The 55641-nt window shown below is 53.2% G+C and carries 59 protein-coding genes (1 of these 59 only partly in view); 22 read left to right on the top strand and 37 right to left on the bottom strand.

What is annotated here, in order from left to right; all coding sequences use genetic code 11:
• The 7 genes from atpA to Q3O06_RS10975 all read right to left on the bottom strand — a co-directional run.
• Nucleotides 1-1459, bottom strand: the 5' portion of a protein-coding gene (gene atpA, locus Q3O06_RS11005; protein ID WP_301818912.1) for a F0F1 ATP synthase subunit alpha. Its footprint begins 89 nt before the window's first position; only the first 1459 of its 1548 coding nucleotides appear in the window; the start codon lies at nt 1457-1459; its stop codon lies beyond the left edge, outside the window.
• 10 nt (nt 1460-1469) lie between these two features.
• Entirely contained in the window at nt 1470-2003 is a 534-nt protein-coding gene (locus Q3O06_RS11000; protein WP_301818911.1) for a F0F1 ATP synthase subunit delta, read from the bottom strand.
• Between the two features lie 4 nt (nt 2004-2007).
• Nucleotides 2008-2478, bottom strand: a complete 471-nt coding sequence (locus Q3O06_RS10995; RefSeq protein WP_002214796.1) for a F0F1 ATP synthase subunit B — start codon at nt 2476-2478, stop codon at nt 2008-2010.
• A 70-nt stretch (nt 2479-2548) separates the two neighbouring features.
• A complete protein-coding gene (atpE, locus tag Q3O06_RS10990; RefSeq protein ID WP_002214801.1) occupies nt 2549-2785 on the bottom strand; it encodes a F0F1 ATP synthase subunit C in 237 nt (78 codons plus the stop codon).
• Between the two features lie 56 nt (nt 2786-2841).
• Nucleotides 2842-3708, bottom strand: a complete 867-nt coding sequence (gene atpB, locus Q3O06_RS10985; RefSeq protein ID WP_002214802.1) for a F0F1 ATP synthase subunit A — start codon at nt 3706-3708, stop codon at nt 2842-2844.
• Complete coding sequence (locus tag Q3O06_RS10980; protein WP_301818903.1) at nt 3698-4051, bottom strand: ATP synthase subunit I; 354 nt, start codon at nt 4049-4051, stop codon at nt 3698-3700. Before Q3O06_RS10980 ends, atpB begins: the two co-directional genes overlap by 11 nt.
• A 232-nt stretch (nt 4052-4283) precedes the next feature.
• On the bottom strand, nt 4284-5144 hold the full coding sequence (locus Q3O06_RS10975; RefSeq protein ID WP_301818901.1) for a ParB/RepB/Spo0J family partition protein: 861 nt from the start codon (nt 5142-5144) through the stop codon (nt 4284-4286).
• 156 nt (nt 5145-5300) lie between these two features.
• On the opposite strand from Q3O06_RS10975, the gene Q3O06_RS10970 reads away from it, so the two are divergent.
• On the top strand, nt 5301-5870 hold the full coding sequence (locus tag Q3O06_RS10970; RefSeq protein ID WP_107819210.1) for a UbiX family flavin prenyltransferase: 570 nt from the start codon (nt 5301-5303) through the stop codon (nt 5868-5870).
• Between the two features lie 385 nt (nt 5871-6255).
• Here Q3O06_RS10970 and Q3O06_RS10965 read toward each other — a convergent pair whose 3' ends face one another.
• From Q3O06_RS10965 to Q3O06_RS10950, 4 genes are all read right to left on the bottom strand, one after another.
• Nucleotides 6256-7122 (bottom strand): MetQ/NlpA family ABC transporter substrate-binding protein, encoded by an 867-nt coding sequence (locus Q3O06_RS10965; protein ID WP_107819146.1) that lies wholly within the window; start codon nt 7120-7122, stop codon nt 6256-6258.
• Nucleotides 7123-7281: 159 nt separating this feature from the next.
• A complete protein-coding gene (locus tag Q3O06_RS10960; RefSeq protein WP_301818900.1) occupies nt 7282-7968 on the bottom strand; it encodes a methionine ABC transporter permease in 687 nt (228 codons plus the stop codon).
• Between the two features lies 1 nt (nt 7969).
• Nucleotides 7970-8707 carry a methionine ABC transporter ATP-binding protein gene (locus Q3O06_RS10955; protein ID WP_301818898.1) on the bottom strand — a complete coding sequence of 246 codons (738 nt, stop codon included), beginning with the start codon at nt 8705-8707 and terminating at the stop codon, nt 7970-7972.
• Nucleotides 8708-8859: 152 nt separating this feature from the next.
• Nucleotides 8860-9033, bottom strand: coding sequence for a hypothetical protein (locus tag Q3O06_RS10950; protein WP_301818897.1), 174 nt, complete (start codon nt 9031-9033; stop codon nt 8860-8862).
• Between the two features lie 52 nt (nt 9034-9085).
• On the opposite strand from Q3O06_RS10950, the gene ltgA reads away from it, so the two are divergent.
• The 4 genes from ltgA to Q3O06_RS10930 all read left to right on the top strand — a co-directional run bounded on the left by ltgA (nt 9086) and on the right by Q3O06_RS10930 (nt 12185).
• The gene (gene ltgA, locus Q3O06_RS10945) at nt 9086-10933 is read left to right on the top strand and encodes a lytic transglycosylase LtgA (RefSeq protein WP_301818895.1); all 1848 of its coding nucleotides are present in this window, start codon (nt 9086-9088) and stop codon (nt 10931-10933) included.
• Nucleotides 10934-11221: 288 nt separating this feature from the next.
• Nucleotides 11222-11434 carry a 30S ribosomal protein S21 gene (rpsU, locus tag Q3O06_RS10940; protein WP_002214819.1) on the top strand — a complete coding sequence of 71 codons (213 nt, stop codon included), beginning with the start codon at nt 11222-11224 and terminating at the stop codon, nt 11432-11434.
• Nucleotides 11435-11568: 134 nt separating this feature from the next.
• On the top strand, nt 11569-12015 hold the full coding sequence (locus Q3O06_RS10935; protein WP_301818921.1) for a GatB/YqeY domain-containing protein: 447 nt from the start codon (nt 11569-11571) through the stop codon (nt 12013-12015).
• Nucleotides 12016-12035: 20 nt separating this feature from the next.
• Nucleotides 12036-12185, top strand: a complete 150-nt coding sequence (locus tag Q3O06_RS10930) for a hypothetical protein (RefSeq protein ID WP_301818893.1) — start codon at nt 12036-12038, stop codon at nt 12183-12185.
• A 28-nt stretch (nt 12186-12213) separates the two neighbouring features.
• On the opposite strand, the gene Q3O06_RS10925 is transcribed toward Q3O06_RS10930, so the two are convergent.
• From Q3O06_RS10925 to rpmE, 4 genes are all read right to left on the bottom strand, one after another.
• Entirely contained in the window at nt 12214-12606 is a 393-nt protein-coding gene (locus Q3O06_RS10925) for a ClpXP protease specificity-enhancing factor (RefSeq protein ID WP_301818892.1), read from the bottom strand.
• Between the two features lie 71 nt (nt 12607-12677).
• Nucleotides 12678-13283 carry a glutathione S-transferase N-terminal domain-containing protein gene (locus Q3O06_RS10920; protein ID WP_301818891.1) on the bottom strand — a complete coding sequence of 202 codons (606 nt, stop codon included), beginning with the start codon at nt 13281-13283 and terminating at the stop codon, nt 12678-12680.
• Between the two features lie 254 nt (nt 13284-13537).
• Nucleotides 13538-15214, bottom strand: a complete 1677-nt coding sequence (locus Q3O06_RS10915) for an ArnT family glycosyltransferase (protein WP_301818920.1) — start codon at nt 15212-15214, stop codon at nt 13538-13540.
• Nucleotides 15215-15357: 143 nt separating this feature from the next.
• Nucleotides 15358-15573 carry a 50S ribosomal protein L31 gene (gene rpmE / locus Q3O06_RS10910; protein ID WP_003713538.1) on the bottom strand — a complete coding sequence of 72 codons (216 nt, stop codon included), beginning with the start codon at nt 15571-15573 and terminating at the stop codon, nt 15358-15360.
• A 135-nt stretch (nt 15574-15708) separates the two neighbouring features.
• On the opposite strand from rpmE, the gene Q3O06_RS10905 reads away from it, so the two are divergent.
• Nucleotides 15709-16224: an acyltransferase gene (locus tag Q3O06_RS10905; protein WP_301818888.1), complete on the top strand. Its 516-nt coding sequence runs from the start codon at nt 15709-15711 to the stop codon at nt 16222-16224.
• 83 nt (nt 16225-16307) lie between these two features.
• Here Q3O06_RS10905 and Q3O06_RS10900 read toward each other — a convergent pair whose 3' ends face one another.
• From Q3O06_RS10900 to Q3O06_RS10860, 9 genes are all read right to left on the bottom strand, one after another.
• Nucleotides 16308-16796, bottom strand: a complete 489-nt coding sequence (locus tag Q3O06_RS10900; protein ID WP_301818887.1) for a peroxiredoxin family protein — start codon at nt 16794-16796, stop codon at nt 16308-16310.
• Entirely contained in the window at nt 16793-17176 is a 384-nt protein-coding gene (locus tag Q3O06_RS10895; RefSeq protein WP_301818886.1) for an acyl-CoA thioesterase, read from the bottom strand. Before Q3O06_RS10895 ends, Q3O06_RS10900 begins: the two co-directional genes overlap by 4 nt.
• Nucleotides 17176-17538 carry a hypothetical protein gene (locus Q3O06_RS10890; RefSeq protein ID WP_002229974.1) on the bottom strand — a complete coding sequence of 121 codons (363 nt, stop codon included), beginning with the start codon at nt 17536-17538 and terminating at the stop codon, nt 17176-17178. Before Q3O06_RS10890 ends, Q3O06_RS10895 begins: the two co-directional genes overlap by 1 nt.
• 124 nt (nt 17539-17662) lie before the next feature.
• The gene (locus Q3O06_RS10885) at nt 17663-18490 is read right to left on the bottom strand and encodes an MlaA family lipoprotein (RefSeq protein WP_301818885.1); all 828 of its coding nucleotides are present in this window, start codon (nt 18488-18490) and stop codon (nt 17663-17665) included.
• Complete coding sequence (locus Q3O06_RS10880) at nt 18487-18765, bottom strand: STAS domain-containing protein (RefSeq protein ID WP_301818883.1); 279 nt, start codon at nt 18763-18765, stop codon at nt 18487-18489. The genes Q3O06_RS10885 and Q3O06_RS10880 overlap by 4 nt, the downstream gene beginning before the upstream one ends.
• 58 nt (nt 18766-18823) lie before the next feature.
• The gene (locus Q3O06_RS10875; protein WP_301818882.1) at nt 18824-19414 is read right to left on the bottom strand and encodes an MlaC/ttg2D family ABC transporter substrate-binding protein; all 591 of its coding nucleotides are present in this window, start codon (nt 19412-19414) and stop codon (nt 18824-18826) included.
• 37 nt (nt 19415-19451) lie between these two features.
• Nucleotides 19452-19949 (bottom strand): outer membrane lipid asymmetry maintenance protein MlaD, encoded by a 498-nt coding sequence (gene mlaD, locus Q3O06_RS10870; RefSeq protein WP_301818880.1) that lies wholly within the window; start codon nt 19947-19949, stop codon nt 19452-19454.
• Between the two features lie 50 nt (nt 19950-19999).
• Nucleotides 20000-20776 carry a lipid asymmetry maintenance ABC transporter permease subunit MlaE gene (gene mlaE / locus Q3O06_RS10865; RefSeq protein WP_127263500.1) on the bottom strand — a complete coding sequence of 259 codons (777 nt, stop codon included), beginning with the start codon at nt 20774-20776 and terminating at the stop codon, nt 20000-20002.
• 47 nt (nt 20777-20823) lie between these two features.
• Complete coding sequence (locus tag Q3O06_RS10860; RefSeq protein ID WP_025457618.1) at nt 20824-21624, bottom strand: ABC transporter ATP-binding protein; 801 nt, start codon at nt 21622-21624, stop codon at nt 20824-20826.
• Between the two features lie 173 nt (nt 21625-21797).
• Here Q3O06_RS10860 and Q3O06_RS10855 point away from each other — a divergent pair, with 173 nt between their 5' ends.
• Together Q3O06_RS10855 and aldA are read left to right on the top strand one after the other, a co-directional pair.
• A complete protein-coding gene (locus tag Q3O06_RS10855) occupies nt 21798-22715 on the top strand; it encodes a helix-turn-helix transcriptional regulator (RefSeq protein WP_301818878.1) in 918 nt (305 codons plus the stop codon).
• A 107-nt stretch (nt 22716-22822) separates the two neighbouring features.
• Entirely contained in the window at nt 22823-24265 is a 1443-nt protein-coding gene (aldA, locus tag Q3O06_RS10850) for an aldehyde dehydrogenase (RefSeq protein WP_301818877.1), read from the top strand.
• A gap of 81 nt (nt 24266-24346) precedes the next feature.
• Here aldA and ppk2 read toward each other — a convergent pair whose 3' ends face one another.
• On the bottom strand, nt 24347-25276 hold the full coding sequence (ppk2, locus tag Q3O06_RS10845) for a polyphosphate kinase 2 (protein ID WP_003711028.1): 930 nt from the start codon (nt 25274-25276) through the stop codon (nt 24347-24349).
• A gap of 168 nt (nt 25277-25444) precedes the next feature.
• Here ppk2 and Q3O06_RS10840 point away from each other — a divergent pair, with 168 nt between their 5' ends.
• Complete coding sequence (locus tag Q3O06_RS10840) at nt 25445-27331, top strand: bifunctional chorismate-binding protein/class IV aminotransferase (protein ID WP_301818875.1); 1887 nt, start codon at nt 25445-25447, stop codon at nt 27329-27331.
• 60 nt (nt 27332-27391) lie between these two features.
• Here the strand turns inward: Q3O06_RS10840 and Q3O06_RS10835 are convergent, their stop codons facing one another.
• Nucleotides 27392-28909, bottom strand: a complete 1518-nt coding sequence (locus Q3O06_RS10835) for a surface lipoprotein assembly modifier (RefSeq protein ID WP_301818874.1) — start codon at nt 28907-28909, stop codon at nt 27392-27394.
• 1024 nt (nt 28910-29933) lie between these two features.
• Here Q3O06_RS10835 and Q3O06_RS10830 point away from each other — a divergent pair.
• The 10 genes from Q3O06_RS10830 (at nt 29934) to Q3O06_RS10785 (ending at nt 40764) form a co-directional block, all read left to right on the top strand.
• Nucleotides 29934-30947 carry a Slam-dependent surface lipoprotein gene (locus tag Q3O06_RS10830; protein ID WP_301818873.1) on the top strand — a complete coding sequence of 338 codons (1014 nt, stop codon included), beginning with the start codon at nt 29934-29936 and terminating at the stop codon, nt 30945-30947.
• 31 nt (nt 30948-30978) lie between these two features.
• On the top strand, nt 30979-33405 hold the full coding sequence (locus tag Q3O06_RS10825; protein WP_301818872.1) for a TonB-dependent hemoglobin/transferrin/lactoferrin family receptor: 2427 nt from the start codon (nt 30979-30981) through the stop codon (nt 33403-33405).
• A 314-nt stretch (nt 33406-33719) separates the two neighbouring features.
• On the top strand, nt 33720-34649 hold the full coding sequence (locus Q3O06_RS10820; RefSeq protein WP_301818871.1) for a rolling circle replication-associated protein: 930 nt from the start codon (nt 33720-33722) through the stop codon (nt 34647-34649).
• Between the two features lie 190 nt (nt 34650-34839).
• Entirely contained in the window at nt 34840-35109 is a 270-nt protein-coding gene (locus Q3O06_RS10815; RefSeq protein WP_065826236.1) for a hypothetical protein, read from the top strand.
• Between the two features lie 83 nt (nt 35110-35192).
• A complete protein-coding gene (locus tag Q3O06_RS10810; RefSeq protein WP_301818870.1) occupies nt 35193-35414 on the top strand; it encodes a hypothetical protein in 222 nt (73 codons plus the stop codon).
• A gap of 39 nt (nt 35415-35453) precedes the next feature.
• A complete protein-coding gene (locus Q3O06_RS10805; RefSeq protein ID WP_301818869.1) occupies nt 35454-35738 on the top strand; it encodes a hypothetical protein in 285 nt (94 codons plus the stop codon).
• Nucleotides 35739-35745: 7 nt separating this feature from the next.
• Nucleotides 35746-37590 (top strand): virulence factor TspB C-terminal domain-related protein, encoded by a 1845-nt coding sequence (locus Q3O06_RS10800; RefSeq protein WP_301818868.1) that lies wholly within the window; start codon nt 35746-35748, stop codon nt 37588-37590.
• Nucleotide 37591: 1 nt separating this feature from the next.
• On the top strand, nt 37592-37870 hold the full coding sequence (locus Q3O06_RS10795; protein WP_002248570.1) for a DUF2523 family protein: 279 nt from the start codon (nt 37592-37594) through the stop codon (nt 37868-37870).
• A gap of 2 nt (nt 37871-37872) precedes the next feature.
• Nucleotides 37873-39066 (top strand): zonular occludens toxin domain-containing protein, encoded by a 1194-nt coding sequence (locus Q3O06_RS10790; RefSeq protein WP_301818867.1) that lies wholly within the window; start codon nt 37873-37875, stop codon nt 39064-39066.
• Between the two features lie 750 nt (nt 39067-39816).
• Nucleotides 39817-40764, top strand: coding sequence for an IS110 family RNA-guided transposase (locus Q3O06_RS10785; RefSeq protein ID WP_301818866.1), 948 nt, complete (start codon nt 39817-39819; stop codon nt 40762-40764).
• A gap of 782 nt (nt 40765-41546) precedes the next feature.
• Here Q3O06_RS10785 and mnmE read toward each other — a convergent pair.
• From mnmE to cyaY, 6 genes are all read right to left on the bottom strand, one after another.
• Nucleotides 41547-42893, bottom strand: coding sequence for a tRNA uridine-5-carboxymethylaminomethyl(34) synthesis GTPase MnmE (gene mnmE / locus Q3O06_RS10780; RefSeq protein WP_301818865.1), 1347 nt, complete (start codon nt 42891-42893; stop codon nt 41547-41549).
• Between the two features lie 210 nt (nt 42894-43103).
• The gene (gene glnE, locus Q3O06_RS10775) at nt 43104-45794 is read right to left on the bottom strand and encodes a bifunctional [glutamate--ammonia ligase]-adenylyl-L-tyrosine phosphorylase/[glutamate--ammonia-ligase] adenylyltransferase (protein ID WP_301818863.1); all 2691 of its coding nucleotides are present in this window, start codon (nt 45792-45794) and stop codon (nt 43104-43106) included.
• A 249-nt stretch (nt 45795-46043) separates the two neighbouring features.
• Complete coding sequence (locus Q3O06_RS10770; protein ID WP_301818862.1) at nt 46044-46199, bottom strand: hypothetical protein; 156 nt, start codon at nt 46197-46199, stop codon at nt 46044-46046.
• Nucleotides 46200-46334: 135 nt separating this feature from the next.
• Nucleotides 46335-46841 (bottom strand): S-ribosylhomocysteine lyase, encoded by a 507-nt coding sequence (luxS, locus tag Q3O06_RS10765; protein WP_301818861.1) that lies wholly within the window; start codon nt 46839-46841, stop codon nt 46335-46337.
• Nucleotides 46842-46862: 21 nt separating this feature from the next.
• Entirely contained in the window at nt 46863-47282 is a 420-nt protein-coding gene (locus Q3O06_RS10760; RefSeq protein ID WP_301818860.1) for a DUF2251 domain-containing protein, read from the bottom strand.
• A gap of 137 nt (nt 47283-47419) precedes the next feature.
• Nucleotides 47420-47743 carry an iron donor protein CyaY gene (gene cyaY / locus Q3O06_RS10750; protein WP_301818859.1) on the bottom strand — a complete coding sequence of 108 codons (324 nt, stop codon included), beginning with the start codon at nt 47741-47743 and terminating at the stop codon, nt 47420-47422.
• Nucleotides 47744-47813: 70 nt separating this feature from the next.
• On the opposite strand from cyaY, the gene lptM reads away from it, so the two are divergent.
• From lptM to Q3O06_RS10735, 3 genes are all read left to right on the top strand, one after another.
• On the top strand, nt 47814-47984 hold the full coding sequence (gene lptM / locus Q3O06_RS10745) for an LPS translocon maturation chaperone LptM (RefSeq protein WP_301668441.1): 171 nt from the start codon (nt 47814-47816) through the stop codon (nt 47982-47984).
• A gap of 10 nt (nt 47985-47994) precedes the next feature.
• Nucleotides 47995-49215: a diaminopimelate decarboxylase gene (gene lysA / locus Q3O06_RS10740; protein ID WP_301818858.1), complete on the top strand. Its 1221-nt coding sequence runs from the start codon at nt 47995-47997 to the stop codon at nt 49213-49215.
• A gap of 204 nt (nt 49216-49419) precedes the next feature.
• A complete protein-coding gene (locus Q3O06_RS10735) occupies nt 49420-49851 on the top strand; it encodes a toxin-antitoxin system YwqK family antitoxin (protein ID WP_301818857.1) in 432 nt (143 codons plus the stop codon).
• A gap of 50 nt (nt 49852-49901) precedes the next feature.
• On the opposite strand, the gene Q3O06_RS10730 is transcribed toward Q3O06_RS10735, so the two are convergent.
• The 5 genes from Q3O06_RS10730 to Q3O06_RS10710 form a co-directional block, all read right to left on the bottom strand.
• Entirely contained in the window at nt 49902-49994 is a 93-nt protein-coding gene (locus tag Q3O06_RS10730) for a methionine/alanine import family NSS transporter small subunit (RefSeq protein WP_301818856.1), read from the bottom strand.
• A complete protein-coding gene (locus Q3O06_RS10725) occupies nt 49991-51526 on the bottom strand; it encodes a sodium-dependent transporter (RefSeq protein ID WP_301818854.1) in 1536 nt (511 codons plus the stop codon). Before Q3O06_RS10725 ends, Q3O06_RS10730 begins: the two co-directional genes overlap by 4 nt.
• Before the next feature lie 1461 nt (nt 51527-52987).
• Complete coding sequence (groL, locus tag Q3O06_RS10720; RefSeq protein ID WP_301818853.1) at nt 52988-54622, bottom strand: chaperonin GroEL; 1635 nt, start codon at nt 54620-54622, stop codon at nt 52988-52990.
• A 98-nt stretch (nt 54623-54720) separates the two neighbouring features.
• Nucleotides 54721-55008 (bottom strand): co-chaperone GroES, encoded by a 288-nt coding sequence (gene groES, locus Q3O06_RS10715; RefSeq protein ID WP_016687158.1) that lies wholly within the window; start codon nt 55006-55008, stop codon nt 54721-54723.
• Between the two features lie 353 nt (nt 55009-55361).
• Nucleotides 55362-55641: hypothetical protein (locus Q3O06_RS10710; protein ID WP_301818852.1), on the bottom strand; the 280-nt coding region annotated here is incomplete at its 5' end.

Raw genomic sequence — 55641 nt, 5'->3', positions numbered from 1 at the left:
TGACGGCTTCCAAAACTTCCGGATGTTGGGTACGGACAAAGCTCAAAAATTCAGATTCAAAAGCCAGAGCTTTGGCAACCGGAACATCAGAATACGAACCGTTGTTGATTGCCCAAAGGGTCAAAGCCATTTCAGCCGTATTCAACGTACTGAACTGTTTCTGTTTCATCAGTTCGGTTACGACTTCGCCATGCTCCAACTGTTTGCGCGTAGCTTCATCCAAATCGGATGCAAATTGCGAGAACGCCGCCAATTCACGATATTGCGCCAACGCCAAACGGATACCGCCACCCAGCTTTTTAATCACTTTGGTTTGTGCAGCACCGCCTACGCGGGACACGGAAATACCGGCATTGATTGCAGGACGGATACCGGCGTTGAAGAGGTCGGTTTCCAAGAAAATCTGACCGTCGGTAATCGAAATGACGTTAGTCGGAACGAAAGCAGATACGTCGCCTGCTTGGGTTTCGATAATCGGCAAAGCAGTCAGAGAACCGGTTTTGCCTTTTACTTCGCCGTTGGTCAATTTCTCCACTTCGTGTTCATTGACACGTGCCGCACGTTCCAACAGACGGGAGTGCAGGTAGAACACATCGCCGGGATAGGCTTCGCGGCCGGGCGGACGGCGCAAAAGCAGGGAAATTTGACGGTAAGCCACAGCCTGTTTGGACAAATCGTCATAAACAATCAAGGCATCTTCGCCACGATCGCGGAAGAATTCACCCATCGTACAACCTGAATAAGGTGCGATATATTGCAATGCCGCCGCTTCAGATGCAGTTGCAGCAACCACAATCGTGTGTTCCATCGCGCCATGCTCTTCCAATTTGCGGACCACGTTGGCAATAGAAGATGCTTTTTGACCGATAGCGACATAGATACAGATAACACCCGTACCTTTTTGGTTGACGATGGCATCCAATGCTACGGCCGTTTTACCTGTCTGACGGTCGCCAATAATCAACTCACGCTGACCGCGACCGACAGGAACCATAGAGTCAATCGCCTTCAGACCGGTCTGCATCGGCTGGTCAACCGATTTGCGCGCAATCACGCCCGGTGCGATTTTTTCGATAGGGGCGGTCAAAGTTGTATTAATCGGACCTTTGCCGTCGATAGGCCGACCCAATACATCAACGACGCGTCCGACCAGTTCGCGTCCGACCGGCACTTCTAAAATACGGCCGGTACAGGTAACCGTGTCGCCTTCTTTAATATGTTCGTACTCGCCCAACACTACGGCACCGACGGAGTCGCGCTCTAGGTTCATCGCCAAGCCGAAAGTGTTACCCGGGAATTCGAGCATCTCACCTTGCATTGCATCTGACAAACCATGGATACGAACGATACCGTCAGTTACCGAAATCACCGTACCACAGGTACGCACTTCGGCATTTACAGACAGATTTTCGATCTTGGCTTTAATCAAATCGCTAATTTCAGCAGGATTAAGCTGCATGAAAACTCTCCTAATTCGTCATAGTCGTGTACAAGGCACTCAGTTTGCCTTGTACAGACAAATCCAAAACCTGATCACCCACTTCAACTTTTATGCCGCCAATCAGCTCCGGTTCGATTTCGACAGAGATTTTCAGCTCGCTGTCGAAACGCTTATTCAGCATTTGCGCCAACTCGCCGACCTGTTTGTCGGTCAACGGATAGGCACTGTAAATGACGGCAGATTTGATATGGTTGAATGATAAGGTCAAGTCTTGATATTGAGCATATACTTCCGGCAATATCGACAAACGTTTCTGCCCGGCCAAGACAATAACAAAGTTTTTCAACTCCTTGTCTTTCAAACCGACCAAATCGATGAGGATATCTACTTTTTCTGAAGCATTCGTTTCAGGACGGTCAATCAATGAAGCCACCTTCCCTTCCTGAACAACCGCCGCAAGTTTTTCCAGTCCGCCCAACCAAGACTCAATTTGGTTTTTTTCCTGAGCCAGACCGAACAATGCCTTTGCATAAGGTCTGGCGATCGTTGCGAACTCTGCCATAAGATTACAGCTCCTGTTTCAGGGTATCGAGCAGTTTTGCGTGTTTGGAAGCATCGACTTCGCTGCGCAAAATAGATTCGGCACCTTTGACAGCCAACACGGCAACCTGCTCGCGCAGGGATTCGCGCGCGCGGAACAATTCCTGCTCCACATCGGCTTTTGCCTGAGCTGCAATGCGCGCCGCCTCGGAAGAAGCCTGTTCTTTGGCTTCTTCGACAATTTTGGCGGCACGTTTTTCGGCGTTGGCAACCATTTCGGAAACCTGATTACGCCCTTCTGCCAAGAGTTCTGCAACCTTTTTTTCAGCCTGCTCGAAATCGCTTTTACCACGCTCGGCAGCAGCCAAGCCTTCGGCGACTTTTGCGGCACGCTCATCCAAAGCTTTTGCAATCGGCGGCCACACAAATTTCATGGTAAACCATACCAAACCGAAAAAGACGATGATTTGAGCGAATAATGTTGCATTGATATTCACGTTACTTAACCTTCGTATTGGGGTTAATCAAACAGGCTGCGCCTGTACGGAACGGACGAATCCGTCCTGATTATGCACCTGCAAACGGGTTAACGAAGGCGAACAGCAGTGCAATGGCCACACCGATCAAGAATGCCGCGTCAATCAGACCAGCGATCAAGAACAGTTTGGTTTGCAGCGGACCGATCAGTTCAGGTTGGCGAGCAGAAGACTCCAAATATTTAGAACCAACCATTGCGATACCGATAGATGCACCCAATGCACCCAATGCAACGATCAAACCACATGCGATAGCAATCAAACCCATTTTAAACTCCTTAAAGAAACAAAGGTTAAACTACAAAAACAAACTACTTGGGAAAATCAGTGTGCATCGTGCGCCTGCCCGATATAGACGAACGCCAACGCCATGAAAATAAACGCCTGCAGGGTAATCACCAAAATATGGAAAATCGCCCATGCCAAACCGGCAATAATGTGGAACACAAACAGAATCGGATCCATGACTTCAACGCTGCCGGAAGCCGCCCAAGCACCGCCAAGCAAGGCTATCAGCAAGAATACCAATTCGCCCGCATACATATTGCCGAACAACCGCATACCGTGGGATACGGTTTTAGAAAGAAACTCGACCAAGTTCAACAGAAAGTTCGCAGGTGCGAGTTTTGCACCGAACGGCGCGCTGAACAGCTCGTGGAACCAGCCGCCCAATCCTTTGATTTTGATGTTGTAATAGATACAAATCAGCAATACGCCGACAGCGAGTGCCAAAGTGGTGTTCAAATCGGCAGTCGGTACGACGCGCAGCAGGGCGTGATGATTGCCGGTAATGCCCTGCCATACCATCGGCAGCAAATCGACCGGCAGCATATCCATCGCATTCATCAGGAAAATCCAGACAAACAGCGTCAGACCCAACGGCGCGACGGCTTTTCTAGACTTTTCGTTGTGAATGATGCTCTTACACATATCGTCCACAAACTCGAACAGGATTTCCACCGCAGCCTGGAAACGCCCGGGAACGCCTGCCGTTGCTTTTTTTGCACCGCGCCACAACAGGAAGCTGCCGATTACGCCCAACAGGACGGCGAAAAAGACGGCATCAAGGTTAATAAACGAAAAATCAGCAATGTTTTTCAGTCCCTGACCCTGAGTAACGTCCGACAAACTGGTCAAGCTCTGCAAGTGGTGCTTGATGTAGTCGGCAGCGGTAATGGTTTCACCTGCCATAATCTTTCACTCTCAACAATACTAAAAAAACCAGATGGCTGACACCGAGCAGCCCCATCAGAAACGGGGCGAACACCAGCGATTGATGCCATATTGCAAATACGGCGAGCATGGAAAACAGCGACAGCACTACTTTTAAAATCTCTCCGAAGACGAACATCCTGCTTTGCAGGAAGGGGTTTCCCCTGAAAAGTTTTAAAAGTAAAACTGCAACAAACGTGGGAAGCAGATAGGACAAACCGCCCCCGACCGCCGAAAGGAATCCGGCAAAACCCCATACGGCAAAGGCAACTGCGGCGCATATGGACAATACGGCGGATTGTAGGATGATAATCTGCTTCATAAAGGGAATGTTTCCGCCTCGGATTTGAGGCGCGGCTAATATAATTTAGAAGCCTTATTACGTCAAGCGACAGTTAATCTTTGTGAAACAACGTATCCCAATCCGCCGCGCCCGCCGCCTGAATAACGGCAGCAGGTGTTATTCTAACACACATTACATATAATTACAGATTATTGGAAAGTTTGTCCGAATTTCTTTACGTTTTATGTTTCAGACGGCATATCCCGCAAAATTAAGGCCGGTAATCTATGCCCAACTGCTTCAAAATGTGGTCGAAGGTTTCGGGCGTGTCGAAATGCAGGATGATTTTGCCTTTTTTGTGGTTGGCGGTTTTGATTTCGGCGTTGACACCCAATTTCTCGGTTAATATTTCATTGAGTCGGCGGATATCGGTATTGACTGTCTTTTTGGGCTCGGGACGTTTGTTTTGAAGGGCGGCTTGGCTGCGGCGTTCGACTTCGCGCACCGACCAGCCGTTTTTAACGGCCTTTTGCGCCAACTCGAGCTGTTCTACGACGGGGAGGGTCAGCAACGCACGGGCATGCCCCATTTCCAGGCGGCGTTGGTAAAGCATTTCCTGCACGGGTTCGGGCAGGCTTAAAAGGCGCAGGCTGTTGGAAATCGCGCTTCGGCTTTTGCCGACGGCTTTGGCTATGGTTTCGTGGGTCAGCCCGAACTCGTCGGCAAGGCGTTTCAAGCCTTGTGCTTCTTCGATGGGGTTGAGGTTTTCGCGCTGGAGGTTTTCAATCAAACCCATTGCCAGCGCGGTTTCGTCGCTGATGGTTTTGATAACGGCGGGGATTTCGGACAGGCCGGCAATCTGTGCGGCGCGCCAACGGCGTTCGCCTGCAATCAGTTCGTATCGGGACAGTCCGTGTTCGCGCACGATGACGGGTTGTATCACGCCTTGCGCCTTAATCGAATCCGCCAGCTCCTGCAAGGCTTCGTCATCGATTTGAACACGCGCCTGATAGCGGCCGGGCCGGATATCTTTAACCGCAACCGCAGTCAGCCGGTCGCCGCTGCTGTTGTCCGCGCCGTTGGCGAGCAGCGAATCCAATCCGCGCCCCAATCCGCCTTTTACTTTTGCCATACCGCCCTCCCGTGCCTATTCAGATAGGATGTTAAATCGGGTATTTTATCGGATATTGGGTGTTGCCGACAATTTGTATCCGTGTTTATCGGATTTCTGTTTTTTCACTATAATAGCCGGTTTGCCGTTGCAGGCGGTTTTATGGGGGAGGCGGAGATGGTACGGCGTTTGATTGTCGGCATCAGCGGGGCGAGCGGTTTCCAATACGGCGTAAAGGCTTTGGAACTTTTGCGCGCGCAGGGAGTCGAAACGCACCTTGTGGTGTCAAAAGGGGCGGAGATGGCGCGCGCTTCGGAAACGGCTTATGCGAAAGACGAAGTGTATGCCTTGGCGGACGTTGTCCACCCTGTCGGCAATATCGGGGCGTGCATTGCCAGCGGTACGTTTAAAACGGACGGGATGCTGGTCGCCCCCTGTTCGATGCGGACGCTTGCCTCGGTCGCGCACGGCTTCGGCGACAACCTCTTGACTCGTGCGGCGGATGTGGTTTTGAAGGAAAGGCGGCGGCTGGTGCTGATGGTACGCGAAACGCCGCTGAACCTTGCCCATTTGGACAATATGAAGCGGGTAACGGAAATGGGCGGCGTGGTGTTTCCCCCTGTTCCTGCGATGTACCGCAAGCCGCAGACGGCGGACGACGTGGTGGCGCACAGTGTCGCACACGCTTTGTCGCTTTTCGGAATCGATACGCCGGATTCGGCGGAATGGCAGGGAATGGCGGATTAAAGGACAAAAATGCCGTCTGAACACGGATACGGTTCAGACGGCATTTGCCCGTCCTTGTTTGATTGGAAACGGCAGCAAACCCAACCTTCCGGATTTCTGCCTTTTCGGGAATGGCGAAAGTGTGCTTGCGGTTCGGCCGGATATATAGTGGATTAACAAAAATCAGGACAAGGCGACGAAGCCGCAGACAGTACAGATAGTACGGAACCGATTCACTCGGTGCTTCAGCACCTTAGAGAATCGTTCTCTTTGAGCTAAGGCGAGGCAACGCCGTACCGGTTTTTGTTAATCTACTATAAAACCCTCTTCTGCAAAATTGCCGCCGCATTCAAAAAATGCCGTCCGAACTGTGTTCGGACGGCATTTTTCACGCACCGTTTCCGATTTATTTGGCTGCTCCTTCATTCCATGCGGCAGGGTATTTGTAGCCCTCGAAGCGTTTGTGCGCGTAGGCTTTGAACGCGTCGGAGTTGTAGGCCTCGGTTACGTCTTTAAGCCATTGGCTGTCTTTGTCGGTGGTTTTTACGGCAGACCAGTTGACATAGGCAAAGCTCGGTTCTTGGAACAGGGCTTCGGTCAGCTTCATGCCGCTGCTTATGGCGTAGTTGCCGTTGACGACGGCAAAATCCACGTCGGCGCGGCTGCGCGGCAGTTGCGCGGCTTCAAGCTCGACGATTTTGATGTTTTTCAGGTTTTCGGCAATATCCGCTTTGGATGCGGTCAGCGGATTGATGCCGTCTTTGAGTTTAATCCAACCCAGTTCGTTCAGCATCACCAAGGCGCGTGCGAAGTTGGACGGGTCGTTGGGCGCGGATACGGTGCTGCCGTCTTTGACTTCTTCCAGCGATTTCAGCTTGCCCGGATACAATCCCAAAGGTGCGGTCGGCACTTGGAAGGCTTCTGTAATGTCCAGATTGTGTTCTTTTTTGAAATCGTCAAGATAGGGTTTGTGTTGGAAGATGTTGATGTCCAACTCGCCCTCCGCCAATGCCAGATTCGGGCGCACATAGTCGGTAAATTCAACCAGTTTGACGGTATATCCTTTTTTCTCCAGCTCGGCTTGGATTTGCTCTTTGACCATATCGCCGAAGTCGCCGACGGTCGTGCCGAAGACGATTTCTTTTTTCTCCGCGCCGTTGTCGGCAGAAGGAGCGGCGGCAGAGGCTGCGGGCGCGCTGTCCTGTTGGCCGCCGCAGGCGGCGAGGATGAGCGCGAGTGCGGCGGCGGAAAGGGTTTTGAAGAAGGTTTTCATATTTTCTCCTGATGTTGTGGCGGTTTCAAACAAAAATGACGGGCAGGAAACCCTGCCGTCCGGATTCGGCGTTCAGACGGCATTTGCCGCGAACAGGGGGGATTTTATAGCATTTTTTGGATAGCGGTGGGGGTTTTGGCGTTCAGACGGCATTCGGGTTCAACGTTTGTCCAATTTCCGCGCCAACGCGTTGCCGGTGCTTTGAATCAGAATGACCAGCAGCACGAGGAGGGCGACGATAAAGACGATGACTTCGGTTTGGTAGCGGTAGTAGCCGTAGCGGATGGCGAGGTCGCCCAAGCCGCCGCCGCCTATCATCCCTGCCGCCGCGCTGTATGACAAAAGCCCGATGGCAAGCACGGTAATGCTGGAAACCATGCCCGCGCGCGCTTCGTTTAAGAGGACTTTGCGGACGATGGCAACCGGAGGCGCACCCATCGCGGCGGCGGCTTCAATCACGCCTTTGGGGACTTCGCGCAGGTTTTGTTCTACCAGTCGGGCAAAATAAAACAATCCTGACACGCTCAACACCAGCGAAGCGGCAACCGGGCCGATGGTGCTGCCGACGATGGCGCGGGTCGCAGGTATCATCGCAATCATCAGGATGACGAAGGGGAAGGCGCGCATCAGGTTGACTAAGTTGTCAAACAGGAAATTCACCGGCTTGTTGTAATGCAGTTGGCGGCTGGAAGTTACGAAAAGCAACACGCCCAGCAGCGTGCCGAAAACGACGGCGAATGTGGTGGACAAGCCGACCATCACGAAGGTTTCGCCCAAAGCGCGGACGATTTCGCCTTTCATACCGATGATGTTGGCGGCGGCTTGTTGGAAGGTCAGGTCTGCCATTTCAGTCCTCTCTGATGAGTTCGCGCCCGATTTCCGATTGGGCGTGGATTTGGTTGCCGCGTACTTCGACGATTTCGACGACTTTGCCTTTGTCCAAGAGGGCGGCGCGGTCGCACAGTCGTCTGATGACGCTCATTTCGTGGGTTACGATGACGATGGTTACGTTGAATCGTTTGTTGATGTCTTCCAAACATTCCAAGACGCTGCGCGTGGTGGCGGGATCGAGGGCGGAAGTGGGTTCGTCGGCGAGGATGACTTGGGGTTTGGGCGCGAGTGCGCGGGCGATACCGACGCGCTGTTTTTGTCCGCCGGAGAGTTGAGCGGGGTAGTGGCCGGCGCGTTCGGTCAGGCCGACGATTTCGAGGCATTCTTTGACACGCGCTTTGATTTTTTCAGACGACCAACCGGCGATTTCCAACGGGAAGGCGACATTGTCGGCAACGGTGCGGTTGCTTAAAAGATTGAACTGCTGAAACACCATACCGATATTCTGCCGCGCCTGACGCAATGCGGCAGCATCGAGCGCGGTCAGTTCTTGTCCGCAGACGTTGACTTTGCCCGTGTCGGGGCGTTCCAACAGGTTGATCAGGCGCAACAGGGTGGATTTGCCCGCGCCGGAATAGCCCATCAGCCCGAAGATTTCGCCGTCGCGGATTTCGAGGCTGGTCGGCTCGACGGCGGCAAAACGGGTCTTGTCGCGCGTTTGGTAATGCTTGGAAACCTTGTCCAAAATAATCATTGTCTTTCCCATAAAACAAAGCCCGATGTCGGACACAACGGGCGCGGAAGATAAAGCTGAAATTGTCGGAACGCTTTAGCTGTTATGCCCGCAAGCTGTGTCAAATCGGCAGGTTAATTTTCGTAGGATATTATCGGGAAAGCGTTTTTTTGTCAATAAAGCAGGAAGCGGGCAACCATTTCGGACAATGCCGTCTGAAACGGAAAGCGGCAGCGGCACGCGTCCAAACGGTAAATTATTGAAAAATATATTTTATAACGGAAAAGCGTTCCAAAGGCGGTGCGGTTTCGGCATATAATTCGGGCAAACGCCTGTTCAGACGGCATTTTGTCTTTTCCAACCCTGACCGTTCAGGGTTCCGATTCTTAAGGAAATCCGATGTACCTACCCTCTCTGAAGCATTCCCTGCCACTGCTGGCGGCCCTGGTGCTTGCCGCGTGTTCTTCGACACACGCGCCCGGCGGCAAGACCCCGGCAGGCAATATAGAAACTGCCGACCTTTTGGCAAGCGTTCCCACCCGCCCAGCCGAACCCGAAGGAAAAACGCTGGCGGATTACAGCGGCTACCCGTCCGCACTGGATGCAGTGAAACAGAAAAACGATGCGGCAGTCGCCGCCTATTTGGAAAACGCCGGCGACAGCGCGATGGCGGAAAATGTCCGCAACGAGTGGCTGAAGTCTTTGGGCGCGCGCAGACAATGGACGCTGTTTGCACAGGAATACGCCAAACTCAAACCTGAAGGGCGCGCCCAAGAAGTCGAATGCTACGCCGATTCGAGCCGCAACGACTATACGCGTGCCGCCGAACTGGTTAAAAATACGGGCAAACTACCTTCGGGCTGCACCAAACTGTTGGAACAGGCAGCCGCATCCGGCTTGTTGGACGGCAACGATGCCTGGAGGCGCGTTCGCGGACTGTTGGCCAACAGCCAAACCACGGACGCACGCAATCTGTCGGCCGCATTGGGCAGCCCGTTTGACGGCAGCACACAAGGTTCGCGCGAATATGCCCTGTTGAACGTCATCGGTAAAGAGGCGCGTAAATCGCCGAATGCCGCCGCCCTGCTGTCCGAAATGGAAAGCGGTTTAAGCCCCGAACAGAGCAGTTTCGCGTGGGGCGTATTGGGGCATTATCAGTCGCAAAACCTCAATGTACCCGCCGCCTTGGACTATTACGGCAAAGTTTCCGACCGCCGCCAACTGACCGACGACCAAATCGAGGGGTACGCCCGCGCCGCCTTGCGCGCCCAACGTTGGGACGAGCTGGCCTCCGTTATCTCGCATATGCCCGAAAAACTGCAAAAAAGCCCGACCTGGCTCTACTGGCTGGCACGCAGCCGCGCCGCAACGGGCAACACGCAAGAGGCGGAAAAACTCTACAAACAGGCGGCAGCGACGGGCAGGAATTTTTATGCGGTGCTGGCAGGGGAAGAGTTGGGTCGCAAAATCGATACGCGCAACAATGTTCCCGATGCCGACACAAACAGCGTCCGCCGCATGTCGGAAGACGGTCCAGTCAAACGCGCACTGGTATTGTTCCAAAACAGCCGAACCACCGGCGATGCAAAAATGCGCCGTCAGGCTCAGGCGGAATGGCGTTTTGCCACACGCGGCTTCGACGAAGACAAGCTGCTGACCGCCGCGCAAACCGCGTTCGACCACGGTTTTTACGATATGGCGGTCAACAGCGCGGAACGCACCGACCGCAAACTCAACTACACATTGCGCTATATTTCGCCGTTTAAAGACACCGTAATCCGCCACGCGCAAAATGTTAATGTCGATCCGGCGTGGGTTTACGGCCTAATTCGTCAAGAAAGCCGTTTCGTTATGGGCGCGCAATCCGGCGTAGGCGCGCAGGGGCTGATGCAGGTTATGCCCGCCACCGCGCGCGAAATCGCCGGCAAAATCGGTATGGATGCCGCACAACTCTACACCGCCGACGGCAATATCCGTATGGGGACGTGGTATATGGCGGATACCAAACGCCGCCTGCAAAACAACGAAGTCCTCGCCACCGCAGGCTATAACGCCGGTCCAGGCAGGGCGCGCCGATGGCAGGCGGATATCCCCCTTGAGGGCGCGGTATATGCCGAAACCATCCCGTTTTCCGAAACGCGCGACTATGTCAAAAAAGTGATGACCAATGCCGCCTACTACGCCTCCATCTTCGGTGCGCCGCACATACCGCTCAAACAGCGTATGGGCATTGTCCCCGCACGCTGACGTACCGATGCCGTCTGAAACCCGCCCGGCCTTTCAGACGGCATTTTTATTCCGAACGGCATTGACGGCGAACCATAAATATAAGACAATCCGAAAATTGTTTTTCCTGCTTTTTCAAGCAGCTTGACACGGCGCAAGCCGACCCGTTAGGAGGTGATGTTTCCGTCACGGCGCGTATCCCGCCGCCGTAAGGCACAGCGATACGGCAAACCTTCAACACCGTCCGCCCTACCCTTTCCACCGATATGATGGGCAGATGAAACAACCGAATTTATTAAAGGAAATAAAATGCCTGCAATCCGCGTAAAAGAGAATGAACCATTTGAAGTCGCTATGCGCCGTTTCAAACGCGCCGTAGAAAAAACCGGTCTGTTGACCGAGCTGCGCGCCCGCGAAGCCTACGAAAAACCGACTACCGAACGCAAACGCAAAAAAGCGGCAGCCGTAAAACGCCTGCAAAAACGCCTGCGCAGCCAACAACTGCCGCCCAAAATGTACTAAACATCCAAGCAGTACAGATTACAGGTCAGCCCTGTGATATGAGGACACACCGCAAGACCTGCTCTGCGGTGTGTTTTGCTTTTCAGACGGCATCGAAACCCGCCGTTTCCATCCGACATCCCAGCGAGGACATTATGAGCCTGAAAATCCGCCTTACCGAAGACATGAAAACCGCGATGCGCGCCAAAGACCAAGTTTCCCTCGGCACCATCCGCCTCATCAATGCCGCCGTCAAACAGTTTGAAGTGGACGAACGCACCGAGGCGGACGATGCCAAAATCACCGCCATCCTGACCAAAATGGTCAAACAGCGCAAAGACAGCGCGAAAATCTACACTGAAGCCGGCCGTCAGGATTTGGCAGACAAAGAAAACGCCGAAATCGAAGTACTGCACCGCTACCTTCCCCAAATGCTCTCCGCCGGAGAAATCCGTACTGCGGTCGATGCCGCCGTTGCCGAAACCGGCGCGGCAGGTATGGCGGATATGGGCAAAGTGATGGGGCTGTTGAAAACCCGACTTTCCGGCAAAGCCGATATGGGCGAAGTCAACAAAATCCTGAAAGCCGTACTAACCGCCTGATTGCCCGAATATCGGACAAAATGCCGTCTGAAGCCCGTATCGCAGGTTCAGACGGCATTTTCAATGTCCCAATATCGAATCGGCAGGGGCAACACGGTTTTGATACGCAGAAACAGGTTTTGCCGATAAACGGATTACGTTTGCGCCCCGTCGGACAAAATGCCGTCTGAAACACGATTCCGTTCAGACGGCATAGATTTATTTGACCAATTTCAAGCCTTTTTTGGCGGGTCGGGGCGCGGTTTCGTCAAAGGTGTTTTCAGGCGGCGTATCGGGGCGGTACTCCTCCAATTCAAACCCCATACCTTCGCCGGTCTCCCGTGCGAAAAGGCTGAGGACGTGTCCGACAGGTATCCATATATCGTGCGCTTGTCCGCCGAAACGGGCGGAAAAGCTGATCCAATCGTTGTCGATTTGAAGGTTTTGCGTGGCGGTCGCGCCGATGTTGAGCATAATTTCGTTGTCGCGGACGTACTGCATGGGGACGCGCGTGTGTTCGTTGACCCAAACGAGGATGTGCGGTGTGAGACTGTTGTCGCTGCACCATTCGCAGAGGGCGCGGAGGATGTAGGGTTTGGTGGAAGTAGGCATAATGGGTTCCGTGTGGTGTGCCTGAATGTGAAAATGCCTGCAAAACGGCGGGTTTTGCAAGCATTTCGGACTTATTTGCGCATGGCTTTTTCGGCGGGTGTCAGTGCTTCGATAAAGGCTTCGCGCTGGAAGATGCGCTCGGCGTATTTGAGCAGCGGCGCGGCACTTTTGCCCAGTTTGACATCGTAGTGGTCGAGCCGCCACAGCAGCGGGGCCAGGGTGACATCAATCATAGAAAAATCTTCGCCGAGGATGTATTTGCTTTTGCTGAACGAAGGGGCAAGCATCGTCAAACCGTTGCCGATGGCTTCGCGCGCTTTTGCCTGTTCCTTGTTGGTGGCGGCGGGGTTTTCCAAAACTTGGACGTGGTTGAACAATTCTTTTTCCATACGGTACAGCACCAGCCGCCCTCGGCCGCGCATAACGGGATCGCCGGGCATAAGCTGCGGATGGGGGAAGCGTTCGTCAATGTATTCGTTGATGATGTTGGACTCGTGCAGCACCAAATCGCGCTCGACCAGCACGGGAACTTGGTTATACGGATTCATGACGGCGAGGTCTTCGGGTTTGTTGTAAATATCGACGTCTTTGATTTCAAAATCCATACCTTTTTCGTACAAAACGAAGCGGCAGCGGTGGCTGAAGGGGCAGGTAATGCCGGAATAGAGGGTCATCATAATAATTGTCGCTCCTGTGTGATGCCTGCAAAACGGCTGATTTATAGTGGATTAACAAAAACCAGTACAGCGTTGCCTCGCCTTAGCTCAAAGAGAACGATTCTCTAAGGTGCTGAAGCACCAAGTGAATCGGTTCCGTACTATCTGTACTGTCTGCGGCTTCGTCGCCTTGTCCTGATTTTTGTTAATCCACTATATAAAGGTTTAATCGCGCAATTGTACGCGATTTCCGGCACTTAATCCAGAAATTCGGCTCAATCTGTTGTTTTTAATATATTTTCCCCAATTTTCCGTATCAATGCGAACTTACTGTCTTTGTTGCGCGGGCGCGCACCCTGCCAAACCGTCTGCCAGCCTTGCGGCGCATCCGCGTTTTGGGGCAGGCGGACGATGCGGTAGCGGCATTGTACATCGCCGACGCGGTGCGGCAATGTGCCGTACTGTGTCCAAACAATCCGCGTGTGCAGGTCGCCGCTGTCTATGCCGATACACTCGATGCCGTCTGAAAGCTCCCGTTTCAATTCCGGGGAAAGCGATGCCTCCATACTCCGGACGACCGGCGCGTGGCTTTTCGCTGCGTCCAGCCACGGCAGGAACAGCGTCATCAGCAAAGCCCAGGTTAGGGTAACGCCTGCCGCCCAGTTGGTAACCGCCTGCCTGCCGCGTATGTTTTTCCGGGTAATCGCCCACAGCCACAAGGGTGTGAACAGTACGGCAACCACCATCGGAATGGGATCGATGTCGGGAACGTAATACGGGCTGAAGTAGGCGGCGCGTTCGGCAAGCTTGGCGGGCCAGCCGTAATTCATGGCGAAAAAGCCCGTCCACAGGAACACGGCAAACAGTCCGAACGCCATAATGCCGAACCAGTTGACAAACGCCGCCGCGCCGCGCCTCAGGCTGTCCAGTTGCGCCGCGCCGAACAGGGCAAGCGGCGGCAGCAGCCAGACGAGGTTGTCTTGAAAACGCTGCGGATTGACGGCGAGCAGCACCAAAACGGCAAGCATCCAGACAATGCCCAAAATCCCCCAGTCGGTCGAAAACAGGCGCGTACGGCAAACCGTCCAAACCGCCAGCGGCAGCGCGGGCAGTGCGAACCAAGGCAGATTTTTCAGATAGTAAAACAAACTGAATGCCGTCTGAATGTGCCGCACGCCGCCGAACGTACCGAAAACATGATAGTCGAGCCATTGCGCGAACAGTGCCGGCTGCGTTTTTGCCAACAGCAGGGGATAGACGGTCAGCAACGGCAGGGCAAAGGCAAGCGAGGCGACTGCCGTCAACATCAAACGCCTGCTTTGCCACGGACGGAAAAACATCAGCACGGGCAGGGGCAGCATCAGCGCAAATGCCGCCGGATAAGCCGCCGCCAGCGACATCAGCGTCCAGCCCGTACCGAGCAGGAAAGAGGCGGCAATCACACGGCGGCGTGCCAGCGAGTAGCCGTGCAGTACCAGCCCTGCAGCTGCAAAAGCGGCGGCGGCGGGATTGAGGAAATGGGCAACCGGAATCAGCCCGATACAGCCGATAAGGATTAAAACAACGCTACGCCCGTGGTGTCTGCCCAAAAAGTTGAAACCGGCAAAGCCGCAGGAAGTCAGTCCGATAACGGCGAAAAACACGCCTGCAAAGCGTGCGGCATCATACGGGTCGGCAGCCCACGGCGACAGCAAATGTTTGAACGCGGCGGCAACCCAAAGATACACGGGCGGTATGCCGAAATCGGTTTGACCGAACAGATGGGCAACCAAGGGGGTGGGGCTGCCTGCCAGTGCTTCGACGGCGGTATAAACGGCAGGTTCGGCAGGATTCCATAAATCGTGGGAAAACACGCCGGGCCACAGCCAGGCAAACGCCATCAACAGCAGCAGCCACGGTTTTTCGCGGGTTTTGGCGGGCGGGAGGGCATCGGGTGGGGTATAGGTCAGCATAAGCGTGAGAAGAAATGGACGGATTGCCAAGTGTAGCAAATATTCGCACAAAGGTCGTGCAGAGACTGCTTCAGACGGCATCAGACACAAAAAGACCGGCAACAAAAAAGACTGCACGGGGCAGTCTTTTTGCAAATCGGCTATCAGCGTTTGAACAGGTTGCCGAATTTGTTGTTAAATTTGTCCACGCGGCCGGTGGTATCGACGATTTTTTGGGTGCCGGTATAGAACGGGTGGCACAGGGAGCAAACCTCGATGTTGAAGTTTTCTTTTTCCATCGCGGATTTGGTTACGAATTTGTTGCCGCAAGAGCAGGTAACGTTAACTTCGTGGTAGTTCGGGTGAATACCTTGTTTCATTTGATTTCCTTTCAAAAAAGCGGGCATAGGGGATGTACCTATGCTTCAGACAAGTCCGACATTCTCTCTATTTTCTGTTGTTACGTCAAGAGTATATTCGATAAAATGCAAAAAGGTTACTCTGAAGGAGGTTTTATGAGGGTGAAGTTTTTTTCCCTGCTGCTGCGCTTCGCCGGTTCCCTATTGCCGCCGTCCCATATGCGCGGCATCGGCATCATCGGCAAAAGCGTACGCGTATTTCTGGCACGGCGGGTTTCGCCGCATATCGGACGCGGGGTCAATATCGAACGCGGTGCCTATGTGTTCCCGGATACGGTTTTGGGCGATGGTTCCGGTATCGGGGTAAACTGTGAAATCTGCCGTGGTTTGACAATCGGCAGGAATGTGATGATGGGGCCGGAATGTCTGTTCTATTCGACCAACCACAAGTTTGACCGTGAAAACAAACGCTTTGAGGGCTATACGGAAATCCGTCCGATTACGTTGGAGGACGATGTCTGGCTGGGGCGCAGGGTGATTGTGATGGCGGGCGTAACCGTCGGACGCGGTTCGGTCGTGGGCGCGGGCGCGGTGGTTACAAAAGACATTCCGCCCTACTCTTTGGCGGCAGGCAATCCGGCAGTGGTGAAAAAGAATCTGCTGGATGATTAAATGCCGTCTGAACGTGTCGGGGCGGATGATCTGAAAAAACAGGAACATCGTTCCTGCTTTTTTTTGCGCTTCAGACGGCATCGCTATTGTGCCAGCGCGGTATCGATTTCTTGGTAGAGTTTGCCGAAATCGGGTTCGCCGACATAAGTTTTGAGAATTTCGCCTTTTTTGCCGATAAGGACGGAAGTCGGGTAAACCTGCGTGCCGAACGCCTGTCCGACGGCTTTATCCGCATCATACATGACGGCAAACGGCAAACCGTAGTCTTTGACATATTGGCGGACGCTTTCTATCGGATCGATGGGCTGGGCAACGGCGAGGACTTGGAAATCTTTATTTTTGTAGTCGTTTGCCGTTTTGATGACTTTGGGCATTTCGCTCACGCAACCGGGACAGGAGGGAAACCAAAAATTAATCAGGGTTACTTTGCCTTGCAGGTCGGCGTTGGAAACGGTTTTTCCGTGCAGGTCGGATAGGGAGAAGGCGGGCGCGGTTTTGCTGTCGGGGATGAGGACGATGGCAAGGAGGATGCCGATCAGTGCAACGGCGGCGGCGGTGAGTATTTTTTTCATTCGGACAAGGTTTCCAGTGCGCGGGCAAGGGTGGCGGGCAGGCTGACGGTGCGTTGTGCGGCGGCGTGGACGGGCATCAGGGTGATGTCGGCTTCTGCGGCGGTTTTGCCGTTTGGCAGTGTAATCGTCTGGGTCAGCACAATGCGGCGCGTGCCGGGGGTTTTCAGACGGCATGAAAACTGCAATACGTCTCCCTCTACGGCAGGACGGCTGTAACGGATATCGATGCGGGCAACAATGAGCATGAGGTCTGACAATTCATGCAGCAGTCCGCGCTCCTCGAAAAACGTCCAACGCGCTTCCTCGAGGAATTCGAGGTAGCGCGCATTGTTCACATGACCGTAGCCGTCGAGATGGTAGTTGCGGACAGTCAGCTTCATCAGTTCAGGTTAATGGGTTGGAAAGCTTCGCGGGCAAGCGGTTCGTGTTCGAGGTCGGTGATGACGGTAGAAAGCTGGATGTCGAACCATTCGTTGAAAATGTCGGCATCGAGCGCGGGCCACTCGCGTTCGTCTTCGCACCAATCGGCAAGTTCGGCGGCGAAAATATCTTCGAAACGCGCTTCGATTTCGTCCCATACTTCGTCGGCGGTTTCACACGGGCGGACCAGGTAGGAATTGGCATCGGCTTGGATGTCTTCGAGGGTCAGTCCGTCCAGATGGTTGCCCGGCAGGGTTTGCAGCCAGTTCCAGAAGGGTTCTAAGGGGATGAGGACGAATACGCTGCGGTTGACTTCGTACATGGTTTTTCCTTTGCTGTCGCGCGGTATGTGCAAAAAAGGGATTATAGCCCAATCTGTGGTTTCGGACTGTCCGTTCCGACAGAAGGGAATGCCGTCTGAACACGGATTTTCAGACGGCATGGCTTTAGGGTTGTGTTCCAAGTTGCGTTTCTGCTTCCCCTGCTGCTTCTGCCTGTGTTTCGGATACGGAATCTTCTTGAACGGCAGTTTCCGCCGCACCGGTTTCGGCACTTTCGACCAATTCGTCGATGTCGATGTTATCTTCCGTACCTTCGACAGGTGTTGCACCGGTCTGCCGGGCACGTACCTTCATATAGAGGTCGCGTGTGTAGCTGTATTTATCGATGGCGGCATCGTCCAGGCCGTCGGTCAGGTCAAGCAGGCCTTCACGGGTATTGACGGCGGATACGGCAGTCGTTCCCCAGCGTCCGGCAGGGGTATGGAAAACGATATTCTTGGGCGGATAAACAGTGGTAATACCCGTACCGAGCGCATCGCGGACTGTGGACGGGCCGAAAACGGGCATTACGAAATAATTGCTGTTTTTCCAGCCCCATGTGGCAAATGTATCGCCTAATGTATTTTTGTTGTCGGGTATGCCGCCCGCACCGGCAATATCGATGAGCCCGCCCAACCCGAAAGTGGTATTGATGCCGACACGGACAAGGTCTTCGCTTGCGCGTTTGATGTCCAAGCGCAAGATATTGCTGCCGAAACTGACCACATCGCGCAGGTTATTGAAGAAATTGGAAATACCTGTACGGACGGGTTGCGGGGTAACTTTGCGGTAGCCGCGTGCGACAGGGGCAAAAATGTAGCGGTCGGCTTGATCGTTAAACCTGCTGACGGCGCGGTTATACCCTTCATAAGGGTCGGCAGGACGGGTTTCTGCAAATGAAGGGGCAGAGGCGAATCCAATCAGCAGGAGGATGGCGTAGGCGGTTTTTTTCATGATTTCAGCCAGTCTTTGATTTCGTACAGTTCGGACAGCGCGCGCACGGATTCGGGAATGCCGGTCAGCCTGACGCTGCCTTTGCCGCCGCGCAGCACTTCGAGCAGCAGCGACACGCAGGCGGAATCGGCACGTTTGACACCGCCGAAATCGACGGCAATGGTTTCTTTCAGACGGCATTGCTGCCGGAAACGCTCAAATGCGTCCCCGGTCAGGGTTTTGACAGTGATGTCGCCGCTGACGCGCAATGTTTCGTTATTGAATTCTGTATGCATAGTGTTCGGTAGGAAAAAAAATCCATGCCGCCTTCAGTCTAGCGGCATGGCTTATGGATTACTTGCTGCCGTTTTTGGCCTTCAACTCGGCAATCAGCCCGTCTATGCCTTTGGCTTTGATAATTTCGCTGAATTGGTTGCGGTACACGGTTACCAGGCTTGCGCCTTCGATGGCGACGTTGTAGGCACGGTATTTGTTGCCGCTTTGGTAGGTAGTGAAGTCCATGTTGACGGGTTTTTGCCCAGGTACGCCGACTTCAGCGCGGACGATGATTTCTTTGCCGCCTTTATTGACAATAGGGTTGTCTTTAACGTTAACGTTGGCATTTTTGAATTTCAACATGGTACCGGAGTAAGTGCGGATCAGTAGGGTTTGAAATTCTTTGGTCAACTCTTGTTTTTGCGCGTCAGACGCGGTACGCCAAGGGTTGCCGACCGCCAGTGCGGTCATGCGTTGGAAATCGAAATAAGGGGTCGCGTATGCTTCGGCTTTTTGGCGGGCAGTGTTGGCATCGCCGTTTTTTAAGATGCTCAATACTTGAGTGGCATTTTGACGGATTTGGTTCACTGCGTCGGCAGGGGCGGCAACTGCCATGCTGATGCTCAAGATGCCGATGCTCAGTGCGCTGATGAAAGAGGTTTTTTTCATGATTTAAGTGTCCTAGTTTGAATATGATGGTGTACGTTTATTCGGTGGCTTTTGCCGCATCGTCGCCGCCCGCCGCGTTTTTCTCGGCAAAACTCGTCATGAATTTGCCGATCAGGTTTTCCAGAACCATGGCGGAGCTGGTAACGGAAATGGTATCGCCTGCGGCAAGATTCTCGGTGTCGCCGCCTTGTTGCAGGCCGATATATTGTTCGCCCAACAGGCCGGAAGTCAGGATTTGCGCGGAAACATCGCTGCTGAACTGATATTTGCTGTCCAAATCGAGACGGACTTTCGCCTGATAGGATTTCGGGTCAAGCTCGATGGAACCGACGCGTCCGACCAATACGCCTGCGGATTTAATCGGCGCGTTGGTCTTCAGGCCGCCGATGTCGCTGAAATCGGCATATACGGTATAAGTCTTGCCGGAATTGCCGAACGCCGCACCGCCCGCCACGCGGAAAGCGAGAAAGCCGACCGCTGCCACGCCGAGCAGAACAAACAGTCCGACCCAAAATTCCAATACATTCTTTTTCATTAAAGTTCCTTGAATATCCAATGTTCTTTGTTTCGTTTTCAGACGGTCTGTCAATCTGTAAACATCCACGCGGTCAATATAAAATCGACCGCCAAAATCGTCAGGGCGGACGAAACCACCGTGCGCGTGCTGGCGCGCAAAATGCCTTCCGAGGTCGGGACGCAGTGGAAGCCCTGATGCACGGCAATCAGCGTTACCGCCACGCCAAACGCGGCGGATTTAATCAGACCGTTGATTACATCGTAATGTATCGTGATGTTGTTCTGCATTTGCGACCAGAAAATGCCACTGTCCAAGCCCAGCCAAGTTACGCCGACCAAATACGCGCCGAAAATGCCCGCCACGTTGAAAATCGAAGCCAAAAGCGGCATGGAAAACACACCCGCCCAAAAGCGCGGCGCAACCACACGGGCGACAGGGTTTACCGCCATCACGTTCATCGCTTCGAGCTGTTCGGTCGTTTTCATCAGACCGATTTCGCTGGTCATCGCACCGCCCGCGCTGCTGGCAAACAGAATCGCCGCCAACACCGGACCCAGTTCGCGCAACAGCGAAGCCGCAACCATATAGCCCAAAATATCGGCGGATTTGAATTTCGACAACTGCGTATAACCCTGCAAACCCAAAACCATACCGACAAACAGCCCCGAAACGGCAACAATCAACACCGACAGCACACCGGCGAAATACACTTGGCGCACGCTCAGGCGAGGACGGACGAAAGCCGTACCGGACTTCGCCAGAATGTTCAACAGAAATAGCGTAATACTGCCGAGGGATTGAATAAAGCCGAGGGTTTTCGCCCCGACGGAACGGATAAAATTCATAAATTTCTATGTGTAAGGTTCAACGGTTTCAGACGGCACCGGCTCATTTACCCGAGCAAATCCTGATGCAATGAGGTTTGCGCCGGATAGCGGTATGCCACGGGGCCGTCTGCCAGCCCGCCGACAAACTGGCGCACCCAAGGCGAATCCAGTTCGCGCATTTCCTGCGGCGAGCCGGAGAACATAATTTCGCCGTGCGCCAAGAAAATCACCTGATCGACGATTTCCAAAGATTTTTCAATGTCGTGCGTGACCATAACGCTGGTGGAACGCAAAGCCTTGTTGACGCGGCTGATCAAGTGGGCAATCACGCCCAGCGAAATCGGATCGAGGCCGGTAAACGGCTCGTCGTACAACATGATTTCAGGGTCGAGCGCAATCGTGCGTGCCAGCGCGACGCGGCGCGACATCCCGCCGGACAACTCCGACGGCATCAGGTTTTCCACGCCGCGCAGACCGACCGCGTTCAGTTTCAACAAAACCAAATCTCGAATCACCGCTTCCGGCAGCTGCGTCAGTTCACGCATCGGAAAAGCAATATTGTCAAATACAGACAAATCGGTAAACAGTGCGCCGTGTTGGAACAACACACCCATACGGCGGCGGTGTTCATACAACTCGTCAGCCGAAAAGCCCGCCAAATCCCGTCCTTCAATCAAAACCTGCCCGGACTGCGGACGAATCTGTCCTGTAATCAGCCTCATCAGCGTGGTTTTGCCGCTGCCCGAACCACCCATTACGGCAGCAAAATTGCCTTGCGGAATACTGAAATTGATATTCTTCAGAATCGGGCGGTCGCCATACGCAAAGGCGACATCTTTCATTTCGATAAAAGGGAAAGGACTCATGTGCGGGCAAAACGATAGGTTTGACGGCGTGTATTTTAAGGCTTATCGGAAAGACGGGCAATTTTCAGACGGCATACGGACGGTAAGTGTTGTGAAAATGCCGTTGTCGGCGGCGGATTGTTTGCTGTGGCGAAAAATGTTATCTTTCAAATGATAACCTTTATCAGAAAACTATGGAAAAAGCAGAACATTTGAACAGCAGCCGGTTCGTTAGCCTGGCGAACGACGGGGGCGGAGATTATGTGGAAGGCGGCTACCGTTTCGATACTTTGTCCAACGGCATTTCCATCCACGGCGGTACGGTAACGGCACGGTGCGATTTTTGCAGCAGCCGCCTCGCCGAACCTTATGTGTCGTTCGTACTTTTGCTGGAAGGCTCTTTGGACTTCGGCATCAACCGCCGCCGTTTTCAAATCGATGCGGACTGCGGCAAGATCGTTCTGATTGCTGTCGGGGAAGAAGTCCTGTTCAGCCGCTATCTTTATCGCGGCGGCAAAACGGTCAAAATGACCATTAAAGGTATGGAACAATGGCTGCTGCGCCCGGAATACGCGCGTTTCGCCCCCCTGCTTTACCGCGAGCCGGTCAGGATATGGGATTTGCCCCCAAACCTGCGCGGCTTAGCGGCATCCTGCCTGCAAGCTGTCCCAAAGGGGCATTTGGGCGAAACATTGCGCCGCGAGGCGGACGTTTTACGGATGCTGTCGGATTTGTGGGACATGGTTTCAGACGGCATTGGGACGGCGGCGGGAGAAACGGCGGAAGCAGACGCTATGCCGTCTGAAGACTTCAGCCGCACCCTGAATGCCGCGTTCGACGGCGGCGCACACCAAGTCAACCGGCTGACAGACGCGCTGAACATCAGCGAAAGGACGCTGCAACGCCGTATGCGCGGCCATTTCGGCATTACGGCAAGCGAGTGGCTGCACCACAAACAAATGCAGCACGCGCTCTACCTGTTGCAAAACGGGGGTAAAAGCGTGGGCGAAACCGCGTATTTGTGCGGCTACCGCCACGTTTCCAGCTTTACTCAGGCATTCAGGCAATATTTCGGCAGCACGCCGGCGGAAACCAAAAAAGAAAACCGGTAAGCCGCATTTGATTTGAAACCTGAAATCCGCGTGTAAAGAAACTTGTACGGCAATTTATTTGGGAATAAACTAAAACTACATCTGACTACAAAACTGGAGAACCCGAAATGAAACAATTGGCCATGTACATCAACGGTCGCTTTGAAAACGACTTCGACGGCGAATGGCGCGACGTATTGAACCCGTCCACCGAAGAGGCCATCGCCCGCGAACCCAAAGGCGGCAGGGCTGACGTTGACCGCGCCGTAGCGGCAGCGCGTGCGGCGCAACCGGCATGGGAGCGGCTGCCTGCGGTCGAACGCGGCGCGTATTTGCGCAAAATCGCCCAAGGCATACGCGGACGCGCCGACGAGCTGACCGACACCATCGTTGCCGAAGGCGGCAAAACCAAAGACTTGGCGCGCGTGGAAGTCATGTTCACCGCCGACTATCTCGATTACCAAGCCGAATGGGCGCGCCGTTATGAAGGCGAAATCATCCAAAGCGACCGCCCGCGCGAAAATATTTTATTGTTCAAACGTCCGCTGGGCGTAATCGCCGGCATTTTGCCGTGGAACTTCCCCTTCTTCCTGATTGCCCGCAAAATGGGCCCCGCCTTGGTAACGGGCAACACTATCGTCGTCAAACCCAGCAGCGTCACCCCGATCAACTGCCACATCTTCGCCGAAATCGTCGATGCGGTCGGACTGCCCGCAGGCGTGTTCAACGTGGTGAACGGTCCGGGTGCGGAAATCGGCAATGCCTTGTCCGCCCATCCGCAAGTCGATATGGTCAGCCTGACCGGTTCCGTTGAAGCGGGCCGCCAAGTGATGGAAGCCGCTTCCGCCAACATCACCAAAGTTTCGTTGGAACTCGGCGGCAAAGCCCCCGCCATCGTTTTGAAAGACGCGGATTTGGATTTGGCGGTGAAATCCATCTTGGCTTCGCGCGTCGGCAACACCGGTCAAATCTGCAACTGCGCCGAGCGCGTCTATGTCCACAGCAGCCTGAAAGACGCGTTCATTGAAAAAATGACCGCCGCCATGAAAGGCGTGCGCTACGGCAACCCTGCCGAAGCCGAAGCAGGCGCGCTGGAAATGGGCCCGCTGATTGAAGAACGCGCCGTCAAAGCCGTTGCCGAAAAAGTGGAACGGGCAGTCAAACAAGGTGCGAAACTGGTTTGCGGCGGCAAACGCGCCGAAAGACGCGGTTATTTCTTCGAGCCTACCCTGCTGACCGACACCGACAACAGTATGGACATTATGAAAGAAGAAACCTTCGGCCCCGTTCTGCCCGTTTCCGCTTTCGACACGCTCGACCAAGTCATCGCCTTGGCTAACGATTGCGAGTTTGGTCTGACCAGTTCTGTTTATACGACTAATTTAAACGAAGCCTTCTACGTTACCCGCCGCCTGCAATTCGGCGAAACCTACATCAACCGCGAAAACTTTGAAGCCATGCAAGGCTTCCACGCAGGCTGGAAAAAATCCGGTATCGGCGGCGCGGACGGCAAACACGGTTTGGAAGAATATCTGCAAACCCAAGTCGTTTATCTGGAAACCGACATTTAATGCCGCTTTGAAACCCCGATAGAAAATGCCGTCTGAACCCGTTTTCGGGTTCAGACGGCATTTTTATTGCTTCACCGGCAATCAGTCATGACCGAGGTCGATGTTTTTATCTTTGTAGCGCGTATCGGGGACGAGGACGATTTTTTCATCCACTTTGCCGATGGCTTTCACGTCTTTGCCCGGGTAGTCCAACTGGTGCAGGAAGTAGCGGATACAGTTCAAACGGGCGCGTTTTTTGTCGTCCGAACGGATGATGACCCAAGGTGCGTCGCCGGTGTGGGTATGGAAGAACATGGCGTTTTTCGCTTCGGTGTAGTCGTCCCAACGGTCGAGCGACTGGATGTCCACGGGGGACAGTTTCCAGTGTTTCAGGGGGTCGTCGCGGCGGGAGATGAAGCGGCGCAGTTGTTCTTCGCGGGATACGGAGAACCAGAATTTGAACAGATGGATGCCGCTGGCGACGAGCATACGTTCCAATTCGGGTGTTTGGCGCATAAAGAGCATATATTCGTTGGGTTCGCAAAAGCCCATCACGCGTTCCACGCCGGCGCGGTTGTACCACGAGCGGTCGAAGAATACCATTTCGCCCGCAGTCGGCAGGTTTTGGATGTAGCGTTGGAAATACCATTGTCCGCGTTCGGTAGTGGTTGGTTTCTCCAATGCGACCACGCGCGCGCCGCGCGGGTTTAAATGTTCCATAAAGCGTTTGATCGTGCCGCCCTTGCCTGCCGCGTCGCGGCCTTCAAACAGGCTGACGATGCGCTGGCCGGAGTCTTTGACCCAGCTTTGCACTTTCAGCAATTCGATTTGCAGTTTGGCTTTTTCGGCTTCGTAGGCGGCGCGGCGCATACGTTTGCGGTAGGGGTAGTTTTCGGGCAGCGGGGCAGTGCCGGAATCTTCGGCAGAACCTTTGCCTTCGTGTTCCAAAACAGCTTTTTCAAATACTTGGAGCTGGTCTTGCTTTTCGCCCAATTCTACGTTTTCAAACGGTTGCAGCTGGTGGTCTGCCATAAAGGTCTCCTTATTGTATTTCAGGTTGGAAATCGAAATTTGTTTTCACAATTTTACACCTTCGCCCCCACTTTCTCTACATAAAATTACATTTTGCCGATATTTGCCGAATTGTCTGAAAATATGTGTAAAAAGAGCGTATAATCAAAACATTTACCCCGAATTGCTATGTCCTATTTCGCCCTGTTTGACGATGCCGTAAGCGGCCGCGCAAAACGCTATCAAAATCATGTAGAAAGCCGTTTTTTCGGTCCCGAAGAACTCGATGCTTTGGACGGCGCGCTGCAAAAGGGCTGGCAAAAAGGGTTGCATTCGGTGTTGTTTGCAGACTACGAATTCGGTTTGCCGCTGACGGGGGTTGAGTCCGAGCGCGGCGGCAACCTTGCCCTGCACTGGTTTGCCGACTGCGCCGACACCGATGCCGCAAGCTGGCTTGCCCGACACTCAGACGGCCTCCCCGCCGGCATTTCCACGCCGCAATCCTCCGTATCCGAAGCCGATTACCTCGACCATATCCGCCAAATCCACGAAGCCATCCGACGCGGCGACACCTATCAAATCAACTACACCACTCGCCTGCACCTGCAAGCCTACGGCAATCCCGTCAGCCTCTACCGCCGCCTGCGCCAGCCCGTCCCCTATGCCGTCTTGTCCCACCTGCCCGATGCGGAGGGGCAATCCGCGTGGACGCTGTGTTTCTCGCCCGAACTCTTCCTCAACATCGCTTCAGACGGCACCATCAGCACCGAACCGATGAAAGGCACCGCGCCGATTTTGGGCGACGGACAAGACGAACGCCGCGCCGCCGAGTTGCAAGCAGACCCGAAAAACCGCGCCGAAAACGTGATGATTGTCGATTTACTGCGCAACGACCTCGGTAAAATCGCCCAAACCGGCAAAGTATGCGTGCCCGAGCCGTTTAAAGTGTCGCGTTTCGGCAGCGTCTGGCAGATGACCAGCACCATCCAAGCCCAAGCCTTGCCGCACATTAGCGTCGCCGACATCCTCCGCGCCGCCTTCCCCTGCGGCAGCATCACCGGTGCGCCCAAAAAAATGAGTATGCAGATTATCGAAACACTCGAAACCGAAGCACGCGGACTTTATACGGGCAGCATCGGCTATTTGAACCCGTGTTCCGGCGGCTTGGGGTTTGAAGGCATATTCAACGTCGTTATCCGCACCCTGTCGCTCAAACCCGCTTCAAACCCGGCTTCAGACGGCATTGTTTCAGTCATCGGCGACCCGGATTCAAACGCGCAAGCCCGAACGGCAGGGCAAGGCGGGGCAACGCCGTATCCGTTTGAAGCCAATCCGCCGTATCGGGGCGTGTACGGGGTCGGTTCTGGCATCGTCATCGACAGCGACCCCGCCGCCGAATATCGGGAATGCGGCTGGAAAGCCCGATTCCTCAACGAATTGCGCCCCAATTTCGGCATTTTTGAAACCCTGCGCGCGGAAAACGGACGCTGCGCCCTGCTCGACCGCCACCTATGCCGTCTGAAAACCTCCGCCCAAGCCCTCAACCTGCCCCTGCCCGACGGCTGCGAAAATCAAATCAAACAATACATCGCGCGCTTGCCCGACGGCGCGTTCCGCATCAAAGCCCTGCTCGCTTCAGACGGCATCAGCCTGTCCCGCGCCGTTTTAAACCATTTGGCTGACAAACAGCGCGTCATCATTTCGCCGACCATCCTGCCCGCACAAAACTACCTGCGCCGCTTCAAAACCACACACCGCGCCCTCTTCGACCAAGCGTGGCAAACCGCCGAAACGCAAGGCGCGTTCGACAGCCTGTTTTTCAATTCAGACGGCATCCTGCTCGAAGGCGGCAGAAGCAACGTGTTCATCAAACATCGCGGACAATGGCTTACGCCCTCTTTAGATTTAGACATTTTAAACGGCATAATGCGCCAAGCCGTGTTGGACGAACCGCAAAAATATTTGCAAACAAATCAAGTGATCGAAACACACATCACACAAAAAACACTGCAAAAAGCCGAAGAAATCCGCCTCTCCAACGCCTTGCGCGGCGTATTTGCCGCCGCCCTTGCCTGAACGCGCAAAAATGCCGTCCGAACCTGCTGCTGCAAAGTTCGGACGGCATTATCCCACCATTCAAAACCGCCAATCCGCCGACACAAACACCTCACTGTTGCGACGTTTCGCATACGGCACATTACTTTCCGTCCTGCCGAAACGATAATTCAACGCCGGTACGATGCCTTTGTACGACAACTTGTCGTGGCTCAAAGCCAGCGAGACATTCCATTCGCGGTTGCGTTGCGCCTCTGTCGAGAAAGCCGCAACGCCCTTATAGTTGCGGCGGGCATAAGACGCGGAAACCCGGCTGTTCAAACCGCCCAACTGCCGCCACTCCTGCGCCCAGCCGGCATAAACACCGTTGCGCCGGTAGGCGGCATTATTAACCGCGCCGCCCACCGTTTCGCGTTTCGGCACAAACCGCGCAAACTGCCAGCCGCCGAACACGGTTGCCGATTCGCCCAAACGTTTTGCCGACGAAACATAAAACCCATCCTGCCTGCCGTTATTGTATTCCGCCCTATCCTGTTCGCGGTAGCGTTGGCGGTAATGTTCCAGCGCGACCGAAAATTGCCATCCCGGGTTTGGGCGGTAAGTATGGGACAGCTGCACACCCACCCCGTGCGCCAGCATATACGGCGGCAGGCGGCGGTTGTTTACCCGTTTTGTTTTCACATCAAAGCCGTCGCTGCCCGACAACTGCACCTGATAAAACGGCAAAATCCCCGCCGTCTGCCGCGCATTTTTATACTGCCAGCCCAAATAAGCCCTGCCGAACCCGTCGTCATAAGCTGATTTTTTACTGAAATAATAGCTTGTGCCGCCGATATTGGAACGGAACAACAAATAATGATTATCTGCCAACGCCGTCAGCTTTTCCGCCTCGATTTCATAATTCAACCCTGCCGCCCGTTCCGCCCTGCTGACACTGCATATCTGCCCGCTTCCGTTTTGCCGGCAATACTGCGGCGCGGCATTATTGGCATTTCTATTGACCGCCGGGCTGATGCCGCCCGAAAAACGCCAGCCCGTCAGCCTCTCCGTTTTTTTCCGGAAACGCCCCACATTTTCCAAAACCGGCGCCGGCAAATCCAATTTTGCCGCCTCCGCAAAATGCCTTTCTGCCGACTTCAGTCGGAAATCGTCAAACTCCGCCGCCGCCAAATCCAGCAAAATCCGCTCGTCTGCCGCATTTTCCCCGTGCAGTTCCCGATACCGCGCGACCGCCTCCGCCGGCCTTCCCGCCAATTTCGCCAGCAAAGCCCGCGCCCTGCCGTACAAAACCGCATCATAATCCGGCAGCTTGGCATACAAATCCGCCAACGAAGCAATCAAATCCGCCTGATTGCCGTTGAGCGCGTCGCGCAAACTATGTTCCAACATTTTCGGATGCGCCAACAAAAAATCCCCGTCAACCACACGCGGGGCATCATTTTCAACTTTCCAATCCGATTCTGCCCACTTATCCGACACCGACCGCTGCACCTGCAACAATGCCTTGTCATCCAAAATCGCGGGCGCATCCGCCCCATAGGCGGCAGAAACACCTGCCGCACACCAAACAACCAAAAAGCCGTATCTGAAATACAACATACCCTGTCATTTACCTTTCTGGCAAACACGCCGCCGAAGCACGTCAAACTATCCGAAAAACAGGCAGAAACCCGTGAAAACCGGCTTTGCCGTCTGAAAGCGGGCAGGCAAAAAACCGCCACCCGATTTTCAAAGGGCGGATTTCACATTTATAGCGGATTAACAAAAATCAGGACAAGGCGACGAAGCCGCAGACAGTACAAATAGTACGGAACCGATTTACTTGGTGCTTCAGCACCTTAGAGAATCGTTCTCTTTGAGCTGAGGCGAGGCAACGCCGTACCGGTTTTTGTTCATCCGCTATATTCCGCCATCTCTAAGATTTACAGCGATACACGGGTGATTTAAGGAATGCCCGAACCGTCATTCCCGCAACTTTTCGTCATTCCCGCAACTTTTCGTCATTCCTGCAACTTTTCGTCATTCCCGCGAAAGCGGGAATCTAGGATGCGGAATCTCAAGAAACCGTTTATCCGATAAGTTTCCACACCGATAGGGCTGGATTCCCGCCTGCGCGGGAATGACGATTCATAAGTTTCCCGAAATTCCAACATAACCGAAACCTGACAGTAACCGTAGCAACTGAACCGTCATTCCCACGGAAGTGGGAATCTAGAAATGAAAAGCAACAGGCATTTATCGGAAATAACTGAAACCGAACAGACTAGATTCCCGCCTGCGCGGGAATGACGGCAGTGCTTCCTTGGCTTAGTTTTATTTTAACCAACTACATAGCGGATTAACAAAAATCAGGACAAGGCGACGAAGCCGCAGACAGTACAAATAGTACGGAACCAATTCACTTTGTGCTTCAGCACCTTAGAGAATCGTTCTCTTTGAGCTAAGGCGAGGCAACGCCGTATCGGTTTTTGTTAATCCACTATAAAAAACAAAGGCAGAAACACGGCAGACAAACGCAGGCACGTCCGATTTCCGCGCCGCCCTATAAAACAGTTGACATCATATAACATTTAAACTAATAATCAAAACTATTCTTAACAACATCATCAAGATTGAGTATGCGATGAAATACAAAGCCCTGTCCTTACTGCCGCTTGCCGCCGCCCTTGCCGCCTGTGCCGGGGGGGGGGTAGCCGAACCGCACGTCCCCGTGTCCATCCCCACCGCCACGCCGCTGACCGCCGGCGAGGTAACGTTATCAAGCGATAACGGCAACATTGAAAACATCAACACCGCCGGCACCGGAAGCACATCCGGCATTTCCATTCAGCAGCGGGAAGTAGAAAAAGAACCTTTCCCCGACTACAAAATCAAAGAAACATCATTCATCTTCAAAACACCCGGTGGCGCGCAATACGCCCTTTCAACCTACGCCGACCCCATAATACCCCCCAGCAACGAAACCCCCGATTTCAAAATGCCCGACCGCCACGCCGGCCAGCGGCTTGCCGACGGCAGCCGCATCTTTATCTGTTGCAGCGAATCCGGGGCTAACGATTTCGCAGAAATCACCAAGCAGGATTATATGAAATTCGGGGCGTGGATAGGCCCCAACGGCAAAATCGACCTCTTCGCCGGCGGCTTCCCCGTCGGCAAAACGCCGGAGTCTGTCGGCAGCACCACACCCGAAACCAAAGGCAAAATCACTTATCAGGTTTGGGGCATCCGCGTCAGAAACGGGCAATTTGTTACCTCCTCTTATACGCCGCCCAAAGGCAGCATTTATTACGGTTATGAAAACACCCCCGTCCTTTCCTTTATTACCGCCAATTTCAACAGCAACAAACTGGCAGGCGAAATCCGCGGCAACAGCGATTACGGACCGGATGTGGAAATTAAAGACGCAATGATTGACGGTCTGAACTTTTCCGGCACTGCCACCTCCGGCGGCAAAACCGGCAACTTGGAAGGCAAGTTTTTTGGCAAATTCAACGGCTACCGCGACAGCGAAACCAGCATAGGCGGCAAAATCACTTTTCAAGACGACCGCTCCCTCGATACCGTATTCGGCGGCGTGAGTTATGAAAAAAAACCTAATGAAACCACTGATATGAGTACCGACCATCTCAAAAAATAATAATCAATCCACTTTTAAAAAAGGTTTTCTTATGCCCTTCCCCTTCAAGCCCGTATTGGCTGCCGCCTCCATCGCCCAAGCGTTTCCCGCCTTTGCGGCAGACCCCGCGCCGCAGTCCGCCCGAACGCTGAACGAAATCACCGTTACCGGCACGCACAAAACCCAAAAACTCGGCGAAGAAAAAATCCGCCGAAAAACCTTAGACAAGCTCTTGGTCAACGACGAACACGACCTGGTGCGCTACGACCCCGGCATTTCCGTCGTCGAAGGCGGCAGGGCGGGCTCCAACGGCTTTACCATACGCGGTGTCGACAAAGACCGCGTCGCCATCAACGTTGACGGGCTGGCGCAGGCGGAAAGCCGCTCTTCCGAAGCCTTCCAAGAATTGTTCGGCGCATACGGCAACTTCAACGCCAACCGCAATACTTCCGAGCCGGAAAACTTCTCGGAAGTAACCATCACCAAAGGCGCGGACTCGCTCAAATCCGGCAGCGGCGCATTGGGCGGTGCAGTCAATTACCAAACCAAATCCGCAAGCGATTATGTTTCCGAAGGCAAGCCCTACCATTTGGGGATAAAAGGCGGAAGCGTCGGCAAAAACAGCCAGAAGTTCAGCAGCATCACCGCCGCCGGCAGGCTCTTTGGTTTGGATGCCTTATTGGTTTATACCCGCCGCTTCGGCAAAGAAACCAAAAACCGCTCGACCGAGGGCGATGTCCCCATTAAAAACAAGGGATATGTTTTCGACCCAAACAAACCGTTCAGCAGTTACCAGGACTATGAAGCCGCAGGGGTTGCCCGCTCCCGCCCCGACCCGCAAGAATGGGTAAACAAAAGCACCCTGTTCAAGCTGGGCTACAATTTCAACGACCGCAACCGCATCGGCTGGATTTTTGAAGACTCGCGCACCGACCGTTTTACCAACGAGCTGTCTAATTTGTGGGTGGGTACAACTTACTCTCCCGCGACGGGTGACTACCGCCACCGCCAAGACGTGAGCTACCGCCGCCGCACCGGCGTCGAATACAAAAACGAGTTGGAACACGGCCCGTGGGACAGCCTCAAGCTGCGTTACGACAAACAACGCATCGATATGGACACCTGGACTTGGGACATCCCGAAAGATTACGATACAAAGGGCATCAACAGCGAGGTTTACCATTCGTTCCGCCACATCCGCCAAAACACCGCGCAATGGACTGCCGATTTTGAAAAACAACTCGACTTTTCCAAAGCCGTTTGGGCGGCGCAATACGGCTTGGGCGGCGGCAAGGGGGACAATGCCAACTTGAGTGACAGCTATGACGTAAAACTGTACGACCCCAAAATCCCCACTACCAGCGATACCAGAATCACGATGCTGATCGAAAACCGGTCGAAATATAAATTTGCCTATTGGAACAATGCGTTTCACTTGGGCGGCAACGACCGCTTCCGTCTGAACGCGGGCATACGCTACGACAAAAACAGCAGCAGCGCGAAAGACGATCCGAAATACCCCCAAGCCATCCGCATGCAGATTCCCCATTTGGGTTCGGAACGCGCGCACGCCGGCTTCAGCTACGGCACGGGATTTGACTGGCGGTTTACCAAGCATCTGCACTTGTTGGCAAAATACAGCACCGGCTTCCGCGCCCCGACTTCGGACGAAACCTGGCTCTTGTTCCCGCACCCCGATTTCTACCTGAAAGCCAATCCCGAACTGAAAGCCGAAAAAGCCAAAAACTGGGAATTGGGCCTGGCGGGCAGCGGCAAGGCGGGCAACTTCAAGCTCTCGGGCTTTAAAACCAAATACCGCGACTTTATCGAATTGACGTATATGGGCGGTTCGTCAAACGATAAAAACAATCCACGCTACGCCCCGCTTTCAAACGGCACGGCATTGGTCGGCACGCCCGTTTGGCAAAACCAAAACCGCACCGCCGCCTGGGTGAAAGGCATAGAGTTTAACGGCACTTGGAACCTCGACAGCATCGGGCTGCCCAAAGGGCTGCACACCGGCCTCAACGTCAGCTACATCAAGGGCAAGGCAACGCAAAACAACGGCAAAGAAACGCCCATCAACGCGCTTTCGCCGTGGACGGCGGTTTACAGCCTGGGCTATGACGCGCCTTCCAAACGCTGGGGCATCAACGCCTACGCCACGCGCACCGCCGCCAAAAAGCCGTCCGACACCGTCCACAGCAACGACGACTTGAACAACCCGTGGCCTTATGCCAAACACAGCAAGGCCTATACGCTGTTCGACCTTGCCGCCTACCTCAACATCGGCAAACAGGTTACGCTCCGCGCCGCCGCGTACAACATTACCAACAAGCAGTACTACACTTGGGAATCTTTACGCAGCATCCGCGAGTTCGGCACGGTCAACCGCGTTGACAACAAAACCCACGCCGGCATCCAACGCTTTACCTCGCCGGGCAGGAGCTACAATTTCACCATCGAAGCGAAGTTCTAAGCTCCTGATGTGCCAATGCCGTCTGAAACCCGATGATTTGGGTTTCAGACGGCATTTTTTACGGTCGCACCGCCGCCCCCTTTCAGGCTTGTACCAAGCCCAATCCCGCAACTCTCCATCATTCCCGCAACTCTCCGTCATTCCCACGGAAGTGGGAATCTAGAAACGCAAAGCTGCAAGAATTTATCGGAAATGACTGAAACTCAACGAACCTGGATTCCCGCCTTATATATTGCACCCCAGTTAAGGGAGTGTAAAAACTGATTGAAACCCCTTGACAAATTCGATTAACCGATATTTGAGAGGGGTCTAAAATGTCATTCCATCAGGAACTTCAAATAAACCAGACGGCAGACGCGAAGCGTCCGCCGCTTCCTTGTCTAAATAGTAACAACTGCATTGACACAGAAAACCCTAATCAAAACAACACCAAACAAACCCCCGCTTTTTACGAAAGATTCATCAAATCAGACCAAAATCTGAACGAGTTTTCTACCTCGTACAAAAAATCTTCACATGCCTTAGAACTGAACGTAAAACAGTTCATTGAAACGTTTGGAATCGAAAAATGCGGATTCCTGACCCTCACTTTCGCCGACGACGTGCAAGACGTTAAAGAGGCGAGCCGCCGCTTTCACAGCCTCCGTACAAACTTTCTTAAAAAGCATTTTGAAAACTATATTTGCGTATACGAACGCATGAAAAGCGGTCGTATACATTTTCATCTCATCGTCAACACACGCCAAGACATTCGCCGTGGTCTGAACTTCCGACAAATCCAAGCCCGTAATTACACAAGTGCCAACAAAAACCTGCGCCAACTATGGCAAGTCCTTCGGGAAAACATGGAAAAGTACGGTTTCGGGCGTTCCGAACTGCTGCCCGTCAAAACCAACAGCAAAGGACTTGCCCGATATGTCGGCAAGTACATTGCAAAACACATTAACAGCCGTCTGCCCGAAGACAAAGGCTACCGCCTTATCCGTACAACAATCGGCAAAAAACAATTGTGGAAGATTGCGACAAGCAATTTTTCGTTTGTATCGGAGGGTTCGCGCAAATGGCGCGAAAACCTCAAAAAGTGGGTTTATTGCATTGAGCCGCTGATTAAAGCGCATGTAGAACTTTTTTACGGAATTTCACTGAAACCCATGAACGAAGAGAACTACAACCGTATTCTGACGGATTTTGTCAGCCCGAAATGGGCGTATTACAACCGCGAAACCATTATCAATATGGCGTGAAACAGGAAACCGTTGATTGTGGTTCGGGGGCGCGGATGCCCGATTACCGCCCTTGCGAAGCAAGGTGCGAGCGGCGTTAAGCCGCGTGTGAGGGCACCGCCCCCCGCGCCCCCGAACCGTTGAATGAAAGAAGCCTGAACAGGAAGACAGGCGAAGCAGATTTTTAAACCGAAGTGAAAGGAAAAACATCATGTCTCAAGAAACAGAACGCCGACAAGGTATTTTCGTCATTGCCGCATTTGACCGCATGTTTACACGTGAACGCAAAAACCAAGACGGCACATTTACCAAGACGCATTATGTCGGATTGATTATACGTAGCGAAACTGAAACGCGCCTTTGCGAAGTTCGTACAAAACACCCTGAAAAATATGAAGGCTATAAACCTCAGCAAATCGTCTCTATGCAGGTTTTCCCCCGTGCATTCAAAGACAACATCTATTATTCAGACGAAGCATAACCAGTTAAAGCGGTTCGGCGGCTGCCGCTGTACAGACCCCAACCAAGCCGCCTTTTATTAACCTATCCGAAAGGAAAAAAATCATGAACATCATGAAAAAACTGAAGAATGCCGCAGTAGCGGCAACCCTCGCCGTAGCGTCAGCATCTGCAATGGCGGCTGACAATCAACTGTTGAACACAATCACAACCGAACTGGGTGGATTGAAAGAAGGCGTCGTAGCGATTGGCGTAATTGCCATCGGTATTGCCGTCGCATTCGCAACCATCCGTGTCGGCAAACGCGGCTCCGGTACTGTGGGCTAAGCAGCAAAGGGGCGAAAGCCCCTTTTTTAAGGTGTAGAAATGGGCTATCAGGTCGGCAGAATCTGTTATCGAACAGAAAAAGAAGCAACGGACGTTGTGATGAGTCAGGTCATACCGTCTTTTGATAAAGACGGAAATCTGAATATGCCGTTTTATAACGGCAGAAGCTGGATGTATGAGCATCAGAGGGTAAAGATGAGTTTCCCATATTGTGAGTACGGACAATATGCGTCATTCGGCGAATATACAGGACAGACCATTGCAGGCGCATCGGCAATAGTCTTTGTAATTATCGTGCTTTTAAAGGCAATTAAAACAATCTAGGTGTGTGATGAATGAACCCCGAAACCGAATTTTTAATAGCAGCAATTCCAGGCATGTTTGTAGCGTTGTCGTTGCTGCTTTTGGCATACAAACAGTAACCGTTCAATTTGCATTTGCAGACGTGGCGATGCCGCCCCCCGCGCAGCATCAAAACGCCTCGTTTCCAAGTGAGCAGGCGTTGCGGAACATGGGTTATAACCCTGATACAGGCGTTTGGCGCGTGAATGCGCAGAATGCGGGTAGAGCCGAAGTCAAGAAAGACGGAGGCACGATTACGGGCAGCCAGCCGAAGACCGTAACGGTAACGGGCGTTCACGGAGAGAAGGCGCAGATTGCCACGGTTCAGCGGCAGGATGTAAGTGTAAGCAAGCTTCAGACGGCATCAAATGGGATTGCGGTGGGTTTCGGGTTTGCTAATGGCATGAACTCGGCAGCACCACATGTTGAAAAGTTAGGTAGTGCAATCGCCAAAGGCGATTATAAAGATGCTGCATGGCAGGGCTTTAGTTCTGTATTTAAATTTGTAGACGGTTTTTTTTCAAGTCCAGGGCAATCAACGGCGGATTTAATAGGTAGGTTCGGGCAAGGCTACTTAGACGGCAAGCACGAAGTACACGCCGAAAAAACCGATAGGGAAGCAAACGCGGTTGCCGCCAAGAAAGCCGCAGCGAAGGCAAAAGCCGCCCAAGCCCAAGCCGAACGCGCAGGCGATTTCCGCGCAGCCGTAGCTAATGCAGCGGCAGCCAAGGCAGCAACAGCAGCCGCAGAAGCAGAGAGAGCCGAAGAACTCGCAAAAGAGCAACTCAAGCCCAAAAATGAAAACGGCAAAGTCTTAAAACCCTTTCTAATTCGTTTTAAAGAAGTAGGTTACAGATACGCAGCAAACGGAAACGGCGGCGAGGTACTTGAAGAAGAGAATAAATGGACAATTGCGTATTTAGAAAATAACGGAGGCGATCTTATTTATGGATATTTTTATGATCAAGAAAGATGGGGCGAAACTGTAAATATTAATGCTTATGGTCTTAAAACAACTTACAAATTTAAGTACAAAAACACTCCAAGATATATGTCGAACGGTGTTTACAAAGGTTATTATGGTATTGGCTTATCTGTAAAAGCTTACTCACCAGATTCCAAAGGCATAAAAATAGCACCTGACCCGAATCCCGAAGACTTCATGCTGAATCAGCAGGAAGTAGCGGGCATTCTGAACAGAATGCTTGAAGACCAAAACACCAACCATGCAGAGCTGATGAAACAGCTTGCCAAACTGGGCGGCGTGATAGACCAAGCCACAACCGCAAACAGCTTTGCCCCTGCAACAGCCTTATCAGCACCGTTCACGCCCGAAGGCTCGAACGTACCGCAACAGACCTTGTTCAAGCTGGACGACAAAGGCAATGTAACCGCAACCGCCATACCCCGCCCCGATTTGAAACCCAACAGCAGCCAAGCCCCAGCGCGGCAGACCGTCGCACCTGCCCCAACCGTTGGGCATAACAACGTAACACCTGCACCAAGCGAACAGAACGGGGAGCAGACCGCCCCAAACGGACAGCAGAACCGTCCCGAAACGGAAGCAGGCGGTAATCCCCCTGAAAACTATGATTACGAAGACTTAATAATCCCTGAAAGAACCATGGACCTAGGGAAATTAAAACCCGTTGACGCATTTGCAACAGACGGCGTTTGTCCGTCGGGCGTTAATGTTCAAATGGGCTTGCTTGGCACGATTGACGTGAACTATGACGAAGCATGCCGTATTTTAAGACTGCTTCGCCCGATTATCATTCTCGCCACGATGATAACTTGTTCAATGATGGCATATGCCGCCGTTAAGGAGCTTTGACATGTGGGGAAAACTCTTAACCGCCGTTTTAACGACATTCGCCGGTAAAGTCGTCGCCGCCCTCGGCGTGTCGTTCGTGTCCTATGTCGGGCTGAACGAACTTCAAGGCTATTTACTTTCTAGCGTACAGCAGCAAATAGGAGGCATTCCCGAAGTTGCATTGCAACTAGCCTATATCGCAGGTATAGGCGTATGCCTTAATTGGATTTTCGGTACATTTGCGTTTATCGCTTCACTTAAAGCAGTTTCCAAACTGTCGGCATCAATGACGAAAGGATAATAATGCTATATTTGATAACAGGCGTACCCGGTTCGGGCAAGACCCTAAAGATGATTTCAGATCTTATGACAAGGGAAGACCTCAAGAATCGCCCCCTTTATCTTGATGGCATTCCCGAAGTCAAAGAAGACGTAATACCGCATTTCCCGATACCCGAAGGGGAGAGCATGAAGACGTGGTACAAGTGGGCGCCTACAGGCGCAATACTTGTGATTGACGAATGCCAGCGCATATTCCGCCCACGTCCAAGCGGTTCAAAAGTACCCGATTACGTTGCAGAGCTTGAAACACACAGGCACATGGGCATAGACATCTTCCTGCTGACACAGCATCCGCGCCTGATAGACGTAAACGTAAGAACCTTGATCGAGCATCATTACCATATTAGTAAAACTAATCTGGGCGTTCGCCGAATGGTGGAATGGGAAGGATGCGGAGACCCTCAAAGTCGCCAGAGCATCGCCGATGGCGTGAAGAGCGTGTACACCTTGGACAAACGCGCGTTCGGCGTGTACAAATCCGCCGAAGAACACACCAAAATCAACACGCGGCTTTCAAGGGTTGTCTATATCTTCCCCGTCGTCCTCGCCGCAATAATCGGCGCAGGCTACTATCTGTACAGCAGTTGGCAGACCCCCGACAAGGCAATAAAAGCCGCGCCAGTGGCGCAGACTGCCGAAACGCTGCCGCCGCCATACGGCGGAGGAAGCGGGACGGCAGTCCAAGAGCCGCAAAGCAGCGCAGAGCCGCAGGGGGTCAAGACACAGGCGGATCAGGAGGCAGAGCGCAAAGCCGCCTATCTCACAGAGGACGACTACCGCCCCCGTATCGAAGGCAGACCCGAAACCGCCCCCATTTATGACGGCATGAACAAAGCCGTAAAAACCATGCCGTATCCCGTTGCATGTGTCAAATCAGAAAACCGCTGCACCTGCTACACGGAGCAGGCAACGCCGATAAAAGACATGAAAAAATCCCAATGTCTTGATTATGTTGAAAACGGCATATACAATCCGTACAAAGAAAGTAACCGATTAACAACAGAAACCACGACACCGAAGCCAGAAGCACCGCAGGGCGGCAAAGTTGCCGTAATGGGCGGCAAGCCGCAGCAGAATCTCATGTACGACAACTGGGAGGAACGCGGCAGGGCTTTTGAAGGCATAGGCGGCGGCGTGGTAGGAGGTGGGACATAATGGGAGCAGGCTTTTTACTCGGCATATGGGCAACCCGTTGCTACTATAAAAAAGGCGGTTGGGCAGGCGTGAAGAAGTATTTTATATTGCCCGTTTTGTTATTCCTACTTGTTGATTTTATTGCAATTTATTTTATAAACAAGTATTCTTAACCAACCTCTTAAAAAAACCGTTTCGCCCTAGTAACCTTTACCAAGGCAGGGGGAGGATGTCTGTAAAGAATCGTAAAGGCGGGTTTTTGCCTTTATGATTCTTTACGGATACCCCTTGCCGCCCCGCCAAAAGAACACACTCTGCCCGTGGGCAGGGTGATAGGCGCGCGCCTTTTGCGCCGTTCCCCCTGCCCGCGCGGCGTCGCAAGTGAGACTGGGGGTGCGGGGGCTAGTCCCCGCAAAGCCTTTCCGATTAAGCAACTTGAGCCACAGGCAGGCGAAGCAGCGCACTTTGCGAGCGAAGCCGCAAACAGCCGAGAAGCGCGGGGGGGGATTGGCGATAAGCGCGAGGGGGGTGTCCCCACAGCGCCGCCGCGCCGCGAATGCGGCGCAAATCTATGAGCTTCAAGCAGCCAGTGTTCAAAACAGCAACCGTTCACTGACTGCTTGGCGTTTGACGAAACCCCAAGCAAAACCCCCGAACCCGAATAAACCCGCCGATGTCCGAGCATGTCGCGCAGATTGGGACGGGGGTTTATCGCATTTGAAGTTTGAACACTATCAAGGGACAAGAGCCCGAAACATAAGGTAAAACACAATGCACTTAGGTATAGACGTATCAAAGAACACCCTAGACTGCTGTCTGATTTCAGACGGCATTTTTTATGAACGCAAGTTTAAGAACGACAGCGTAGGCATAGACAAGCTGCAAACGTGGCTTGACGAACAAGGCGCAGACCACACCCTGCACTGCTGTTGCGAAGCAACAGGCACATATTACGAAGAATCGGCAAAAGCCCTTGCCCGTCGTTACAAAATGAGTGTTGTCAATCCCCGTACTGTCAAAGGATTTGGCACGGCGGTAATGAACCGCAGCAAGACCGACAGACAGGACGCAAAGCTGATAGCCCGATACTGCCAAGCCATGAAACCCGAACAATGGCAGCCGTTCACACCCGAACACAGACAATTGCAGGAGCTTGTCCGATACATCGCCCGAACCAAACGGCAGAGAGCCGCAGAGCAGACTAAGCGGCAGACCGCCCCCGATTACCTGAAACCCCACATACAAAGTACCATTGAACACCTCACAGAACTGTTGAACCGCCTTGAACAAGACCTCAAAGCGTACTACCGCAGCCATCCCGAACAGGACAGCCGCAGAAAGCGGCTGAAGACCATAGACGGCATAGGCGAAAGCGCCGCCGCAGTGCTCTGTGCAGTCATCACAGAACGCTTTACCCACGCAAAACAACTAACTGCCTATCTAGGGCTAGACCCCAAACAGCACCAATCGGGGACGAGCGTCAACGGCAGAACGCGCATATCGAAGATAGGCAAGTCCGACATACGGGCAGCATTGTATATGCCTGCCCTTGTAGCCTACCGCATGGGCGCATTTCCCGACTTTACCGCAAGGCTGGAAGCCAAGGGCAAGCCGCCCAAAGTCATCATCGTAGCCATCATGCGTAAACTTGCCGTCATCGCGTTTCATCTGCTGAAAAACGGCGAAGAATTCGACAGAAGCCGATACAGGAAGATATAGAGAAACAAGAAACCGTTGATTGTGGTTCGGGGGCGCGGATGCCCGATTACCGCCCTTGCGAAGCAAGGTGCGAGCGGCGTTAAGCCGCGTGTGAGGGCACCGCCCCCCGCGCCCCCGAACCGTTGGATAAAAGAAGCCTTGACGGAAAAAAAGAGTAAGCACTGCACCGCAGGGCGGGACTTCTTGCACCTTTAAAAAATGTAAAGTTTATTGACGAAGCAATACACTATCTGCGCGGGAATGACGAAGCCATCCGCACGGAAACCTGCACCACGTCATTCCCACGAACCTACATCTCGTCATTCCCACGAAAGTGGGAATCTAGTTCGTTGAGTTTCAGTTATTTAGAATAAATTTTGAAACTTTAATCCCGTCATTCCCGCGAAAGTGGGAATCTAGTTCGTTGAGTTTCAGTTATTTAGAATAAATTTTGAAACTTTAATCCCGTCATTCCCGCGAAAGCGGGAATCTAGGACGTAAAATCTAAAGAAACCGTTTTATCCGATAAGTTTCCGTGCCGACAGGGCTGGATTCCCGCCTGCGCGGGAATGACGGTATTTCAGTTTTCTGTTTTTGATTTTTTTTTTGTTTTTACAGGAATGACGGTCTTTTCATATCGAAAAAAGTTGCCGTACCGCGCCGATAATTTCCGCCTGCGCGGAATGAAGATTCAAGCGTTGCCCGAAATTCAAAAAAAAAACCAAAACCGAACGGATCGGATTCCCGTTTTTATGGGATAACGGAATGTTCAGCCGGACACCGCCACGATGCCTCCTGCCAGCTTATTTGCCGATACAAAACCTCGAAAAAATCACGCCGAGCAGGTCGTCCGCCGTAAACTCGCCCGTGATTTCGCCGCACGCGACCTGAGCCAGCCGCAAGTGTTCGGCAAACAGCTCGATTTGATGGTTGCCGCACAATGCCGCCAGCGACAATTCTTCCTGCGCCGCTTTGAGTGCGTTGACGTGCCGCGTCCGCGCCAAAAACAGCCCTTCGCTTTCGCCCTGCCAACCGGCCTCGCGCAACAGCGTCCGTTTCAGCGCGTCCAAGCCGTCGCCGGTTTTCGCCGACAGCGCGATGACGGTTTCCGCGCCCGTACCGAACCCGCCTGCCGCGTGTGCGTGCAAATCCGACTTGCTGTGGATTTCGATGCGTTTCAACTCCGACGGCAGCGCGTCCAAAATCGCCCGTGTCTTGTCGTTCACGCCTTCGCGCGGATCGACCAACACCAGCGCGACATCGGCTTCGGATACGGCTTTGCGGCTGCGTTCGATGCCGATGCGTTCGACCACGTCGTCCGTCTCGCGCAAACCTGCCGTATCGACAATATGCACCGGAACGCCATCAATCAGGATACGTTCCCTGACCGCGTCGCGCGTCGTTCCGGCAATATCGGTAACAATCGCCACTTCGTCGCCCGCCAGCGCGTTCAGCAGGCTCGACTTGCCCACATTCGGCGCGCCGACCAATACGACATTCAGACCTTCGCGCAAAATCGCGCCCTGCTGCGCGTTGGCAAGCACATCATCCACGGCGCGGCGCAAGCCGTCCAATTTGCCGCGTGCGTCCGCCGCTTCGAGAAAATCGATGTCTTCCTCGGGAAAATCCAGCGTCGCTTCGACCAGCATCCGCAAGGTAATCAAATCTTCGACCAGACCGTGTATCCGCCGCGAAAAATCGCCCTTGAGCGAGCGCAACGCCAGACGCGCCGCCGAACGGCTGGATGCGTCAATCAAATCCGCCACGCCTTCCGCCTGTGCCAAGTCCAGTTTGTCGTTCAAAAACGCACGTTTGGTAAACTCGCCTGGTTCGGCAAGGCGCGCGCCCAGTTCCAAACAGCGGTTCAGCAGCATATCCATCACTACCGGCCCGCCGTGTCCCTGAAGCTCGATGACATCTTCGCCCGTAAAACTTGCCGGTGCGGCAAAAAACAGCAAAAGCCCGCTGTCGATTGCCTGTCCGTCCGCGTCCGTAAAATCAGCATAGGTTGCCACGCGCGGCTTGGGCGTTTTACCGCACAAAGCCTCTGCCATCGGCAGCAGGTTTTTCCCCGATATGCGTATCACGCCCACGCCGCCGCGCCCTGGTGCGGTGGCGACTGCCGCAATCGTTGGAACGTTATCCGACATAAAACCCCCGAAAATTCAAAACAGCCGCGATTATAGCAAATGCCGTCTGAAGTCCGACGGTTCGGCTTTCAGACGGCATTTTTTACGGTCGCTTGGAAGATGTCGGAACGGACGTAGTTTGGGCAGGTGTGAAACCCGCCGCTACAGTGCGTTTCTGTCGTATCGAATGCCCTCGCGGCATGGGTGTTCTTATCTGAACTTGCTTTAAGCTCAAAGCGTTTTGGCTTCTTCGCCGAACACTTCCCGCCACAATTTCCTGACATTGCCGTAGTGGGACAGCAATTCGTCGCTTACTTCGGTTTTTTCCGCGTCGCGCAATTTGGTGTTGTGCTGTTGCTGGCGATAGAAGCGGTAGGCGGTGCGGCTTTGTTCGGCGAGGGTTTTGTCGATGAGGCCGCAGTCGGCGGCGATGTTCAAGAGAGCAATGTTACCGTAGTTGTCTAAGAGTTGCGGATACTGGCGGGCATGGGCAAGGATGAGGTATTGGACGATAAATTCGACGTCGACCACGCCGCCGCGCGCGTATTTGACGTTGCTGTCGACCGGCGGATGGGTGGGGAACATTTTTTCGCGCATTTCGATGATTTCGCCTGCTAAAACGGTTGGGTCGCGCTCGGCAGTCAGCATTTCGGTGCGGATGCGGTCGAAGGCCGTCTGAATTTCAGGTGTGCCGCAGATGAAGCGGGCGCGGGTGAGGGACTGGTGTTCCCATGTCCAGGCGTTTTCGCGCTGGTATTTTTCAAAGGCGGCGATGCTGTGGGCGAGGAAACCTGCGTCGCCGTTGGGGCGCAGGCGCAGGTCGGTTTCGTAGAGGCTGCCTGCGCCGGTGGCGGCGGAAAGCCAGTTGGTCAAGCGACGGGCGAGGCGGCTGTACACGTCGCCTGAATCGGGATGCGGGTCGTCATAAAGATAGACCAAGTCGAGGTCGGAGGAATAGCTGAGCTCTTTACCGCCCAGTTTGCCGTAGCCGATGATGGCAAATTGCGGCGTGTCGCGGTGTTTTTTGGGCATATCCGCCCACGCGCACGACACGGCGGCGGCGAGGATGGTGTCGGCGAGGGTGGAGAGTTGGTCGGAAAGGGATTCTACCGTCCACAGTCCGGCGAGGTCTTGGACGGCGAGGCGGAAGACTTGGGCGTGCTGGAAGCGGCGCAGGGTGTCCATTTGCGCTTCGGTGTCGCCGCCGCAGGCTTTGAGGTCGTCTGAAAGGGCGGCGGCGAGGGCTTGCCAGTCGAATGCGGTATCCAAAAGCTGCGCGCTGATGAGTTCGTCCAGCAGAATCGGATATTTGCTCAGATACGCCGCCACCCATGAGCTTTGGCTCATAATCTCTGCCAGTTGCGCCAAGGTTTGCGGATGTTCGTTGAGGAAGGCGAGATAGGCGGATCGGCGGCTGATGTTTTCGAGGAAGTCAAACAGCCGCATCAACGTATCGGTCGGGTTGGGTTGCTCTGCCGCCGCCTGTACGAACAGCGGCACAATCGCGTCAAAACGCGGCTGGGCGTGTGCGGAAAGGTGGCGGTATTTATGACCGTTTCGGATTTGGTCGAGCCTTGCGGCGACGGCTTCAGCATCGAACCCGTGCGCCTTCAGACGGCATTGCCGCCCTTCTTCGTCGGGCTTATCCTGCCAAACCCACTGCCATTCGCTGTTGCTTTGCGTTTGTTCTTCGGGTTCGCTCAAGATTTCGTTGAACAACTGATTGACTTTGTTACGATGAACGTTGAGGTCGTCTAAAAAAGCGGCGTAGCTGTCGAAACCCATACTTTCGGCGAGCAGTTGCTGCTGTTCGGGCGAGGAGGGCAGGGTTTGGGTTTGCTGGTCGTCCCAGTATTGCAGGCGGTGTTCGACGTCGCGCAGGAAGCGGTAGGCGGCGAGCAGGGTTTCGACGTTTTCAGACGGCATCATCCCGGTTTCGGCAAGTTTCTTCAGCGTTTCCTGCGTGCCTTTCAGTTGCAGCGCGCGCATTTGTCCGCCGCGTATCATTTGGAAAATTTGGGCGATAAATTCGACTTCGCGGATGCCGCCCGCGCCGAGTTTGATGTTGTCCGCCATGCCTTTTTTACTGACTTCGCTGCGGATTTGGCGATGCAGGTTGCGCATCGCCTCATACGCGCTGTAATCCAGATATTTGCGGAACACGAAAGGGCGTACCAGCGATTTGATGTCGTTCGGATACGGCGTAACCACGCGGCCTTTGCACCACGCGTAGCGTTCCCATTCGCGCCCTTGCGTAATCAGATATTGCTCCAGCGCGGTTTCACTCAACACCAGTGCGCCCGAATCGCCGTCCGGCCGCAGCCGCATATCGACGCGGAACACCTGCCCGTCGGCGGTAATGTCGTTCAGCAGCGAAATCAGTTTCTGCCCGACTTTGGTGAAAAACTCCTGATTGCCCCGTTCGCGCCTGCCGTCAGTATCGCCCGATTCGGGATAGATAAAAATCAAATCGATGTCGGAAGACACGTTCAACTCATAGCCGCCCGCCTTGCCCATCGCCACCACGCTCAAATGCTGCGGCGATTTGGTATAACGCCCGATCGGCGTGCCGTACATGTCCCGATAATAGGCATAGGCAAAATCCAGTGCGGTATTGACGGCAAAATCGGCAAACAGCGTAATCGTGCGGGTTACTTCGTTCAAATCGCTGATGCGGTTTATATCGCGCACGATAATCTGCGACACGACATAACGGCGCAACTCGCGCAATTGCCGCGCCAATTCTTCCTCGTTTTCTTCCGTGCGGATTCTGTCCCAATCGGCAAAGGCTTGGAAATCCGCTTCGGTCAACACCTTGTCCAGCATGGGCAGGAAGATTTCGGGCTTGAGTTTGCCGTTGTCGAGCTGGCGGGTAAGGAACAGGGAATGGCGGCGGGCGGTGTCGAGGCGGTTGTCGGACATTTCGGATTCCGTTTGGAAGGATGACGGGAATGTTAGAGTGGCTTAACTTTAAATCAGGACAAAGCGAAGCCGTACCGGTTTAAAGTCAAGCCACTATATCATAGCAACCTTCGATGCCGTCTGAAACCTTGCCCCGATATTCGGACGGATGCCTACCGATAAAAAACAGCGGCAAATGCCGCTGCCCTCGTTTAGCCTTTGCCACGTTCTTTCAGAACTTTGCGGGCAATGGCTTTTTCTTGTGCCGTATTACCAAAAAAAACCTTCGCTTTTTACGACACGGCGTAATTTTTCACTGGATTCCTGCTGATATTCGTTCTGCAATTTACGGCTTTTTTCGTTAAATCGCTTTACGCCTTCTCCTGCTTCTTTTGCCAAATTTGCCGCGCTACCCCAAAAACCCATAATCATGTCCTCCAATCGTTTCAAATAAATAAGGTCGTTGTTTCTGTCAAGGAACAACAACAGTTTATAAACTGTCGGAAAACAAAATGCCGTCTGAAGACAGATTCTGACTTTCAGACGGCATTTCAAAACAGATTAAGCGTTCAGCAGGCTTTCATCCAAAGCCAAATCGCCGTTTCGGTTAACCGCCACTTTGCGCGCCAACACGTTTTGCGCGATTTGCTGCGCTTCGGCAAGCGAGTGCATTTGATAAGTGCCGCATTGGTATTCGTTCAACTCGGGGATTTTGCTTTGGTCTTTGACATTGACGACATCCCGCATCGAGGCGAGCCATGCATCGGCGACCTGCTGTTCGGAAGGCGTGCCAATAAGGCTCATGTAGAAACCGGTACGGCAGCCCATCGGGGAAATGTCGATGATTTCCACGCCGTTTCCGTTTAAGTGGTCGCGCATAAAGCCTGCGAACAAATGCTCCAGCGTGTGGATGCCTTTTTCGGGCAGGATTTCTTTGTTGGGAACGCAAAAACGCAGGTCAAACACGGTAATGGTGTCGCCTTTGGGCGTGGTCATGGTTTTCGCCACGCGTACGGCGGGGGCGTGCATACGGGTGTGATCGACTTTGAAACTGTCTAGTAAGGGCATTTGGGTATCCTTTTGAGTGGTTTATGTAGGTTTTCGGGATAGGATTTTGTCCAGCAATTCATCGCACAAGACGCGGTTTCCGACTTTCACCCATTCGCCGCCTGCTTCAGGGAAGCCGTTGCGGCAATATCCTGCCTGTTCGACAAAATCATAGACGGCATGGATGTAGCCGTTGATGCACAATGCGGCTATGGTGCAGGCATCATCCCATAAAATCAAGACATGATTGGGGATATGTTTGTCGGATACATCTTCGACATTGTAGATGTGCAAGGCATCTAAAATCCCGTCTTGCGAAGCGGCATAGAAGTAGCCCGTGTCGCCGTCGTCTTCAAAGACGACGCCATAAGGGATATGTTTGGAAAATGATTCTAAAACTTTAGGCGTGCCGACAGTAAAGTCTTTGATTTCGGAAGTCAGATATAGCGGTAATTGTGCCATTGGGGAACGCTCTCTTTGTGGGAATACTCAAATTATATAGTGGATTAACTTTAAACCAGTACGGCGTTGCCTCGCCTTGCCGTACTATCTGTACTGTCTGCGGCTTCGTCGCCTTGTCCTGATTTAAATTTAATCCACTACAATTCGGCAATTTCCACCGCTTCGCCCGAAGCCGCGCTCAGGGCTTCGTTTAAAACATCATAAAAATTGCGTCCGTCTCGCGTTGCCAGCCATTTGCCGTTTTGCTCGGCGAAATGGTAGCCGCCGCTTTTTGCGGCAATCCACAATTCTTGGTTGGGCGTGTGGCGGTTGACGATAATTTGCGTGCCGTCTCCGGCTTCGATGGTCAGGACGTTTCCGGCAAACCGGCAGTCGAAATCCCAGCCGTTTTCGTCGATTTGGTCTTCGATGTGTTCAAATAATGCTTCGCTCGCGCGGATAAACTCGCTTTCGGTCATCATAGCTTTTTGCGTGTTTTTTGTTTAAGATGCCGAATCTTGCCACATTCGCGCTTATGAAGGAAGTTTACCGATGAAATACGGCGTATTTTTTGCGGCGGCAACCGCCCTCCTGCTTTCCGCCTGCGGTTACAAAGGCGACCTCTACCTGCCCAAAGAAGGCGATACGGCGCGTTTCGGCGCAATCCAAACCGGTTTGCAGCTTCAAGGCAAACCGCAATCCGCCCAACCAACCCAAAAATGAAAACGAAAATATGACCCTGTTTTGCGAACAAGTCCCCTACCCCCGCCTTGCCGAAGAATTCGGCACGCCGCTTTATGTGTACAGCCAATCCGCGCTGACCGAAGCATTTGAACACTACCAAACTGCCTTTGCCGAGCTTTCCCCGCTCGTCTGCTATGCGGTTAAAGCCAATGGCAATCTGAGCATCATCAAACACTTTGCTTCTCTGGGCAGCGGTTTCGACATCGTCTCCGGCGGCGAATTGGCACGCGTTTTGGCGGCAGGCGGCGATGCGGCAAAAACCATATTTTCAGGCGTGGGTAAGAGTGAAGCAGAAATTGAGTTTGCGCTGAATGCGGGCGTGAAATGCTTCAATATGGAAAGCATCCCCGAAATCGACCGCATTCAAAAGGTTGCCTCGCGTTTGGGCAAAACCGCGCCCGTCTCCCTGCGCGTCAACCCCAATGTCGATGCCAAAACCCATCCCTACATCTCCACAGGTCTGAAAGCCAACAAATTCGGCATCGCCTACGCCGACGCGCTCGAAGCCTACCGCCACGCCGCACAACAGCCCAATTTGAAAATCATCGGCATCGACTGCCACATCGGTTCGCAACTGACCGACTTAAGCCCGCTGGTCGAAGCCTGCGAACGCATTTTGATTTTGGTTGACGCGCTTGCCGCCGAAGGCATTGTGTTGGAACACTTGGACTTAGGCGGCGGCGTCGGCATTGTTTACCAAGACGAAAATGTGCCTAATTTGGGCGCGTATGCCCAAGCGGTTCAAAAACTGATCGGCACACGCCGTCTGAAACTCATTCTTGAGCCCGGCCGCAGTTTGGTGGGCAACGCAGGTGCATTGCTGACACGCGTCGAGTTTGTCAAACACGGCGAAGAGAAAAACTTTGTGATGGTCGATGCGGCGATGAACGATTTGATGCGCCCCGCCCTATATGATGCCTATCATCACATCGAAGCGGTAGAACCAAAAAACATCGCGCCGCTGACTGCCAACATCGTCGGCCCGATTTGCGAAACCGGCGACTTCCTCGGCAAAGACCGCACCATTGCCTGCGAAGAAGGCGATTTGCTGCTTATCCGCAGCGCGGGCGCATACGGTGCCAGCATGGCGAGCAATTACAACGCGCGCAACCGTGCGGCGGAGGTGTTGGTTGACGGCGGCGGATACAAACTCATCCGCCGGCGCGAAACCTTGGAACAACAAATGGCAAACGAACTCGCCTGCCTGTAAGCCGAACATCAAAATGCCGTCTGAAGCCTTCAGACGGCATTGCTCGTTTAAAGTTACATCTTAGAACCGCATCGGCGGAATATTCAAACACAGCCTGTTTTCAAATGACGACGCAACAAATCCCCGTCTCGCCCGGCTGACGAAGGGAATTGTTGAAAAAAATTACGCGCCCCTTTTATGGGGTGCAATATCTAAGGAATTGAAATGAAGCACGCCCCGATTATCCTCCTGCTTGCCGCTTTGTCTGCCCTCCTTTCGGCGGGCTGCACCGCCCTTCCCTCCGACCGGCCGCCGCTTCACACCCTGCCGAAAAGCGCGCCCATCCAACCCGCCAACCCATACAGCCGGCCGCCTTCAGGCACGCCGGACGGCGCGTACAGCATCCGTTCTTCAAACGGGCGCGTCTTGAAAAGCATCGTCAAAAACGGCGTGTTCGACCGCTTTGTCGATATTTACCATCCAAACGGCAAACTGCATTCGCACACGCCGGTTGAAAACGGCGTGGCGCAAGGTTGGTCGCAAGGCTATACCGAACAGGGCATATTGCGGACGCGCATCCTGTACCGGGACGGGCATATCGTCCGAGCGCAAACTTTGGATGCGTCGGGCAAGGTGGAACGCGAATGGCAGCCGTAAAACAAATGCCGTCTGAACAGTTCAGGCGGCATTTTTAACGCTCTAAAGGCTTACTCGTTCGGCAACCTTAATAGGGAAAGCAGCAGCCCGCCCCAAATCACCGCGATGGCGGCAACCATCATCACAATGGCGGAAGTACTCATTTTTCTTCTCCTTGTTCATGTTCGTGTTCGTCTTTAACATTAAAATCCTGACCGTGTTTCCAAGGCAGCAGCGACAGCAGCAGCCCGATTACGACCAGTGCCGCCGACATCCCCCAGCCGAAAATATTGAGGAAACCATCCGGATAGTCGCCGTAGTTTTTCTCCAACAATCCGGCGGTGTCCTGATACAGCATATAGCCGAGCATCACGACGGTAAACACGACGCAGACCGTCCACAAGCCGCCGACACGGATGGAAGACAAGGCGTTCAAGTGCTTGCGTAATTCCGTCAGCCTGCCGCTGATGATGATGGCGGCAACATAAACAAAACCGGCGGCAACAATGCCGTAAGTATTGACGAATTTGTCCAACACGTCCAAAACGGGAACGCCCGTAGTCGTACCGAACAGCAGGGTGGAAACGATGCCCATCGGAATGCAGACAAGCAGCGTGGCGTTGACGCGGCCGATGTTCAGCTTGTCCTGAATGGCGGCGATGATGACTTCGAGGATGGAAATCATCGAAGTGATGCCCGCAAACACCAGCGAACCGAAAAACAATATGCCGATCAGCCAACCCATCGGTGCTTGGTTGATAATGGTCGGAAAGGCGATAAATGCCAAACCGATACCGCTGGAGGCGACCTCATTAACCGCCTGCCCGTTTGCCTGCGCCATAAAGCCCAGTGCGGCAAACACGCCGATACCGGAGAGCAGCTCAAAGCTGCTGTTGGCAAAGCCGACCACCAGCCCCGTTCCGCCCAAGTCGGTTTTTTTCTTCAAATAAGAAGAATAGGTAACCATAATGCCGAAACAGATGGAAAGCGAGAAGAAAATCTGCCCGTATGCGGCAACCCAGACCTTGGGGTCGGAGAGCTTCGACCAGTCGGGCGTAAACAGCGCGTCCAACCCCTTTGCCGCGCCCGGCAGCGTCAGCGAAATGCCGACCATAATCAAAAACATCACCAAAAGCAGCGGCATAAAGAACGACGATGCGCCCGCTACGCCCTTTTGCACACCCAAAGCCATAATGACGGAAGTGAAAATCCACACGCCGATCAGCGGACCGACAACTTTGCCGACAAAATCCAAGCCCAACGCGTCCGCACCCGCCATTTGCAGGAAGTCTTTAAAGAAGAAATCCTGCGGATTCGCACCCCAGGCGGCATCGAACGAATAATAGGCATAGCTTGCCGACCAGCCGATAATCACCGCGTAATAGATGCAGATGACGATATTGGTCATCACGTTCCACCAGCCGACCGGCTCGAACCAGCGTCCGAGGCGGCGGAAAGCCAAGGGCGCAGAACCCCGGTAACGGTGGCCGATGGCATAATCGAGCAGCAAAAGCGGAATACCCGCCGTCAGAAGCGCGACCAGATAGGGCAGGATGAATGCGCCGCCGCCGTTGTCGAAAGCAATGTAGGGAAACCGCCAGATGTTGCCCAAGCCGACGGCGGACCCGATGGCGGCAACCATAAACGCGCGGCGGCTGTTGAATGTGGCGCGTTCTTTCGTTTTGGAATCAGACACGTTGATACCTCTTGAGTTATTTATTAAAAACAAGCCGTTATAGGCGAAATATATAGAAACAGCGTCTGACAGGGATAATGTCTTCTGAAAAAACAAACCGGCTTGTGGCCGATTGTTTACAATCTATGTGCTTATCGTAAAAAAATTTAACGCCGATGGCAAGCAGTGAAGGCTTGAAAACGAAAAATTTTTTATCCAGATACAAAAACCACTCCATAAGAAACAACCGCAAACTTCCCCGTCATTCCCGCAAAAACAGAAAAACAAAAACAGAAACCTAAAGTCCCGTCATTCCCGCGCAGGCGGGAATCCAGACCCCCAACGCGGCAGGAATCTATCGGAAATAACCGAAACCGGACGAACCTAGATTCCCGCTTTCGCGGGAATGACGGCGGAAAGGTTGCTGTTTTTCCGATAAATTTCTATGGTGGAATATTAAATTTCCGATAAATTCCTACAATATTTAAATTCGTCATCCCCACAAAAACAGAAAAACAAAAACCTAAAGTCCCGTCATTCCCGCGCAGGCGGGAATCTAGACCCCCAACGCGGCAGGAATCTATCAGAAATAACCGAAACCGGACGAACCTAGATTCCCGCTTTCGCGGGAATGACGGCGGAGAGGTTGCTGTTTTTCCGATAAATTTCTATGGTGGAATATTAAATTTCCGATAAATTCCTACAATATTTAAATTCGTCATTCCCGCAAAAACAGAAAAACAAAACCAGAAACCTAAAGTCCCGTCATTCCCGCGCAAGCGGGAATCCAGACCTCCAACGCGGCAGGAATCTATCAGAAATAACCGAAACCGGACAAACCTAGATTCCCGCTTTTGCGGGAATGACGGTGGAGAGATTGCTGTTTTTCCGATAAATTTCTATGGTGGAATATTAAATTTCCGATACATTCCTACAATATTTAAATTCGTCATTCCCGCAAAAACAGAAAAACAAAAACAGAAAAACAAAAACAAAAACCTAAAGTCCCGTCATTCCCGCGCAGGCGGGAATCCAGACCCCCAACACGGCAGAAATCTATCGGAAATAACCGAAACCGGACGAACCTAGATTCCCGCTTTCGCGGGAATGACGGCGGAAAGGTTGCTGTTTTTCCGATAAATTCCTGCCGCCCTTCGTTTTTGGGATGGCGGGAAATCATAGTGGATTAACAAAAATCAGGACAAGGCGACGAAGCCGCAGACAGTACAAATAGTACGGAACCGATTCACTTGGTGCTTCAGCACCTTAGAGAATCGTTCTCTTTGAGCTAAGGCGAGGTAACGCCGTACCGGTTTTTGTTAATCCACTATAAAACAAAAGCGTGCGTATCAAAAAACAACAATGCAAAGAACGGCGTTGGCAATTTTAAGGTTTGCACCTTAGCCGCACTTATTCGCAAAAAAAAAAACCGCACGGCGTTGACCGTGCGGTTTGTTGTCTGAAGGCTTCAGACGGCATTGCTTACATCATGCCGCCCATACCGCCCATTCCCCCCATATCGGGCACAGCCGGTTTGTCTTCGGGGATTTCGGCAATCATGCAGTCTGTGGTCAGCATCAGGCCGGCGATAGACGCGGCGTGTTGCAGCGCGGAACGGGTTACTTTGGCGGGGTCGAGTACGCCCATTTCGATCATGTCGCCGTATTCGCCGCTGCCAGCGTTGTAACCATAGTTGCCTTTGCCTTCCAACACTTTGTTCACGACTACGCTAGGCTCGCCGCCTGCGTTGGCAACGATTTGGCGCAGCGGAGACTCAACGGCGCGCAAGACGATTTGTACGCCTGCGTCTTGGTCGGCATTGCCGGTGTGCAGGTTTTCCAAAGCGGCACGGGCGCGCAACAGGGCGACACCGCCGCCTGCAACCACGCCTTCTTCAACGGCTGCGCGGGTAGCGTGCAACGCGTCTTCCACGCGGTCTTTTTTCTCTTTCATTTCGACTTCGGTAGCAGCACCGACTTTGATCACTGCCACGCCGCCTGCCAGTTTGGCAACGCGCTCTTGCAGTTTTTCTTTGTCGTAATCGCTGGTTGCGGTTTCGATTTGTTGGCGGATTTCGGCAACACGCGCTTCGATTTGGGCTGCGTCGCCGAAGCCGTCGATGATGGTGGTGTTTTCTTTACCGATTTCGATGCGTTTGGCTTGACCCAAGTCGTCCAAAGTCGCTTTTTCCAGAGACAAGCCGACTTCTTCAGAAATCACCACGCCGCCGGTCAGGATGGCGATGTCTTGCAGCATCGCTTTGCGGCGGTCGCCGAAGCCCGGAGCTTTCACGGCAACGGTTTTCAGAATACCGCGGATGTTGTTCACCACCAAAGTCGCCAAGGCTTCGCCTTCTACGTCTTCAGCGATAATCAACAGCGGACGGCTGGCTTTGGCCACTTGTTCCAAAACAGGCAGCAGGTCGCGGATGTTGCTGATTTTTTTGTCGAACAGCAAAACAAACGGATTGTCCAGCGCAGCGATTTGTTTTTCCGCGTCGTTGATGAAGTAAGGAGACAAGTAGCCGCGGTCAAACTGCATACCTTCAACTACGTCCAGCTCGTTTTCCAAAGATTTGCCGTCTTCAACGGTAATCACGCCTTCTTTGCCGACTTTTTCCATCGCTTCGGCGATAATCGCGCCGACTTGTTCGTCGGAGTTGGCGGAAATCGAGCCGACTTGGGCGATTTCTTTGGAAGTGTCGCAAGGTTTGGCGATGTTTTTCAGCTCGTCAACCAAAGCGGCAACGGCTTTGTCGATACCGCGTTTCAGGTCGGTCGGGTTCATACCGGCGGTAACGTATTTCATACCTTCGGCAACGATGGATTGCGCCAGTACGGTGGCGGTAGTCGTACCGTCGCCCGCCACGTCGTTGGTTTTGGACGCGACTTCTTTCACCATTTGCGCGCCCATATTTTCAAACTTGTCTTTCAGTTCGATTTCTTTGGCGACGGTTACGCCGTCTTTAGTGATGTGCGGGCCGCCGAATGCGCGGTCAACCACTACGTTGCGGCCTTTAGGACCCAAGGTTACGCGGACGGCGTTTGCTAGAGTGTTCACGCCGCTGACCATTTTTTGGCGGACTTCATTGCCGAATTGTACGTCTTTTGCTGCCATTTAAATTCTCCAAATCAATATTAAAAATCTGTTCGAGGCCGTCTGAAAACTTCATGTTTGATTCAGACGGCCTTTGGTTCTGAAACTTAATTCAACAATTATTCAACGATACCGAAGATGTCTTCTTCACGCATTACCAACAGCTCTTCGCCGTCGGCTTTTACGGTTTGGCCGCTGTATTTGCCGAAGATGATTTTGTCGCCGACTTTGACATCCAGCGGACGGCGCTCGCCGTCTTTACCGATTTTGCCCGCGCCCACGGCGATGACTTCGCCCATATCGGGTTTTTCGGCGGCCGCGCCCGGCAAAACGATGCCAGAGGCGGTTTTCTCTTCAGCTTCCAAGCGTTTGACGACGACGCGGTCGTGTAAAGGACGGATGGTCATATTTATGCTCCGATAAATGGTTTGAAAACAATCATCTGCCCGAACGGTTCGGACAGATTGAAGTGGAAACCGGGCTGCCGCCTGCCGGCCCGCCCGTATAAGTCGGCAAAATTAGGGTGTGTGCGGGCAAATTCAAGTGAGGCGGAAAAAAATTTATTTCCGCCGTTTTTTATAGTGGACTAACAAAAACCAGTACAGCATTGCCTCGCCTTAGCTCAAAGAGAACGATTCTCTAAGGTGCTCAAGCACCAAGTGAATCGGTTCCGTACTATTTGTACTGTCTGCGGCTTCGTCGCCTTGTCCTGATTTCCGTTCGTTTTCGGTTATTCCCGATAAATTACCACCGTTTCTCGTCATTTCTTTAACCCTTCGTCATTCCCGCGCAGGCGGGAATCCAGTCTGTTCGGTTTCGGTTTTTTCCGATAGATTCCTGCCGCGTTAGGGGTTCTAGATTCCCGCTTTCGCGGGAATGACGCGGAAAGGTTGCTTTTCGTCATTCCCGCATTTGTTAATCCACTATATTTCCGCCGTTTTTTACATTTCCGACAAAACCTGTCAACAAAAAACAACACAATGCAAATGAAAACGATAATCAGCTTTGCAAAAATCCCCCCCCCCCCTGTTAATATAAAA

Source organism: Neisseria maigaei, from assembly GCF_958267405.1.
GTDB lineage: Bacteria > Pseudomonadota > Gammaproteobacteria > Burkholderiales > Neisseriaceae > Neisseria > Neisseria bergeri.
Note: the sequence above shows the minus strand (reverse complement) of the source record. Positions and strands in the feature narration are given on the sequence as shown.

Excerpts from the sequence above, each read along its gene's own strand:
- Q3O06_RS11000 (WP_301818911.1), bottom strand. The coding sequence starts at position 2,003 with ATGGCAGAGTTCGCAACGATCGCCAGACCTTATGCAAAGGCATTGTTC.
- atpE (WP_002214801.1), bottom strand. The coding sequence starts at position 2,785 with ATGGGTTTGATTGCTATCGCATGTGGTTTGATCGTTGCATTGGGTGCA.
- atpB (WP_002214802.1), bottom strand. The coding sequence starts at position 3,708 with ATGGCAGGTGAAACCATTACCGCTGCCGACTACATCAAGCACCACTTG.
- Q3O06_RS10980 (WP_301818903.1), bottom strand. The coding sequence starts at position 4,051 with ATGAAGCAGATTATCATCCTACAATCCGCCGTATTGTCCATATGCGCC.
- Q3O06_RS10975 (WP_301818901.1), bottom strand. The coding sequence starts at position 5,144 with ATGGCAAAAGTAAAAGGCGGATTGGGGCGCGGATTGGATTCGCTGCTC.
- Q3O06_RS10970 (WP_107819210.1), top strand. The coding sequence starts at position 5,301 with ATGGTACGGCGTTTGATTGTCGGCATCAGCGGGGCGAGCGGTTTCCAA.
- Q3O06_RS10965 (WP_107819146.1), bottom strand. The coding sequence starts at position 7,122 with ATGAAAACCTTCTTCAAAACCCTTTCCGCCGCCGCACTCGCGCTCATC.
- Q3O06_RS10960 (WP_301818900.1), bottom strand. The coding sequence starts at position 7,968 with ATGGCAGACCTGACCTTCCAACAAGCCGCCGCCAACATCATCGGTATG.
- Q3O06_RS10955 (WP_301818898.1), bottom strand. The coding sequence starts at position 8,707 with ATGATTATTTTGGACAAGGTTTCCAAGCATTACCAAACGCGCGACAAG.
- Q3O06_RS10950 (WP_301818897.1), bottom strand. The coding sequence starts at position 9,033 with ATGCCGTCTGAACAGGCGTTTGCCCGAATTATATGCCGAAACCGCACC.
- ltgA (WP_301818895.1), top strand. The coding sequence starts at position 9,086 with ATGTACCTACCCTCTCTGAAGCATTCCCTGCCACTGCTGGCGGCCCTG.
- rpsU (WP_002214819.1), top strand. The coding sequence starts at position 11,222 with ATGCCTGCAATCCGCGTAAAAGAGAATGAACCATTTGAAGTCGCTATG.
- Q3O06_RS10935 (WP_301818921.1), top strand. The coding sequence starts at position 11,569 with ATGAGCCTGAAAATCCGCCTTACCGAAGACATGAAAACCGCGATGCGC.
- Q3O06_RS10930 (WP_301818893.1), top strand. The coding sequence starts at position 12,036 with ATGCCGTCTGAAGCCCGTATCGCAGGTTCAGACGGCATTTTCAATGTC.
- Q3O06_RS10925 (WP_301818892.1), bottom strand. The coding sequence starts at position 12,606 with ATGCCTACTTCCACCAAACCCTACATCCTCCGCGCCCTCTGCGAATGG.
- Q3O06_RS10920 (WP_301818891.1), bottom strand. The coding sequence starts at position 13,283 with ATGATGACCCTCTATTCCGGCATTACCTGCCCCTTCAGCCACCGCTGC.
- Q3O06_RS10915 (WP_301818920.1), bottom strand. The coding sequence starts at position 15,214 with ATGCTGACCTATACCCCACCCGATGCCCTCCCGCCCGCCAAAACCCGC.
- rpmE (WP_003713538.1), bottom strand. The coding sequence starts at position 15,573 with ATGAAACAAGGTATTCACCCGAACTACCACGAAGTTAACGTTACCTGC.
- Q3O06_RS10905 (WP_301818888.1), top strand. The coding sequence starts at position 15,709 with ATGAGGGTGAAGTTTTTTTCCCTGCTGCTGCGCTTCGCCGGTTCCCTA.
- Q3O06_RS10900 (WP_301818887.1), bottom strand. The coding sequence starts at position 16,796 with ATGAAAAAAATACTCACCGCCGCCGCCGTTGCACTGATCGGCATCCTC.
- Q3O06_RS10895 (WP_301818886.1), bottom strand. The coding sequence starts at position 17,176 with ATGAAGCTGACTGTCCGCAACTACCATCTCGACGGCTACGGTCATGTG.
- Q3O06_RS10890 (WP_002229974.1), bottom strand. The coding sequence starts at position 17,538 with ATGTACGAAGTCAACCGCAGCGTATTCGTCCTCATCCCCTTAGAACCC.
- Q3O06_RS10885 (WP_301818885.1), bottom strand. The coding sequence starts at position 18,490 with ATGAAAAAAACCGCCTACGCCATCCTCCTGCTGATTGGATTCGCCTCT.
- Q3O06_RS10880 (WP_301818883.1), bottom strand. The coding sequence starts at position 18,765 with ATGCATACAGAATTCAATAACGAAACATTGCGCGTCAGCGGCGACATC.
- Q3O06_RS10875 (WP_301818882.1), bottom strand. The coding sequence starts at position 19,414 with ATGAAAAAAACCTCTTTCATCAGCGCACTGAGCATCGGCATCTTGAGC.
- mlaD (WP_301818880.1), bottom strand. The coding sequence starts at position 19,949 with ATGAAAAAGAATGTATTGGAATTTTGGGTCGGACTGTTTGTTCTGCTC.
- mlaE (WP_127263500.1), bottom strand. The coding sequence starts at position 20,776 with ATGAATTTTATCCGTTCCGTCGGGGCGAAAACCCTCGGCTTTATTCAA.
- Q3O06_RS10860 (WP_025457618.1), bottom strand. The coding sequence starts at position 21,624 with ATGAGTCCTTTCCCTTTTATCGAAATGAAAGATGTCGCCTTTGCGTAT.
- Q3O06_RS10855 (WP_301818878.1), top strand. The coding sequence starts at position 21,798 with ATGGAAAAAGCAGAACATTTGAACAGCAGCCGGTTCGTTAGCCTGGCG.
- aldA (WP_301818877.1), top strand. The coding sequence starts at position 22,823 with ATGAAACAATTGGCCATGTACATCAACGGTCGCTTTGAAAACGACTTC.
- ppk2 (WP_003711028.1), bottom strand. The coding sequence starts at position 25,276 with ATGGCAGACCACCAGCTGCAACCGTTTGAAAACGTAGAATTGGGCGAA.
- Q3O06_RS10840 (WP_301818875.1), top strand. The coding sequence starts at position 25,445 with ATGTCCTATTTCGCCCTGTTTGACGATGCCGTAAGCGGCCGCGCAAAA.
- Q3O06_RS10835 (WP_301818874.1), bottom strand. The coding sequence starts at position 28,909 with ATGTTGTATTTCAGATACGGCTTTTTGGTTGTTTGGTGTGCGGCAGGT.
- Q3O06_RS10830 (WP_301818873.1), top strand. The coding sequence starts at position 29,934 with ATGAAATACAAAGCCCTGTCCTTACTGCCGCTTGCCGCCGCCCTTGCC.
- Q3O06_RS10825 (WP_301818872.1), top strand. The coding sequence starts at position 30,979 with ATGCCCTTCCCCTTCAAGCCCGTATTGGCTGCCGCCTCCATCGCCCAA.
- Q3O06_RS10820 (WP_301818871.1), top strand. The coding sequence starts at position 33,720 with ATGTCATTCCATCAGGAACTTCAAATAAACCAGACGGCAGACGCGAAG.
- Q3O06_RS10815 (WP_065826236.1), top strand. The coding sequence starts at position 34,840 with ATGTCTCAAGAAACAGAACGCCGACAAGGTATTTTCGTCATTGCCGCA.
- Q3O06_RS10810 (WP_301818870.1), top strand. The coding sequence starts at position 35,193 with ATGAACATCATGAAAAAACTGAAGAATGCCGCAGTAGCGGCAACCCTC.
- Q3O06_RS10805 (WP_301818869.1), top strand. The coding sequence starts at position 35,454 with ATGGGCTATCAGGTCGGCAGAATCTGTTATCGAACAGAAAAAGAAGCA.
- Q3O06_RS10800 (WP_301818868.1), top strand. The coding sequence starts at position 35,746 with ATGAATGAACCCCGAAACCGAATTTTTAATAGCAGCAATTCCAGGCAT.
- Q3O06_RS10795 (WP_002248570.1), top strand. The coding sequence starts at position 37,592 with ATGTGGGGAAAACTCTTAACCGCCGTTTTAACGACATTCGCCGGTAAA.
- Q3O06_RS10790 (WP_301818867.1), top strand. The coding sequence starts at position 37,873 with ATGCTATATTTGATAACAGGCGTACCCGGTTCGGGCAAGACCCTAAAG.
- Q3O06_RS10785 (WP_301818866.1), top strand. The coding sequence starts at position 39,817 with ATGCACTTAGGTATAGACGTATCAAAGAACACCCTAGACTGCTGTCTG.
- mnmE (WP_301818865.1), bottom strand. The coding sequence starts at position 42,893 with ATGTCGGATAACGTTCCAACGATTGCGGCAGTCGCCACCGCACCAGGG.
- glnE (WP_301818863.1), bottom strand. The coding sequence starts at position 45,794 with ATGTCCGACAACCGCCTCGACACCGCCCGCCGCCATTCCCTGTTCCTT.
- Q3O06_RS10770 (WP_301818862.1), bottom strand. The coding sequence starts at position 46,199 with ATGGGTTTTTGGGGTAGCGCGGCAAATTTGGCAAAAGAAGCAGGAGAA.
- luxS (WP_301818861.1), bottom strand. The coding sequence starts at position 46,841 with ATGCCCTTACTAGACAGTTTCAAAGTCGATCACACCCGTATGCACGCC.
- Q3O06_RS10760 (WP_301818860.1), bottom strand. The coding sequence starts at position 47,282 with ATGGCACAATTACCGCTATATCTGACTTCCGAAATCAAAGACTTTACT.
- cyaY (WP_301818859.1), bottom strand. The coding sequence starts at position 47,743 with ATGATGACCGAAAGCGAGTTTATCCGCGCGAGCGAAGCATTATTTGAA.
- lptM (WP_301668441.1), top strand. The coding sequence starts at position 47,814 with ATGAAATACGGCGTATTTTTTGCGGCGGCAACCGCCCTCCTGCTTTCC.
- lysA (WP_301818858.1), top strand. The coding sequence starts at position 47,995 with ATGACCCTGTTTTGCGAACAAGTCCCCTACCCCCGCCTTGCCGAAGAA.
- Q3O06_RS10735 (WP_301818857.1), top strand. The coding sequence starts at position 49,420 with ATGAAGCACGCCCCGATTATCCTCCTGCTTGCCGCTTTGTCTGCCCTC.
- Q3O06_RS10730 (WP_301818856.1), bottom strand. The coding sequence starts at position 49,994 with ATGAGTACTTCCGCCATTGTGATGATGGTTGCCGCCATCGCGGTGATT.
- groL (WP_301818853.1), bottom strand. The coding sequence starts at position 54,622 with ATGGCAGCAAAAGACGTACAATTCGGCAATGAAGTCCGCCAAAAAATG.
- groES (WP_016687158.1), bottom strand. The coding sequence starts at position 55,008 with ATGACCATCCGTCCTTTACACGACCGCGTCGTCGTCAAACGCTTGGAA.